The sequence below is a fragment of the Candidatus Macondimonas diazotrophica genome, from assembly GCF_004684205.1.
GTDB classification, from domain to species: domain Bacteria; phylum Pseudomonadota; class Gammaproteobacteria; order UBA5335; family UBA5335; genus Macondimonas; species Macondimonas diazotrophica.
On record NZ_SRIO01000001.1, the window covers coordinates 1 to 57,671 of the forward strand.

A 57,671-nucleotide genomic window follows, 5' to 3' on the forward strand; every position below is an offset into this window, starting at 1 on the left:
GTAAGCCTTGAACTCACCCCCAAACTTCTCCGCCAACACCTTCGTCAGCGCCGCCGTCAGCGTCGTCTTCCCATGGTCCACATGACCAATCGTCCCCACATTCACATGCGGCTTCGTACGCTCAAACTTGCTCTTGGCCATGCGCAACAATCTCCATGAGAAAATCAAATACGCCAAAAAAGCCTCTCATTGAGCCACGAGAGGCCATCCCACACTAAACTATGGAGCCCATAACCGGATTTGAACCGGTGACCTCTTCCTTACCAAGAAAGTGCTCTACCGACTGAGCTATATGGGCCCTGAACCCAAAACCTGTGGTCACCAATCCTGTCCGTGCGGCCCGCACGATGGAGCGGGTGATGGGAATCGAACCCACACCATCAGCTTGGAAGGCTGAGGTTCTACCATTGAACTACACCCGCATCGAAGGACTGCGACCTGAACCGTATGTCCCAACAAAATTTCGTGGTGGAGGGGGTAGGATTCGAACCTACGAAGGCAGAGCCGGCAGATTTACAGTCTGCTCCCTTTGACCGCTCGGGAACCCCTCCAAAACGCAAGCCCCAAATTATGTTCTGCTCGCCGCCACCTGTCAAACCTCAATCGATCCTGACCGGCAGCGCAGATAACGCAGCACGACTGGTGAGATAGTTGTCAATCGCGGCGAGATCGGCCGGATCCAGGGCACCCACCGCCGCCTGCAGATTGAGTCGCCCCAGCAGATAGGCCAATCGGGCACTATCGAGATTCTGTTGAGCCGCATACACTTGCTGCAGCGCAAACAGAACATCGACTGCCGTCCGGACCCCGACCTCCCGACCACGCCGAGCCGATTCGTACGCCGTCATACTGGACTTGACAGCCTGCTCGAACGCGCGCACCTGCGCAATCGCCGTATTCAGCTGAATGAACGCCTGGCTCGCTTGCAATTCGGCGCCCCGCGCGGCATCGACAAGGTCACTCTTGCGCTGATTGTAAAGCGCCGCCGCCTCTTCGACTTGAGCGCTCAGCAACCCCCCGCGGAACAGCGGCACACTGAGCTGAACCCCGACCACCCGGCTCTCGGTTTCGTTGCGGGTTACGTCGCCGCCAAAGGCGGGACGACGCGTCTCCTGGACATCGTAATTGCCAACCAGAAACAAGGTCGGCAATCGTGCACCCTGCCGGGCTCGGACTTCGGCGCGCGCCACTTCCACACCCAAGCCACTGGCAACCCGAAACAAGTTGGAGTCACGAGCCCGATCGACCCATTGAGCCTGCTCGGCAGGTTCCGGTGGCTCCAGCGGAAAGTCCGCACGCGGTCCCTTCAGGGCCGGAACCGACTGGCCGATGATTCGCGCCAGCGCCTGGCGCGCAATCGCGACATCGCCTTCATATTGCAGAACCTGAGCAGAAACCAGATCGTAGCGGGCCTGCGCCTCATTGAGGTCCGTAATAGCGGCCGTGCCCACCTCGAAGGACTTTCGGGCACGCGCCAACTCTTGCTCAAGGGCGCGTAGCTCGGCTTGACTGGTGGCAAGTGCCTGCTCGGCCTGCAGGACCTGAAAATATCCGGATGCCGTCCGCAGAATCAGATCCTGACGGGCAATTGCAAACTCGACCTCGGCCAGCGCCACCTGCCGCTGAGCCTGTCCATAGCGAAAGATCGCCTCGGCCACAAAGATCGGCTGGCGCAACGTGACGCCATAACTCCAACCGTCGGCATTGTCGACGGAGCCGCTTTGATCAATCAGCGTCGGGGGCGCACCTGGCGGACCCGGCAAAACGGCCGGATCACTGTCCACCTCCAACCAGGTCCGGTTGACACCGCCATTCAGGTCGATACTGGGGAACAGAACGCCGCGCGCCTGGCGGTTCAGCGTGGAAACTGCGGCGAGTCGATGTCGCGCCGACTCATACACTGCATCGCGACTCTGCGCGAGCTGATAGATGTCCGCCAAACCAGTGGCCCACCCGGGGCCACTGAACGTCGACGCCAAGAGAATGCAGGCAACCGTACGCACTTTCGATCGGCGATTAGTCATGACTCACCCCCGTGCCGTGACCGGCATGGAAGCCACGACGCTCCTTCATCCGCTCCACCAAGAGATAGACCACCGGAACAACAACCAGCGTCAACGCCGTCGAAGTCACCATGCCTCCGATCACAGCCGCTGACAACGGTCCATTGGTATCGGCTCCTGCTCCCAGGCCTAGGGCAGCAGGCAGCAGGGCGAAAATGACGGTGAGGGAAGTCATGAGTACTGGCCTAAGCCGAACGGGACAGGCCTCCATCAGGGCCTCTTTCAACGGCACGCCTTCGGCGCGCCGTTGATTGGTCAGATCGACCAGCAAGATGGAATTCTTCGCCACCAGTCCGACCAACAGCAGCATTCCGATCATGGAAAACATGTTGATGGTATACCCCAGCAGCCAAAGCGCCGCGACCCCACCAATCGCCGCGAGCGGCTGAGCCACCATAATGATCAGCGGCTGCAGGAAGGAATCAAACTGGCTTGCGAGAACCATGTACAGCAGGACCAGGGAAACCACCAGCGCGAAGACCATATAACCGGCTGTGTCTTCGAATTCCTGGGCCTGGCCGGTCAAATCAAGACTGTAACCGGTGGGCAGGACTTCAGAACCGATCTCTTGGGCCCGCACCATCGCCTCAGCCAACGGCATGCTGGGATTGATGAAGAAGAATCCGGCGTAATTGAGGTCGAATCGGCTGATTTCCGCCGGCCCCAGTGATTGCTGGATGGTCGCAATCGTGTCCAGGCGAATCAGATCTCCCGCCCGGTTACGCAAGAAGATCTTGCGCAAGTCATCCGGCACGGCATACGCACCCTCCTGGGCCTTGAGGCGCAGGTCATACCGCTCGCCGTCGCCCGGGTCGTCGTTGTAGCGCGCCACGTCCATCCCGCCAACCAAGATGTTGGCCGCCTGCGCGACCTCCAGCGTCGACAAGCCCAGGCTCGCCACACGCTCCCGATCGATGTCGAGCTCGACCTGCGGCAAATCGAGCTGCAGGGTCAAATCGATGCTCCCCATCCCCGGGGTCGCGGCAAGACGCTGGCGAATCTCCTCGGAATAACGCGCCACATCCGCAAGATTGCGACCCCGCAGCACCAACTGCAGCGGTTCACCACGCTCTCCCCCGAACGCCGGCACTTCAGATATGAACACCTGAACTCCCGGGATTTCCGCGGCCTTTTCGCGCAATCGAACCGCCAGCTCCTGCTGTGAAATATCCCGCTCCGCGCGCGCTTTCATCGTGACAAATGCCACCGCCTGATTCACCTGGCCCTGCTGTCCCAAGCCGACCGCCGTGAAATAGCTCACCACCGTTGGCTCCTCGGCCAGCACGGCCTCCATGGCGCGCAGCCGACTGTCGGTGTACTCGACGCTCGACCCCAGAGGTGTTTTGAGTTGGACAAACAATTGCCCCTGATCTTCCTCGGGAACGAATTCGCCACCGACATTGGCAAAGAAGTAGCCGCTGGAAAGCACCACCAGGAACGCAATCGCCAGCACAGCCCATGGCGCACCGATCGCCCATCCGAGCATGCGCCGGTACCCCGACTCCATGGCGCGAAATGCACGCTCAAACGCATTGAATACGCGACCGTGCTCGTGAGAGACCTTGAGATACCGCGAACACATCATCGGCGTGAGCGTCAGTGCCACGAACCACGACACCAACACACCGAACACGACCACGACCGCAAAGGACTCGAAAAACCGCCCCACGATCCCACCCATGAACACCACGGGCACGAAAATCGAGACCAGTGACAAGGTAGCCGCCAAAACCGCGAACATCACCTCCTGGGTTCCGTTCATCGCAGCACTGACGGGATCCGGATCCAACTCCTCCCGATGACGGTAGATATTCTCGAGCACCACGATCGCATCATCGACCACGACGCCGATAAGCAACAGCAGCGCGAGCAACGTCACCACATTGAAGGTGTATCCGAAGAAGTACATCACCGCGACCGCGCCCAGCAGTGAGACCGGAATCGCCGCCGCAATGATCAAGGTGGAACGGAAGTTGCGGAGAAACAACAAAACCACCGCTGCCGCCAGCAGTGTTCCGGTAATCAAATGCTCCTGAAGCGCGTGCACCATCTCCAGGATAAAAGTCGAGGTATCGGTCGCCACGGACACCTTCAGGCCCGGCGGAAGCTGGGGACCGATTTCGGTGTCGAGTCGCGCCTTGATTTCGTCGATGATCGCCACGGTATTGCTTCCGGCAATCTTCACGATACCCAGCCCCACAGTCGGCTCACCGTTGAAGCGTGCAAGTTGGCGATAATCCGCCAAACCGTCAACGACTTCACCGACATCCTGCAAGCGAATCGGCGCACCACTGGAAAAACCGATCACCATCTGGCCCAAGGCCGCCGGGTCGTGGTATTCCAGGTCGAGCTTGAGCAGCGACTCCGTGTTGCCCCCGACGACAAAACCGCCGGGCAACAGGAAGTGCTCACGCTGAAACGCCTGAATGAGGTCCTGAACCGTCAATCCGTAGCTGGCCAGCCGAGCCGGATCCACTTCGACCCGGACGGTCCGTTCCCGGGAGCCGGCGATCCGCACTTCGCCCACCCCATTGACGTTCTCAAGTTGCTTGCGCAGCACATTGTTCGCATAGACGTTCAGTTGCTGCTCGGTTCGATTGCCCTGCAGGGCGAGCCACAAAATCGGCTGGGACGAGGTCTCCAACTTGGCGACAATCGGCGGATCCGCATCGGTCGGCAACTGGTTCAAAACCTGATTGACCTTCGCCTGAACCTCGTTGAAAGCAACATCAACATCTTTTTCCAACTCGAAATTGATGGCCACCACGGACACGCCGGGCGTGGAACTCGACCGGATGTTCTTGATGCCCGGAACGCTGTTCACCTGGCGTTCGATGATGTTGGTGATGCTGGCATCGACGACTGACGGATTGGCGCCGGGCTGGATCGTCGTGATACTGATGACCGGAATATCGACATTCGGGAACCGGTCGACACCGAGATCCCGAAAGCCGATGATGCCGAACAATACCAGCACCGCATTGAGCATGTACGCCAGCACATGCCGGCGAATCGACAGCTCCGGCAAATTCATGCGGCGCGCTCCTGGGCGATGCGCACCCGGGCCCCATCCGTCAAATAGGAAGCACCTTCGACCGCAACCTGCTCGCCGGCCTCAAGCCCTTCAACGATTTCCACGAACTCAGCGGTCTCGACCCCCACCTTGACCAGACGCTCCTGCACTTGGTCATCGGTCACCACATAGACGACAAGGCCGGACGGACGCCGAATCACGGCCAAGGGTGGAATGACCACGGCGTCTTCGCGCCTCGACAGCACGACCTCACCATTGACACTCCCACCGGGGCGCCACCCACCCGGATTGCGCATCTCCGCCAGTACCTCGATCGCACGATTCTGCGCACCGATCACGGGGCGAATCTCGGTAATGGGCAATTCCACCGGCATGCCGGGAGCGGTGGGCACACGCAACCGCAAGGTTTGCCCGACTGCCAATCGAGAACTCAGGACTTCCGGAAACGGCAACACAACCCGCAGCATTTGATCAGTACTGAGATGAAACAAGGGGTTTCCAGCGCCAATATAATCCCCCGGGCTCACCAATCGCTCGGCGATGACGCCCGAAGCAGGCGCGCGCACGGCTGTGCGGTCAAGATTGTTGCGCGCTCGATCGACCCCGCTCCGCGCCGCAGCCAGTTGTGCGCGCAACGCGGTCAACTGCGCCTCGACCTCATCCAATGCGTTGACTGAAAAGAAATTTTCCTGAACCAGCTGCCGATAGCGCTCGACTTGGCGCTGCTGCTGCTCGACCAACGCCTCCAGCCGACGCACATCGGCCGCCGCCCCATCGGCCGCCGCCCGATAGTCGGCAGCGTCCAGCTGGGCCACGACCTGCCCACGCTGCACCGATTCGCCCGCTTCCACAGCGACGGACAAGACGCGACCGGACACCTCGGCCGCAATACGCGGATCCACATTCGACTGCAGCCTGCCGAGCGAAAACTCGAGATCCTCGACGACCTGCTGCTCTGCAAGCTCGGTCGTAATCAGCACAGCTGGCTGATCAGGCGGGGCTGCAGCATCCTCCTGACCGCACGCAACCAGCATCAGTGCAAGCAGCACAGCACATCCCGGTCTGATCCAAGTCCGCATGTTCATTCCCTGATTGATCCACAAAGTAATGGTCCCGTCGTCATGTCCACGGGCGTCAAGACATCGACGCAGCCTCACGATGCAACGGGTATTGCCGCCCGGGGCACGTCGTGCTCTGCAACCCAAGCCCCGCGCAAACCGTGCCGACCCCGGGTCGGGCACCGATTACCACGCATTTCTGCGTCGAAGAGATTGCGCAAAAGCGGCCTAAATGGAGCTGGCGACAGGATTTGAACCCGCGACCTGCCGATTACAAATCGGCTGCTCTACCAACTGAGCTACGCCAGCGTGTTGTTCTTGGCGCCCTGACGGGCCGGCCAAGGATACCGTTAGAGGGCGCACGATCTCAATGCAAGACCGATCTGGAAACGTCAATGCCGATCCTCCGACCGGAATCGACGTCATCATCGGATCGACGCCCCGCATGGTTCCATCCACCAACCTCAACGGGATCGTTACGAGCGCCCCTATTCCGGGGGCATCAAAGCCTGCCCGAGCCGCCGAAAGGCCTGGGACATCTCGCTTCCGAGCACGATGGCACCCGCACGGGTCACGGCATCGCGATGCAGGGTCGACAGGTGGCCACCGACCAGCACCGGCACTTTCGCTCGCTGAATCAGCCCCGCAAGCTCTTCTTCGAAGGTCGGCCAATAAGCGCCAACCGAGCCCGCCAGTACAATCGCGTCGCTCCCCGAGCGGCGCACGGCCGTGGGGAGGTCGGCGAAGGGCATGTTGGCGCCGAGCAGCACGATTCGATAGTTGCGCGTCAGCGCCGCCAGACAGAACAGCAGGAGCGCCAGTTCATGGTTTTCCGTCGGAACACAGGCGCATAACAGCTTGGGGCCGGTGGTCTCCAAGGCCATGTGATGAAAGCGGGCACCCAGCTTGTTGCGCATGAACACGCTGAAAAAATGCTCCTCGGCGACGCTCCCCTCCTGGTTCTGCCATCGCCGCCCCACCTCTTCGAGCAGCGGAACGATCAGCTGGCTAGTGACCAGCTCCACGGGATAGAGCGACAAGGCTTCGCTGTAAACGGCATTCAGGTTCTTTTCATCGAAGCTACCGATCGCCAGAACCATGCGCGCGATGTAGCCCGCCCATAATCCTCGGGACTCCTGAGGAGCAGCCACCGTGACCGAGGTTTCGCCCCGTTGCTGCGCCTCGAGCGCCGCCCGGGCCTGGCCAATGGAGATTCCTCGGTCCAGAAAATCCAGAACTTGCTGAATGCGCTGGACATCGGCGCGACTATAGAGCCGGTGGCCCTTCGGCGTGCGACGTGGACTGATCAAGCCATAACGGCGCTCCCACGCGCGCAGCGTCACCGCATTGACGCCCGTCAGACTGGAAACGGTCCGAATCGGAAACAGTTCTCGATCGTCTGAAGAAGCCGCATCCTGCTTCAAGCGCGAACCTTCTTGAGTACGTTGGTTATGCTCAAACACGAATCTACCCGCTACGGTATTTTAATCCAGTACGCTAAAGTCATGCGGATGGAACAAGTCGCTCATATCCTGTTTTCCTTGGTTCCGGATGCGCGTTGCGCTTGCCTGACCCCGCCCTGCGTTGCGCGCCGATGCGCGGCTCGCGCCTGAATCCAGGCAACACCCAGACCCGCAAGAACGCCGCAACGTGAAACGGAAACCTTGATGAACCGAAAGCCTCCCGCCATCCGCGCGATCACCTTCGACCTCGACGACACGCTCTGGGAAATCGGCCCTGTCATCCGCGCCGCCGAAGCCCGCATGGAGCGCTATCTGCGACACCATTTCCCGGCCATGGCGCAACGTCTACCCGCCGGGGAAGTTCGCCGCCGAATGAATCGCCTGGCCTCACAACGCCCGGAGCTGGCTCACCACGTGACTGCCCTGCGCATGACCGTCCTCCAGCAAGCGGCGCGCGAAGCGGGGACGACCCCACAGGCCGCCGAATTGGCATTCGCTGAATTCATCGCCGCCCGAAACGCCGTCACACCCTTTACCGATGCCGCTGCGGTGCTGAACAGGCTGAGCGGGCATTTCTCGCTGGCCAGCATCACCAACGGCAACGTTGACCTGGCCACGACCAGCCTGCGGGGGTTTTTCCGCGTCAACGTCAGCGCGGAAACCGCCGGGATGGCCAAGCCGCATCCCGCCATCTTTCACCTCACGTGCGAGGCGCTGGGTGTCGCCCCCGAAGAAACGCTGCACATCGGGGATGACCCCGAATGCGATGTAGTCGGGGCGCGGGCCGCCGGGTTGCATACCATCTGGTTCAACCGCCCCGGCCACCGGTGGCCGGGCCCCGGACAGGTACCCAGCTACGTGAGACAACTCAGCGAACTGCTGGAAAGACTCCTGCCCGGCCCGACATCCACTTGAACCGATCGGCGCCATCACAGCTTCCGGAAAGCGAGCGTGACCTGTCCAAGCTCGACACCGAACTTGCTCATCCGGGCCCGATTGAGCAGCACACCATCGGGCTGAAGATACATCCAGTCGTCAAACTGGACATGGTAAGTCTTATCGCCCACGGGCAGGGCCAAAGTATAGGTCCAGTTCAGTGCGCGCCCATAGACCACCCCCTTGGCGACACCCACCACATCGTCGGCCCGGCCTTCATAGTGATGGGCATCCACCCGCTTGATGCGCCAGATCCGCTGGGACTTCTCGCCATCGCTGTAGACAAAGTCCTCGGTCATCACCAACTCGCCGTCGACCATCTTGCCGTCGATACGGACCTCGAAACTGCGCTTGAGCTCCCCGGCCCGGTCTTGAAACATACCCCATGCGCGAGTCTGACCGAGGAAATAGTCTTCCAGCACCAGCGGGGGCTCCGTCCCTTCATAGATTTTCGTGTTGACGCCGCCGCAAGCTGCCAAACCCAGCACACCCAGCAACGCCAACAAACGCATGCAATTTTTCAAGTTCATCTCACTATCCTCGAGTTATAAATCACACGGGAAGAACGATCTTCTGGCGTAACGCGCGCTGATCGGATTCCGTCAGCGGAAAATTCCACATCAACCACACGGCCGACAGCTTGATCAGCACCGGCAATCCCCCGTACAGCAAGGCCAGCGTGGTCAGCGCGAAGGGAGTGTTGTCTCCTTGTGCATCCAGGCCGGCCCAATCCAGAACGGGATAGGCAATCCCGACCGCCAACGCGAGCGCCGCCTTGGTGGCCATCCCCCACAAAGCAAAGAACAAACCTGCGCGAGAATTGCCGCTCTGTGCCGTGTCCAGATCGATGACATCCGCTTGCATGGCCGCCGGCAGGGCCAGATCGGCGCCCACCGTCAGCCCGGTCAATACGCACACCGCGAAGAAGAACCAGAACTGTCCCGGCTCAATGAAGGGAACCGTCGCGAACACCAGGGAAGTGACGATCATCGCCACACACCATGTACGATGCTTGCCCAGCCGGCGGGCGATGCCGAGCCAGAGCGGCAGGCCGAGGAAACCGGCCCCGAAATAGACCATCAACAGAATCCCGGCTTCCTGATCATCGCCAATAAGCGCCTGTACAAACAGCAGAAAGAGACTTGCCGGTAGACCATTGGCAATCCCATTGAGCAGATAGGCCGCCAGCAATCGACGAAAGGGTCGGTTCTCGCTTAGCAAACGCAAGCCTTTCGCCCACGGCACGTCCCCATCAGGCTGGTTCGGCTCCGGCACTTTTCGCAACAGCCAGATTGCGGTAACCGGAAGGGTCGCCAGCGCAAATCCGAACATGACCGCCAATGCCGTTGCCCGCGATGCCCCGAAGGATTGCATGATCCCAGGAATAGCAACGCCCAGTATCGTGCCGACAATGGCAAAAGCCTGAGACGCGCCGTAGATGCGTGCCCGCTCGTGATAATCCGGCGACAATTCGGCAGCCCAGGCGTTGTGCGGTAATGACAGAACGGTCCAGCCGAGCGCAGTCACCACGCTCCAGAACAGCAGATAGGCCCAGCCCACACCCACAGGGGCGAGAAACAGGAAGCCGGTCCCCATCAGGATCAACGGAACACCCGCAAGCACCCATGGGCGCCGACGGCCCCAGCGTGTCCGGATACGGTCACTAAGCAGTCCGACGACGGGATCAGTCACCACATCGAACAGTCGCGCCACAAGCAGCACGGTGCCGACGACCGTCAACCCTAATCCGAGCTCATCGCTGAAATAGGGGGGGAGGTAGATCAGCAGCGGTACCGCCATGGCGGCCATCGGCAGGCCGATGGCCCCGAAAGCGGCCAGAATCCGCAACGGCAAGGGCGCATCCGACGCATTCATGGTTCAGTCACGCGCCAATATGGCCTGCATCACGTCGATGCGCCCCGTTGTGAATCCCGCTTCGCAATAGCACAGATAGGCGTGCCATAGACGCTGGAAGCGCGCATCATAGCCAAGCTCGGCCAAGGCATGGCTCTGACGGTGCACCGCTCCGTCCCAGCAAGCCAGGGTGCGGGCATAATCCTTCCCGAAGGTCTTCACATCGACCAACTCGAGCCCGGCATCTTCAGCCTGATCGAAAAATCGCTCAGGGGACGGCAGCATCCCGCCGGGGAAGATGTAGCGCTGGATGAAATCGGCACTCTTGCGGTAATCCTGGAACCGCTTTTCCTCGATCGTGATCACTTGGATCCCGGCACGCCCCCGTGGCTTGAGCAGGTCATGCACCTGGCGGAAGTAATCCGGCCAATACTGCTCCCCCACCGCCTCGAACATTTCAATGGACACGATGCGATCGTAGTGACCCGACAGGTCGCGGTAATCCATGAGCTCGAAGCGGATCCGATCCGCCACGCCGGCCCGCCAGGCGCGACGCCGCGCTTCCTCGAGCTGCGCTGCAGACAGTGTCACGCTGGTCACCTGACAACCTGTCTGACGCGCAGCCTGAATGGCGAACCCCCCCCAGCCTGATCCGATTTCGAGCACCCGATGTCCGGCGCCGATCTCCAACTGATCGATCAGCCGCTGATACTTGCGGACCTGCGCGGTTTCCAGCGTATCGGTCTCTGATGCGAACAACGCGCTGGAGTAAGTCATCGTGGAATCCAGCCACAGCGCATAGAAGTCGTTACCCAGGTCGTAGTGCGCCGCGATGTTGCGTCGACTACCGGTCCGCGTGTTTCGATGACGCCAGTGATAGAGCGTCCGCAGCGCGCGCCACAGCACGAATCCATCCGCCACACCACCGAAGCAGGCCTCATTGGCCGCCCCCCACAGCAGGAATCGGGTGAGATCCGGCGACTCCCAATCGCCGTCCACATAGGATTCGAGCAAACCCGTATCGCCACCGGTCAGTAACCGGCCAATCAGTCGTGGACGATGCAGCACCAAGGTCGCCTGGGGGCCGGGACGCCGACCCCGAACGTGCATCTCACGACCATCGGGCAGGCGCAACTCCAGTTGGCCGTATTCGGCGCGAGCCAGAATCCGCGTCAACAGGCGCAAAGACCACGGTAGCGCCGGCAACGCCGCGCCCCGCTGCAGGATGATGGGCGGTTGACTGGACATGTCATGAACTCCTTGGAGTGGATGCAATCGGCGGTTCGGCATGGAATGGAGCGCCACGCCACCACAATTTCAGGGCCTGCCAATGAATGGCCGCGAAAACCTTCACACCGGCCCACGGCATACGCAGAACCTGGAGCAACAAGGTCCGGTCGGTCAGGGGGCGCGCGTCTCCACGCAGCTCGGCCAGCATAGCCAGCGCGCCATCGCGCCAGTAAGCCACGGCGACCACCACCGAGCGCGCCGGCGGATCGAGACGAAAGCGATATTCCCCGACGGTGGGAAAGAACGGCGACACATGAAACTGCTTGCGCTTTTTCAGGGCCCCCTGAAGTTCCAGGGGCCGACCATGCTCCCCCGCCAGCACGTAGAAATGGCTGTGACCGAATGTGTTGTGCACCTCGCAAACCACCGCTCGAAGTGCATCCCGCGCATCCTCGCAGTACCAGAGAGTCAAAGGATTGAACGCCCAGCCCAGGACACGCGGGAAACCCAGCATGCGAATCCGCCCAGCCCGATCCAGATCGATTCCATGATCAGCCAGCAATGCCGTAATCCAGATCCGAGGCGGCGTGCCATCGCGCGGACCGTGATCCCGGTCATAAACACTTACTAGATTCGGCCGATTGTGCGAGAACAACCGGAGCTTGCGCGCACGCTCATCGATTTCATCCAAATCGAGCAACACGTTGAACAGTCGATAGCCAAAACGGTGGCGGAAACGGCCTGGACGAACGTGCCGGATGTCGACGCGATACAGACAACTCTTCATGACGACACCCGTCACGCGGTTTCCGGCAAAGCAGCCGGAACCGGCGCCGGCTTGGCTTGCCCGCGCGTGATCGACTCCGGCAAACCAGCCTCCCAAGGCGGAAGAATCCCGAATGCACGCGCCACATCGAGGCCCGACCGAATCCCATCTTCGTGGAATCCATAGCCGAAATAGGCCCCGCAGAACCAGGTTCCCTGCCGCCCCTGCAAGCGGCCCAGCAAAGGTTGCGCCTGCATGGCCCGCTGACTGAATACGGGATGATCGTAGTCATACTCGCCCCAGCGCTGCTCAGGATCGACTTCCATCAACGGATTGAGCGTGACGAAGTACGGGCGCGCATCAGACAGGCCCTGCAGACGATTCATCCAGTAGGTCACTGAGACCGCACGATCGCCCGAGACATTCGCACCGGAGAGGTAGTTCCAGGACGACCAGACGCGCCGGCGACGCGGCATCAAGCGCTGATCGGAATGCAGCACCACGCGGTTCGTCTGGTACGGAAACGCGCCGAGCAGTCTGGATTCCCAGACATCGGGCTGCTCCAGCAGCCGCAGCGCCTGATCCGCATGACAGGCCAGCACGACCCGATCGAATCGGTGCGCTTCTCCTTGAGCGTCGATCAGCCTTATACCCTGCGAATCCCGCTGAATGACGCGCACACCCTGCCCCAGGCGCACACCACCGGCAAAGTCTGCGGTGAGTCGACCAATGTAACTCCGACTTCCGCCCACGACGGTTCGCCACTGAGGCCGCCCCCGAATATCGAGCAAGCCATGATTCTTGAAGAACCGCATAAAGCTGGCGGCCGGGAAGGCCAGCATGGTCTGCGGTGGACAGGACCAGATGGCCGCCGCCATCGGCAGCAGATAGCGCGTCCGCAACGCGTCACCGAATCGGTGCACATCGAGAAACTCGCCCAGGGTTTGCGACTCGAGAGCGGGATCGTCCAGGCTGCCTCGCGCCAGGCGGTTGAACCTCACGATCTCGGACAGCATCCGCCAGTGCGCCGGCTTGAAGAAGTTGCTGGGCTGGCCAAACAGTGCGCGGAGATTGTCGCCGGCGTATTCCAGTTCGCCGTGATCGACGGAGACGCCAAACGACATGTCACTGGGTCGCGTCGCGACACCAAGATGGCGGAAAAGCGCCGTGAGATGCGGATAATTGGCTTCGTTGTAAACGATAAAGCCCGTATCGACCGGAACCGTTCCAGATGGCGCCGGTGCATCTACGGTGTGCGTATGGCCACCCATGTAGTCGTTCTGCTCGAATACGACCACCTCATGCTGCCGCGCCAGCATCCATGCGGCCGAAAGACCGGCGATTCCGCTACCCACAATGGCGATCTTCATTCTCGTTCCCCTTCGCGAATGACGCACATGTCTCAAACCGAAACCCGTCGAGTACCCGGGGCATTGACCCCGCTCAGGGCACGCCAGACATGAACACCGCACCCATGTACAATATTTGTAGCGTTCTTATCGGCGATTGTCAAACTTTCTTGAGCTCAGACCATCGTATTCGCCCCTGAGGCGGCCGATCGTCAGCAAGAGAGAAGGGTTATTTCTATTTATTTACAGTGTGTTGCTGCCGATAGATAACTTAGTGGCGGCGGCAACCGGCCATAAAACAGCCTTATCCCGCTTTTCTAATTGTTGTACAAAACTAGTACGATGTATCGCAAACCACCTGTCCCACTGGACGCAGAAAGCCGAACCGGACCAAACGCCATTATCCGGCTTTCGCCGGGCGCTTAGCCGGAAACAAGAACAGGTGTCAATGAAGAGGGGAAAAGAGAGTCGATCGAATGCGACGCGGGTTACCGAGGAGTACCGGCTTAATGCCACCGCAATCCGAAATTGATGCCAATCGTCTGGGCGTCTGCATCGTTGCCCGATAGGCCGCCGTCCAGACGCCACTCCGCGTAATAGGGATTCACGAACAGACTTTGACGCTCGCCGAACGCCCAGCCGGCATTGGCCGACACGCGCCAGCCTGCGCCCGTATCCGGAAGCGCGCCTTGGGCAGAGACATCAATCACTTCAGCGCTCCAGACTGCCCAGTACTCGATCATGAACTCGCCCTCGATGCTCCAGGCAGCCGGCAATGCGACCCCGATCCCCACCGGGGAATAGGTGAGTTGGCGCTCGAGATCATCACTCTCCCAGCGCCGATGGGCAATCCCGCCAAAGGCCCATACACCCGGGGCAATCACGGGGCCGATCCGATAGTCTGCATCCCATGCGGTCTCGTCAGTCGATGTCAGTGCCTGGCCGGCCTGCTCCAGATCGGCGCTCCCGATCTGATAGCTGCCGGCGAGCTCACCTCGCCAGCTGCCGACGTTTTCCCGAAACGCCAGATGGATGCCCTGAAGATCGGCGTTGTAGGCCGCATCCTGCGGCGCTTCGCCTTCCAGATGCGCAAACTGGAAACCCGCCTCGTAGCGCCAATCCGCCCGCGCAATCCCGGGCATGAGGACACCACAGATCAACGGAAGCACATGTCGCCAGGAAGGACTTGACCCGTTCGATATCACGGAAATACCACCGTCTTGTTGCCATGCACCAGCACACGATCCTGCACGTGGTAACGCAGTCCCCGAGCCAAAACGGCGCGCTCCACATCTCGACCCAACGCCACCATGCGTTCGACCGAATCGCCATGATGCACCCGCATCACGTCCTGCTCGATGATCGGTCCGGCATCGAGCTCCTCGGTCACATAATGGCAGGTCGCGCCAATGATCTTGACGCCGCGTTCATAGGCCTGCCGGTACGGATTGGCGCCGACGAAAGAAGGCAGAAAGCTGTGATGGATATTGATGATGCGATGGGGCAGGCGAGCGCACAGATCGGCGGGAAGAATCTGCATGTAGCGGGCGAGCACCATAACATCGGCGCGATAGTCCTGGAATAGCTGCTCGATTCGAGCGAACGCATCCGCTCGACCCTCCGGAGTGACCGGTACATGATGGTAAGGCAGGCCGATCCGCTCAACGTCGGCGCGCAGATCATCGTGATTGGAGACCACACCCACCAGCTCGAAGATGAAGTCGCGGCGGCGCCAGCGATAGAGCAGATCAGCCAGACAATGATCCTGCCGACTCACCAGGACCAAAACCCGGCAAGGCGTCGCCGAGGACGACACCGTCCAGTCCATCCCGAAACGTTGAGCCAACGGCCGCAGCGACTGCTCGAAGCCGGCCTTGCCGAACGGCAGATCCGAAGCCGCAATCTCATAGCGCATGAAAAAATGACCCGTCAGGGGATCGGAATGCTGACTGGCTTCGGTGATACTGGCGCCGTGCTCGGCGATCAATCCGCTGATCGCTGCAATGATGCCGACCTGGTCCGGGCAACTGGCCTTAAGGGTGAACGTTGTGGCCATAGTCGCTACCGGCTAAGAGAAGGCTTTGTGGCATCGCAAGCACTCGCGTGATGTCAGAATCATTGCCTCATTCCGCCGTCACGGGTGGATTCCCTGTGGGTCCTTGCGACCACTGTTTGCTGGCCCTGACCCCGATTGAATGCCGTCAGACCGGCCCGATAGAGCTCTTTGGCGTGCTCGACCTCGTCCAGCTGCACCAGCAACTCGGCGAATTCCTGATAGGTCAGTGGATCCGGCGCAGCGGCAAGCGCCGCCTCATAGTACTGGCGCGCCTTGCCCCAGATTCGCTCATGTCGGCACTGACGGGCCGCGGCCCGGAGCAACACCGCCTGCTCCCCGTACTGTCCGATCCAGGACTGGATCTGTTCCAGTTGCCGGGCACGTTCGCCCGTATGAAGCTGACCGTACAGATCCGCCAATTCTTCCGACCAGTGGGCCCTCAAATGCTGCTCGATCACATCCACAGCCTGGGCAATCTGGCGCAGGGCCATGAGGCCCCGCACGAATGCCAGAACCAGCGGGGTTTCGTGCCGCAGGTCGCGACCCGCATCTTTCCAGGCCGCTTCCAGCGCACCCACGTCGCCACGATCAGCCGCTATCGCCATGGAAGCACCAAAGACCTGAATCTCCAACTGGCGCTGCGCCTCGGCAGAAAGCGCGCCGAAGTCACGCAGCCTGGGCAGCAAGCCGCGCAGCGCACTCCAGTCACGCCGGGCCTTGTGGCATTCCACCAACAGCTGAAGCCGCCGCGCCTCGACCGCTGGGTCATCCAGCATGGAGAGTGTCGCCAGCGCCTGTTCGTCACGATGGTCCTCGAGTTGCATCTCGGCCTGCGCAATCAATACGGCCGACTGCCCGGACGGCTCTGCTTCAAATGCCTGGTGAAGATAGCGGTCGCGCCGATCGTACGCCTGCTGTCGATGGGCCGCCCGCGCCGCCAGAAGGTAATGCAGTCCCGGCGCATCGGACTCGGCATTCTTGACCAGCGCTTTCTCCGCAAAGGGATAGCGGCCACTCTGCAAGTCCAATAGCGCCGCGTGCAGCGCTGCGCGTGCACGCGCAGCCCGCCGGTGGTTGCGCCGCAACCGCACCCACCGCGGCAATCGCCAAACCCCGGCAAGCAGACGCCAGACCAGCCACAGCAAAAGCAACACCGCGCCCAGAAGAATGACGAAGAAAATCAACGACGTCTCGACCGTCCAGCCGTGCCAGGCCATCAGGACATAGCCATTGTCATCCTGTAACAGCAGGCCCGCCGCAGTGCCCAGCCCCAGAAGCGCCAGCAGCAACACGGCCCATTTCATGGCATCACCATCTCGGCTTCCAAGGTTCGCAATTGAGCCAGCGAGCCACTCAGATCGGGCCGCTTTGGATCAATCGGCATTTCGCGCAACGCTTCCAGTTGCTCCCGCGCGGATCGCACTTCGGGATCCGCCACGTCGAAATAAGTCGACAGACTGCCCAATGCACTGTCCAGTTCACGGCGGAATGTATCAGCATCGCGCTGCAGCAGTGCCAGCCGAGCCGCCTGCAGCTGCAAGATGGTGTGTAAGCGCTGAAGTCGCTCGAGTTCGGGTGAGACCAGCGCAGCGATCGGCTCTTCGTTGCGCCGAATTTCGATCAACTGTCGCATCGCGGCCAGAAACTGTCCCCAGAGCTCGGCGGGGCGGGACGCCTGTTCTGCCTGCGGTGGGTTGGCCGCCCAATGGCTGGGAACATGGTGACGCAACGGCCACTGCTCCACCCCTGCCGCCAGTGTGGAAAGCTGCAGCGAGATGCCCGGGACATCCACCGTGGGCAACGCACGCAACATCGCCATCTCCCGGGCCAGTGTCTCCCGGACCGGCAGGAAACGCGGGTCCCCCAAAACTTCCAGGTTCTTGTCAGCCAGCCACAGCGCACGCAGGGCCGCCGGCGCATCGCCGCGTAGCTGGAGGGCCTGATTCGCCATCTGCATCAGGTAAAGCGCTTCCGCCCGATACCACGCCGGGCGTCCCTGTCGCAGCAGCTCCAACACCGGCTCGACCTGCCGTGCCGTCGCTCGCGCTTGCTCTTGGGTCGAATCGAGCTCGGTCTGCAACACTGTCAGGCGCCGCTCCAGTTCCGTGGCCGGCATTTGCGCAGCGCGTGTCTCGGCCAGCCGGGTACGAACCTCATCGAGCCGGTCCCCGAAAGCCGCGCGAATGCTGTTGATATCGTCGACTTGCTGCCAGAGCAGGGCGATGGCAACAATCATGCCGAACAGGATCGCCAGACGAATCAACCGCACCAAGAACGCCCAGATACGGGACGGACGCCGAACGGGTTCGGCCCCGGTCGGCGGGGAGACCATAGGTGCGGGTTCAGACATGACAACTTCCTTATGTAGGCAATGTCGGCGGTTTGTGGGGATGAAGCCGCTGCGCCCAGCGCGTCAGGGTCCTCATCAGCCCCGCTTCATCCGCGATCGCTCTGAGCGGCGGACCGAACTCCATATTTTGGGCTTGTTTTACCATAGCCTCACTCACGACCACCACTTGTGCACTGCGCAACTGCTGTCGTATTGCGCCGTCCGGTACCAGTTCAAAGAGATTGCTCAACGCCTCGGGGCTGGTGAAGACGAGAATATCCGGGCCACGGGGATGCGTGAGTCGCTGGACCACCACATTCCGGTCGATCTGCGGACATTGACGCCGATAGACCGGCACATAGGTCACGTCGGCGCCGCGTTGCCGCAGGGTATCGCCCAACAGCACCCGGCCATTTTCGCCTCGCACGATCATGACCCGCTGCCCCGCCATGTCGGACAGAGCTGCCTGTGCCAGCAAGCCCTCGCTACGGTAGTCCTCACCCGGGGGTACCAGATCCGGCGACCGGCCAGCGTGCGTCAGTGCCGCAGCAGTAGCCGCGCCGATGGCCGCGATCCGGCCGGTGGCGCGCCGCAGCAGGTGGGGCATGAGCGACGCGGCATGAGCCACCGCGTTGGCACTGGTGAAGACAAGCCAGTCCGCTTGCAGCCCGCTCTCCAATTGTCGCCGAGCCGCGGGTCGATCCATGACCGGCGTGATTTCCAAGGTGGGCAGTCGCACGGCCACCCCGCCAGCTGCAGCGATCCGGCGACACAAGCCCTCCGCCTGGTGCGCCGGCCGCGTCACCAGGATGCGCAAACCGGCCAGCGGTAGCGCCTCGGTCATTGGGGGTGCAGTTCCCATTCGCGCAGCAGCCGATCGGCACCGCACTGCAGCAGGGTTTCGGCAACCTCACGCCCGATTTGCTCAGCTGCGCTCACCGGCCCGCTGCTGCGCGCACGCACCGGCTCATCGCCCCCGCGTGCACCCACCAGCGCCTCGAGCTCCAGGATATCGCCCACCACGCGCGCGTGGCCCGCGATGGGCACCTGACAGCCGCCGCCCAGTCGCGCATTGAGGGCACGCTCCGCCGTAACGCGTTGCCGGGAGGGTACGTGATCGAGCGGCGCCAATAGCGCGTGCAGCGCGTCGTCATGGGTACGACACTCGATCCCGATCACACCCTGCCCCACCGCCGGAAGACTGACTGACGGGTCGAGCCGTTCGCTGATCCGGTCCGCCAGACCGAGCCGATCGAGCCCGGCGGCGGCCAGTACGATCGCATCGAACACGCCGCTGTCGAGCTTCCCCAGGCGCGTCCCGACGTTGCCACGCAGGAAATCGAAGTTCAGATCCGGGCGCTGCGCCCGCAGCTGACATTGGCGCCGCAAACTGGACGTACCGATCCGCGCGCCGGCCGGCAAACCTGCCCAACCGCCGGTGCCGCGGCTAACCAATGCATCGCGCGGGTCAGCACTTTCCAGCATCACCGCCAAGCCGAGGCCATCGGGTAGTTCAGCGGGCACATCCTTCATGGAATGCACAGCAAGATCGGCCACCTCGTCCAACAGGGCCTGCTCCAGCTCCTTGATGAACAGCCCCTTGCCGCCGATCTTGGCCAACGGGACGTCCAGAATCTTGTCGCCCTGGGTTTTGATCGGCACCAGACGGACGGCTTGTCCCGGATGGACACTCTTCACCTGCTCGGCAACATGTTGGGCCTGCCAAAGGGCCAATGGACTGCGGCGGGTAGCAATTCGCAAGACACGATCGGACATGCCCGGGATCCTGATTCAAGGCTAAAGACTTTTCATCCTAGAATCCCAGACCACCATGCCGCAATGGCCGAACTCAGATGATCGAGCCCTCCAGCACCTGACGCACGAGCGTCAGATGTCGCCGGCTCACCATGATCGATTCCGGGCAGTCCTTGAGCATCAACCAGTAGCGAACGCCTCGCCGATGCAGCGCTTCGACATAGGGAATCGCGACCAATGCGTTGCGATGCGCGCGAACGAACCGGCCTGAAAATTCCGCCTCCAGACGCGCCAGGGAATCCTCGATGAGAAATTCCCCCTCCGGACTACGCACAGTCACATATTTCTGTTCAGCCTTGAAATAGCGAATCTGCTCGACGGCCACCACGCGCACCACGCCACCCAGCCGGGTGCGCAGATGGCTGCGCGGCGAACGGTTATCGATCACGCGTTCGGACATACAGTTACCTCCTCGTTCCGCCAGGCGTGCAAACGCCTGGACGAGGCGCTCGCGGCGAACCGGCTTGAGGAGATAGTCCGATGCCTGCACCTCGAAGGCGGCAAGCGCGTGGTTCGGGTAGGCGGTCACGAAGATCACAGCCGGCGGCATCGGCAGGGCAGCCAGCAGACGGGCCGTCTGGAGACCATCGATGGACGGCATGCGGATATCGAGCAGTACCACATCCACGGCATGGTGTTCGCAGAGTGCCACTGCCTGCATGCCGTTCTCCGCCTGCCCGACTACTCGGTGTCCCGGCAGTTCGGCGATCAACTGGGCCAAGCGAAGCCGAGCCAGCGCCTCATCATCCACAATGAGGATGTTCATGCGGATTCCCCTTTGCTGATCGGCGCCTTGCTCAGATAGGGAAAAGCCAATGTCACCTCACAGGTGTGTTCAGTTTGCCGGAGCTCAAGGCGGGCCTTGGCGCCGAAGCTCAACGCCAGACGCTGGCGCGTATTGGACATGGCCAAGCCATGCCCGGGACCGGCATCCCCGCAGCGGGGATAGCACAGACACAAGATGATCATGTCGTGATCCAATCGCCCCTGCAGATGGATCGTGCCGCCTTCGCGACACGTTTCGATGCCATGACAGATGGCGTTTTCCACCAGCGGCTGCAGCGTCAGGGCCGGCAGCAATGCCGCCTCCGGCACGTTGCCCAATGACCATTCCACCCGTAATCGAGTTCCCAAGCGGAGACGTTCCAGATCCAGATAGTGAAGGCACAGCGATACCTCATCGGCCAGAGTCACGAAGCTGCCTTGCTGGCCCAGGCTTGCACGAAACAGATCGGCCAGGTTCTCGAGTGCCGTTTCCGCCAGGCGAGGCTGTCCACGAATCAGGGCGGCGATGGTATTCAGTGTGTTGAACAGGAAATGGGGGCGGATACGCGCCTGCAGGGCATCGATCCGCAATCGCAGCTCGTCATGCACACGCTGGGTCAGTGCATGCTGAAGATAGAGGTAACGCAATCCCACGCCCGTCAGTAATGCCGCAATGAGCGCCGGGCGCGCGGCGTGTTCAACCGTGCAGGCCCGGCCGAGAAGATCGCCCAACAAACAGCCACTCAGCACTGCCACCGCATATGCCGTGCCGGCCACCAGCGCCAGAATCGCCGATGTGGCGAACGCCGGCCGCCATCGCGCCAGATGCGGCCGCAACGCACACAGCAAGATGCTGCTCGAGAGCGCAACCGCCTGGACGTAAAGTGAAACCCGGCTCAGTTGCAACCAAAAGTCCACCGGAGACATCACCAGCGTCAACACGCAGGCCAATATCTGCATGCTGAGCACGAGCGCCAGCACCACCCGCAGATCGCACAGATCGGGCAAAAAAAATGTATCCGGCACTCGCATCGAAACGAGCGTAGCGCGGCTGGCCAGTGATGTCGGAAGTCTGCCTGTCATGATGCGGCGTCGATTCGGCCCGATATAATCGGCCTTATCGGCAGCGATGCAGCGGCTTTGACATCCGCGCGAATCGCCTATTCATTGCATTTCGAACTGGAGCCGGCATGAGTGATTCCCCATCTTCCGCCAAACCGTGGGGCGGACGTTTTTCCGAAGGCACCGATGCGTTCGTCGAGGCCTTCACCGCATCGGTTGGTTTCGATCACCGGCTCTATCGGCAGGACATCGCCGGCTCCATTGCCCATGCGCGCATGCTGGCCCGGATTGAGGTGCTCACGGCCACCGAGTGCGCGCAAATCGTCGAGGGGCTCGAGGCCATCCGCGCGGAGATCGAGGCGGGCCGTTTCGAATGGTCGGTCGCCCTGGAAGATGTGCACATGAACATCGAGGCCCGCCTTGTCGCCCGCATCGGTGAGGCGGGAAAGAAACTGCATACCGGTCGGTCACGCAACGACCAAGTGGCAACGGACATCCGCCTCTATCTGCGCGACGCCATCGACGCCTTGACCGCGGAGCTGAATCGCCTGCAGACCGGCCTGCTCGATCTGGCCGAGCGCGAAGCGGATACTCTGATGCCGGGCTTCACTCACCTGCAGGTTGCCCAGCCGGTCACCTTCGGTCATCACCTCATGGCGTGGTACGCCATGCTGAGCCGGGACCGGGAACGGCTCGCCGACTGCCGCCGGCGCGTGAATGTCCTGCCGCTCGGCTCGGCCGCGCTGGCGGGCACGGTCTATCCGCTGGATCGCCATTTCGTGGCCGACCAGTTGGGCTTCGAGGCGATCAGCGAGAACTCCCTGGATGCGGTGAGCGATCGCGATTTCGCCATCGAGTTCAGTGCGGCCGCCAGCCTGATCTTGATGCACCTGTCGCGTTTTTCCGAAGAACTGGTGATCTGGTCCAGTGCCCAGTTCGATTTCATCGAACTGCCCGACCGCTTCTGCACCGGCTCGTCCATCATGCCGCAGAAGAAAAACCCCGACGTGCCCGAGCTGGTGCGCGGCAAGACCGGGCGTGTCTACGGCCATCTGATGGGCCTGCTGACGCTGATGAAGGCGCAGCCGCTGGCCTACAACAAGGACAACCAGGAAGACAAGGAACCGCTTTTCGATACGGTCGACACCCTGGCCGGATGCCTCAGGGCTTTTGCCGACATGGTCCCGGCGCTGCAGGTCAAGCGCGACCAATGCCGTGAAAGCGCGCGACGCGGTTTTGCCACGGCGACCGATTTAGCGGATTATCTGGTCCGCAAGGGCATCCCGTTCCGGGACGCGCACGAAATCGTCGGCAAGGCTGTGGCACTCGGCATCCGTGAGGGCCGCGACCTCTCGGCGCTGAGCCTCAACGAACTGCAATCGTTCAGTCCATTGATCGAGGCCGATGTCTATGACGTGCTGACCCTGGAGGGATCGGTCGCCGCGCGCCGTAGCCATGGAGGCACAGCACCCGAACAAGTCCGCGCCGCCATTGGTCGCGCTCGGCGAGATCAACAACATTCCTGAAGGCCATTCAGGCCACGACTGTCCGCATTGGGGGTATTCAGATGAATCGGAAGGTCTTGATCGGCGCATCATTACTGCTGGTTAGCAGCATGGCGCATGCCCAGGCACCCGGATACGACTATGTCGATCTCAGCTACCGCTTCCTCGACCGCGGCGGGGCGGAGACCCTCGACGATGAGTTTGATGGCCCTGCGATCCGCTTGTCCTTGGGCATCACCGAGCAGTTTTACGGCATCATCGAGAATACCTACCTGGAAGCCGATGATACCGACGTGGATTTCTCCGATCTGCTGGTCGGTGGTGGCTATCGGCAATCCCTGGCGCCCGACATGGACTTCATCGCCGAAGCCGCCTGGGTCCGCCGCGATGTGGATACCCCGAACCGCTTTGAAGATGGCAAGGACGACGGCTTCCAGCTTGGTGCGGGCGTGCGCTACCTGGCAACGGAGCTGCTCGAGTTGAATGTCGCCGCGCTTTATCGGGCTGGGCTGCTGGATGACAACGAAGCCATCCTCCGCGCCGGCGGTGTATGGTCGGTCTATGGCCCGCTGGGCGTGCAGGGCGGCGCCTCGCTGAGCGACGATTCGGCGGTCTACGACCTGGGATTGCGCGTCTCGTTCTGAGCGCCCCGAACCCAGATCGGCCGCACCCACCACCATGCCTCCCGGCACCGGACTCCGGGAGGCGGTGCGTTGTTCGTCCATCCTGACAACGGACCTGGGAACAAGCGACAAGAACCAAGCAAGCACCCACGCGCGAAGAAACCCCCTCCTTACATTCTGAAAATCAGATCAATAACTAAAAAACAATCAACTGTATTAATTGAAGACAATGACCTATCGTGATGCTGTGCTCACGCAACACCAGAAGGTCATACCATGTCGAAGCAATCCAAGTGCCCATTTCATGCCGCGCCCGGCAGCCGCACCACGGTCGGCGCCCAGGCCAATGCCAACTGGTGGCCCGATCGGCTGAATCTGAAGATCCTCTCCCAGCATTCGGCCAAGTCCAACCCGATGGAGCCGGGTTTCGACTACGCCGAGGCGTTCAAGACGCTCGACCTGGCCGCGGTCAAGCAGGACCTGCGCGCCCTCATGACCGACTCACAGGACTGGTGGCCGGCCGACTGGGGCCACTACGGCGGCCTGTTCATCCGCATGGCCTGGCACAGCGCCGGCACCTACCGCATCGCCGACGGCCGCGGCGGCGCCGCCACGGGTAACCAGCGTTTCGCGCCGATCAACAGCTGGCCGGACAACGGCAACCTGGACAAGGCCCGCCGGCTGCTGTGGCCGATCAAGAAAAAATACGGCAGCACGCTGTCGTGGGCGGACCTGATGATTCTCGCCGGCAATGTGGCGCTGGAATCCATGGGCTTCAAGACCTTCGGTTTCGGCGGCGGGCGCGAGGACATCTGGGAGCCGGAGGACGACATCTACTGGGGCGCCGAAGCCGAGTGGCTGGCCACCTCCGACAAGCCGAACAGCCGCTACTCCGGCGAGCGCGACCTGGACAACCCGCTGGCCGCGGTGCAGATGGGCCTGATCTACGTGAACCCCGAAGGCCCGGACGGCAACCCCGACCCGGTCGCCTCCGGCCGTGACGTGCGGGAAACCTTCGCCCGCATGGCCATGAACGACGAGGAAACGGTGGCGCTGACCGCCGGCGGCCACACCTTCGGCAAGGCGCATGGTGCGGGCGACCCGTCCCTGGTCGGACCGGAACCGGAAGCCGCCCCGCTCGAACAGATGGGTTTCGGCTGGAAGAACCGCCTGGGCAGCGGCACGGGCGTGCACACCACCACGAGTGGCATCGAGGGCGCCTGGAAGCCGAACCCGACCCGCTGGGACAACGGGTACTTCGACATGTTGTTCGGCTATGAGTGGGAACTGGTCAAGAGCCCGGCCGGCGCGCACCAGTGGCGGGCCAAGGACGTGAAACCGGAGCACATGATTCCGGACGCCCACGACCCGTCCAAGAAACACGCGCCGATGATGACCACGGCGGACCTGTCGCTGCGCTTCGACCCCATCTACGAGCCGATCTCGCGACGCTTCCATCAGGATCCGCAGGCCTTCGCCGACGCCTTCGCCCGCGCCTGGTTCAAGCTCACCCACCGCGACATGGGACCGCGCGTACGCTACCTGGGGCCCGAAGTGCCGGCCGAGGAGCTGATCTGGCAGGACCCGGTGCCGGCCGTGGATCACCCGCTGGTCGACGCGCAGGACATCGCGGCACTCAAGGCCGAAATCCTGGCCAGCGGCCTGAGCGTGGCGCAACTGGTGGGCACGGCCTGGGCCTCGGCGGCCACCTACCGCGACTCGGACAAGCGCGGCGGCGCCAACGGCGCGCGCATCCGCCTGGCGCCGCAAAAGGACTGGGCGGCGCACCAGCCGGCCGAACTGGCCACCGTGCTCGGCACGCTCGAACGCATCCAGCAGGCGTTCAACGGCATGCACAGCGGCGGCACGCAGGTGTCGCTGGCGGACCTGATCGTGCTCGGCGGTTGCGCCGCCGTGGAGCAAGCCGCGCGGGCTGCCGGGCACGCGGTCGAGGTGCCCTTCTCGCCCGGTCGGACCGACGCCACGCAGGAACAGACTGACGTCGAGTCGTTCGCGCCACTGGAGCCGGTGGCCGACGGGTTCCGCAACTACCTCAAGGACGGTGTCAGAACACCGGCCGAGCACCTGTTGCTGGACCGCAGCCAGCTGCTGACCCTCTCCGCGCCGGAAATGACCGTGCTGGTCGGCGGCATGCGGGCGCTGGGCGCCAACGCCGGCCAGTCGCGCCACGGCGTGCTGACCGAGCGGCCCGGCACCTTGACCAACGACTTCTTCGTCAACCTGCTCGACATGGGCGTGGAATGGCAGCCGGCCGGCGATGGCCTGTACGAGGGGCGTGACCGCGCCTCGGGCGCGCTCAAGTGGACCGGCACGCGGGTGGACCTGGTGTTCGGTTCGAACTCGGAGCTGCGGGCCCTGGCCGAGGTCTACGCAAGCGACGATGCGGCCGAGAAGTTCGTCAACGACTTCGTTGCCGCCTGGACGCGGGTGATGAACCTGGACCGCTTCGACCTGGACTGATTCGGAACCCCCCTGCCCGGCCGGTCACACGACCGGCCGGGTTTCTTCGGACTGTGCGTTCAGCCGCATCGCCCGCAGGAATTCCTGCGCGGCCGGACCGAGCGCATCGGCATTGCGGAAGTTGAGGTAGAACGTCATGTCTCGCCGGCGGCCCTGATCCAGCGGCAGGGGTCGCAGGCGGCCCGCCGTCAGATGCTCGCGAATCGCCGTTTCGGGAAGCCAGGCAAAGCCGAAACCCGACACGACGAGCCGAATCGAGGTCCCCAGGTGATTCACCGTCCAACGCTGTTCGGCGCCCAGCCAGCCTGAATCCAGCCGCTTCCCGCTCCCCGAATCACGCAGCACGATCTGGCGGGCGCGAATCAAATCTTCACGTTTGAGCGGGACTTCCCGTTGAAACAAGGCATGATCCGGACTGGCCACCGCCACGAAAGTGGCCGATCCAACGGCTTCGTTGAGGGCGCCAGGCAGAATCTCAGGACCGATGGCAATGTCTGCCTCGTCTTGCATCAGCATGCTGATGGCCCCACTGAGCACCGTTTCGTGAAATTCCAGGCGGATCACCGGATGGGCATGCATCAGCTCGTCAATCACCGCATAGAGGTGTTCCGGCGGATAGGCCTGATCGATCGCAAGCCGCAAACGGGTTTCCACGCCACCGCTCAGCGCCTCGGCAACCTGCTGAACGTCGTCCGCCTCGCCGAGCAGATGACGCACCCGACGCAGCAAGACCTGACCTTTGGGCGTCAGCACACTCTGGCGTCCGTGAACCGTGAACAGCGCCATGCCCAACTGCTCCTCCAGCTTTTGAACCGCGTGATGGACTGAGCTGGGCGTCTTGAACACAGCCTCCGCGGCCTGCTGATAGCTGCCGTGATCGGCCAGCGCGCGAAACATGCGCAGTTGCTCCAGAGTCGCCTTGAGCATATCGATTCCTTGGGTGCGACACGCACCGATCATTTCAAAATATAAAACGATTCTTGCTGAAACTTTCAATTTTTTGAATGCGCTCGGCTTGCTACCGTTGTTCCACCCGGACTTCCCTGAATACGCTCGACGGAGGGCGCCATGACCAACCCGCTCAATATCCTGGCCATATCCGGCAGCTTGCGTTCGGCCTCGCTCAACACGGCCGCCTTGCGCGCGGCGCAGGAACTGGCACCGGGCGACGTTCGCATTCATCTGGCCACGCTTGCCGATATTCCGCACTACAATCAGGACGTTCATGATGTCGGACTACCCGACGCAGTGACCCGTCTGGCCCGCCAGATCGGCGAATCGGACGCGTTGCTGTTTGCCACGCCGGAATACAACTATTCGATTCCCGGCATCCTGCAGGCCGCCATTGACTGGATATCGCGCCTGCAACCGAATCCCTTGGCCGACAAGCCGGCGGCGGTCCTGTCAGCCAGTCCGAGCGTCCTCGGCGGCGCCCGGGCACAATACGATCTGCGTCGGGTCCTGATCTATTCGAACGTGCATTTCATAAACCAACCCGAGGTGATGATCGGGGCCGCCCAGACCCGTTTCGACGCCGACGGCCGACTGATCGATGCCGATACGCGGCAACGGCTCGCCCGCCTCGTGGAAGCACTGGCCGCATGGGCCCGGCGCATCAACCCGCATCGATGACGCTTGCAGCACGATCCGGAGCACCCGCATGACGAACCGGTCAAGTGATTTCATTCAGGATTGCGTGATCACCTCGGGCTGCGTCGCCGTCGAGCGACTCATCCAGCCCCGCGACCAGGATCTCGGCGGTTTTTCGGTACGCCGGCTGCTGCCGGCCGTGGGTTGTCGGCGGATCGGCCCCTGGGTTTTTCTGGACCATCTGGGGCCCGCGCATTTTCCGGCCGGCCAGGGCATCGATGTACGGCCGCATCCGCACATCCATCTGGCCACGGTCACCTATCTGTTCGCCGGCGAAATGCTCCACCGCGACTCGCTGGGCAACCGCATCGCGATCCAGCCGGGTGCGATCAACCTGATGGTGGCCGGCCGCGGCATCGTGCACTCCGAACGCGAACGGCCGGAAGTCACGGCGGTCGCGCACACCCTGCATGGCCTACAGCTGTGGCTCGCCCTACCGGAAGCGGACGAGGACCGCGAGCCCGCCTTTCATCATTATCCGGCTTCCCGGATCCCATCCGTGGTCGTCGATGGCGTGCCAATTCGCCTGATGATGGGCTCGGCCTTCGGTATCACTTCTCCGGTGCAAACCTTTGCCCGGACCGTATATCTGGAAGCGCACCTCAAGCGCGGACAGCGACTTGCCCTGCCCGATGCGACAGAACGGGCGATCTATGTCGTTCAAGGCCGGCTGACTGCAGCCACCACGACGATCCCAGAGCACACTCTGGCGGTCTTGCACCCTGCGCCGGATCTGATTCTGGAGGCCTTTGAGGAGACGCATCTGATCTTAATCGGCGGGGAACCGGTGGGTCATCGATTCATGGATTGGAACTTCGTCTCCAGCAGCCAAGCGCGTATCGCGCAAGCCAAGGCAGACTGGCAGGCCGGCCGGTTTCCCGTCATCCCTGATGACCACGAGGAATTCATTCCGTTGCCGGGAACGCACTAAGCAGGCGACCCGCTTCGCCCGTGAGACACCAGCGGCCGTCGAAATCCTGAGTCACTTGCCGCACCCGACTCATGGCGAGCGCCCAAAGCCCGTTTACACGACCGACAACCCCTGAGGCGGCCTCATGCCGCATCGACATTCATTCGACAGTTTCGAACCATTCATGAAAATCAGTTCGCTTTTACTTTACTTCGCCACCCCGTAGCGTATACACGGAACAGCGCATCCTTTTCTCTTCACCACGGGAGTCCATGTTGTGGAAACGATCGTCAAGCGGATTCTGTCGACATCCAATACCTACGCAGATCTCCTTCTACGCCTACCCCTGGGGTTGATCTTCGCCGCCCACGGCGCCCAGAAACTGTTTGGGTGGTTTGGCGGTTACGGCCTCTCGGGAACCGGACAGTGGATGGCGTCGATCGGCTTGAGTCCGGGCATGCTCATGGCCGCCCTGGCAGGCAGCGCGGAATTCTTCGGCGGATTGGCATTGATCATCGGCTTCGCACTTCGCCCGGCAGCGGCGATCCTCGCCTTCACCATGGTGGTGGCGATCGTGTCGGTGCACATCGAAAACGGCCTGTTCATGCGCGATGGCGGCTACGAGTTCGGACTGAGCCTGCTTGCCGCGTCGCTCTACCTGGCCGTGGTCGGTGGTGGAAAGCTGAGCGTGGACCGCATCCTGAGCCCGCCCACCGCAGCATCGCGATAACTCAGGGGCAATCCCTCGCTGCAGAGCGGGGGATCCCCGATCCGACGAGCAGGGGTTGGCGTGCGGAGAATGCGTGAAACGGAACCGGGCCGGAAATTACCGCCAGATCAGGCGGCTTTCGGTTGAGAAGTGGCGGGGCACGCGAGATAGCGATGAGAACTATGTTTACTCCATAACCCTCCTAAATAGACCGGGCGACCTATCCAGAGGCCGTGAGCAGCACACAAGCATCATCCTCCGGCGTGAGGATTGTGGTGCGTAGCTTTGCTCGTGTAACGCTGACGCGAAAATTCTGTCGCGCCTGCACCATCGACCCGGCAGCAATATTTTCACGCACGATACGGTCGAAGTTGGCCACGACCTTACCTCTTGCACGCCTCGGCCATCCCTCGAAGATGATGAGCTCATCGAATTGCTTTCCCTTGGCCTTGTGCATACTCATGACCACCACGCCGGTTTCCGGCTTGTGCGCTGTGGCGAAATGCCCCTGCACGAAGGATTGCCGCGTGATAGCAAGGGCATTGAGATAGCCGCCGGTATCTCGCCAATCTTGAGATAAGCTCTGCCGAAACTGGGTGCCGCGTTCGAGCAGGCGCACGTTGCGAACGTCTCCGCTACCGCCTGCAATCTCGCACAGCCGTCAACCTCTAATGCCGCGCGGATCGCAGCCCAATCGCCGTCAGGGTCGCCGGTCAGACCGACATCAAGGGCGGTCGCATAAACCACCGCAATCGCGTTCAGCACAGAATTATTGGGAGGTGCCTTACCCTCTGCTAAGCACAGATTCCATTTCCCGAGCGCTGCATTGAGCCGCGCCGCTTCCGTCAGATCGCCCGCTGTCGGCGCTGCGCCACTCCGGCCATGGTAATAACTGCAAAGCAGGTCCAAGAATTCGTCGAAATGGCCGGCATGACGCCCCTGTTGCAACAGGAAGGCGACGATCTCCGCAGCGAGAATCGGCCCATCCATATCAACGGCTGCCGTATGTCCGATGGATGGCACCTGCCCAAAGGGCTCACGTAACACATCCGACACCAACCGGGTCATCTTCTTCGTAGGCACAAGGATCGCGAGCGACCAATTAGGTTTGCCGCTGTCTATCAGCCGCTTGCGTGCTTGGAGCACATGACCAGCCTCGGTACGCACCGCAAAATCTATATAGGATTTTTATTTCTTCGCCTTCCCGCCTCTCTCGAACCTTTATGCGGTTTGGCTCCATATTCCCGCCAGCAACAATCGATCGCGTCAGACTGTGGGGCGGCACGCGTTAGCGTCGCGCTCTCCTTGAAACCAGCGATCTACGCAAGACAATGAAAGGTGCTGATTTCGCGCCTTTTTGGAAGAAGAGGTGTGGAAATGATATTTGACTATGTTTTGGGTGGCGCGGTGACGCTGTTCGTCACGACCTACCTCATCTATGCGCTGCTGCGCCCCGAGCGCTTCTGAAACGCCGAAGGTCCAGCCTGATGCAACAGGCGGCGCGGACCGTCGGCAAATGGCTTGGCCAATTCCGCAAGCCCAACCATCGCTCCTCACGCCTGAAGGCGGCCAAGCCTGTTTGCGCCTCGGACATCATCCTCGGCATGACGCTGGTGATGCTGGCAATCGTGCTCGTCATTTGGCTGTTGGCTCAGCTCTTCACAGGGAGCGAGCAAGCCGGAATCGACATCGAATATCAACGCTGGAGCCTCTTATGAGCCAGTCTAAGTCCGCGAGCATCTTCGATGCTCGTATCCTTGTTCCCGCACTTGGGGGCGCACTCAAAAAACTTAATCCGCGCACGTTGGCCAGGAACCCTGTGATGTTCGTTGTCGCCGTCGTCTCGGTCCTTACGACGAGCCTGTTTCTCAAGGACATCCTAACCGGCGCGGGCGATCTCGGCTTTTCTTTCCAGATTATCCTCTGGCTCTGGTTCACGATCCTATTCGCGAATTTCGCAGAGGCGGTTGCCGAGGGGCGCGGCAAGGCACAGGCGGATTCGCTTCGCCGCTCAAGCACCGAGACGCAGGCCAAGCTGCTGACCAACGGCAGCAGCGACAGCGTCAAACTGGTGCCCGGCACAAGCCTGAAAGTGGGCGATGTGGTGCTGGTCGAGGCCGGCGACATCATCCCGTCGGACGGCGAGATTATCGAGGGAATCGCTTCGGTCAACGAGGCGGCGATCACGGGTGAATCCGCTCCCGTGATCCGCGAGTCCGGCGGCGACCGTTCGGCCGTGACCGGCGGCACGCAGGTGCTTTCGGACTGGATCAAGGTCAGGATCACGGCGGCGGCTGGATCAACCTTCATCGACCGCATGATCTCTCTGGTCGAGGGCGCGGAGCGTCAGAAGACCCCCAATGAGATCGCACTGAACGTTCTGCTAGCAGGGCTGACCCTCATCTTCGTGCTAGCGACGGCGACGATTCCTGCCTTCGCAGCCTATGCCGGCGGCTCGATCCCGGTGATCGTGCTGGCGGCGCTGTTCGTCACGTTGATCCCGACCACCATCGGCGCGCTACTTTCAGCGATCGGCATCGCCGGGATGGATCGCCTCGTGCGCTTCAATGTGCTCGCCATGTCCGGTCGCGCTGTCGAGGCGGCCGGCGATGTCGACACGCTTCTTCTCGACAAGACTGGCACGATCACGCTCGGCAACCGCCAGGCGACCGAGTTCCGCCCAATCAAAGGCGTTACCGAACAGGAATTGGCCGACGCTGCGCAACTGGCCTCGCTCACCGACGAGACGCCCGAGGGCCGCTCGATCGTCGTGCTCGCCAAGGAGAAATACGGCATCCGCGGCCGTGCCATGCGGTCGCTCAACGCGACATTCGTGCCGTTCACCGCGCAAAGCCGCATGAGTGGCGTCGACTTCGACGGCTCGTCCATTCGCAAGGGCGCCGTTGACGCCGTCCTCAAGCACGTCGAGCAGAACTCCGCTGCGAACAGCTCCACCCGCGCCACTGCGGAAAGCAAGCGTGAACTGGAGGCGATTGCCAACGACATTGCCAAGATTGGCGGCACGCCTTTGGCGGTCGTCAAGGATGGCAGGCTGCTCGGCGTAATCCACCTTAAGGACATTGTCAAAGGCGGCATTCGCGAGCGCTTCGCAGAACTGCGCCGGATGGGTATCCGCACGGTAATGATTACCGGCGATAACCCTATGACTGCGGCCGCGATCGCGGCCGAGGCGGGCGTCGACGACTTTCTCGCCGAGGCCACGCCGGAGAACAAACTAACACTGATCCGCGAGGAGCAGGCCAAGGGCAAGCTGGTCGCCATGTGCGGCGACGGTACTAACGACGCGCCGGCGCTTGCCCAGGCCGATGTCGGCGTGGCGATGAACACCGGGACCGTGGCGGCACGCGAGGCCGGCAACATGGTCGACCTCGACTCCGATCCGACCAAGCTCATCGAGATCGTCGAGATCGGCAAGCAGCTCCTGATGACGCGCGGCGCGCTGACGACCTTCTCGATCGCCAACGACGTTGCGAAGTATTTCGCGATCGTGCCGGCGATGTTCATCGCGCTCTATCCGCAACAGGGGGCGCTCAACATCATGGGCCTGTCGACGCCGCAAAGCGCCATCCTATCGGCGATCATCTTCAACGCCCTCATCATCATTGCGCTCATTCCGCTGTCGCTCAAAGGCGTCGCCTACAAGGCGATCGGCGCGGACGGGCTCTTGAAGCGCAACCTTCTCATCTACGGGCTTGGCGGCCTGATCGTGCCCTTCCTCGGCATCAAGGCGATTGACCTCGTCATTACCGCCATCGGCCTCGCCTGATCATAGGAGCTCAGGACATGACCTTTTTCTATCTGCTTCTCGGTTTGGCGGTCTTCGGGCTCCTGCTCGTCATGACCAACGCCGTCGACCGGGCCTGATCTTCCAGCGATGTCGGAGACTGTTCGATGCTGACACAATCCATTCTCTTCGTCGTCCTCATCGTTGGAGGAACGGCGCTCATCTCTTGGCCGCTTGGCCGCTACATGAAATGGGCGATGGACCCGATCGATCCATCGTCCGGCATTGCCGGATGGAAGAACCGTGCCTTCAGGGTTGTAGGCGGCCCCCTGACCACCCAGGATCAGGACTGGAAACGCTACATGCTCGCGATGCTGGCCTTCAACGTGGTCATGTTCGTGGTCACGTATGGCTTCCTCGCGCTTCAGCAATATCTGCCCTTCAATCCGGACGGCAAGGAAGCGCTGGAAGGCAGCCTGATCTTCAACACGGCCGCTTCGTTCACGTCTAACACCAACCTGCAGCACTATTCGGGTGAAGTTTCTCTCAGCTACCTGTCGCAGCTCGGCGGGTTGATGTGGCTCCAGTTTGTGTCGGCCGCCACAGGTATCGCGGCCCTCGTTGCGCTCGCCCGCGGCCTCGCCGGCCGTCCGCTCGGCAACTTCTTTGTTGACGTGCAGCGCGCCACCTTCCTCGTGCTGCTTCCTGTCGCCTTCGTGTTTGCGATCCTTCTGGTTCTCGGCGGCGTGCCGATGACCTTCAGCGGCAGTGCCATCGCTACCACGCTCGAAGGTGTTCAGCAGACAATCGCCCGCGGACCCGTCGCAGCGTTCGTTTCCATCAAGCAGCTCGGCACCAATGGCGGCGGCTTCTTCGGCCCCAACAGCACGCATCCGCTCGAGAACCCGAGCTTCTGGACCAACATCGTCGAAATGATCGCCATCATCCTGATTCCGATGGCCTGCGTATGGATGTTTGGGCGAGTCATCGGCCGTATACGCCACGCAGGCGTGATCTTCGCGGTGATGCTCGCCTTCATTGCGATCAAGATCACTGGTGCCGTCTATTTCGAGAGCGTTCCCACTCAAGCCTTTGCCAACCTCCCCATTGAGCAGACCGTCGGCAACCTCGAAGGCAAGGAGATGCGCTTCGGCCCGACCGGCGGCCCGCTCTGGTCGGTGCTGACCACCTCAACCTCGAACGGCTCCGTCGGGGCCATGCACGACAGCCTCAATCCGATCACCGGGCTGATGCCGATGGTCGGCATGTGGCTCAACGCCACCTTCGGCGGCGTCGGCGTCGGCATGATCAACATGTTCCTCTACATCGTCGTCGGCGTCTTCATTGCCGGCATGATGATCGGCCGAACGCCGGAATATCTTGGCTGGCGTGTCGAGTCGCGGGAGGTGAAGTTCGCGCTCTTCGCGCTGCTCGCCCACGGCCTGTTCATCCTGGGCGGCACGGCGATCTTCGCGGCCACGCCATGGGGCGCAGACACTCTGAACAATGTCGGCCCACACGGTTTCTCCGAGATTCTTTACGAGTTCTCGTCTGCCAGCGCCAACAACGGCTCGGGCTTCGAGGGTCTCGGTGACAACACCGTGCCCTGGAACCTCGCGACCGGCATCGTGATGCTGCTCGCGCGCTTTATCCCGATCATCCTGCCGCTCGCCATCGTCGGCTCACTGTCTGCTAAACGTCGCAGCATGGAGTCAAGCGGCACGCTCAGCGTCGAGGGTGGTGTCTTCGCCACCATGCTCGCCGCCACCATCATCGTCGTCGGCGCGCTCACCTTCTTCCCTGCGGCGACGCTCGGGCCGATCGCCGAGCACGTCATCACCATGAACTGAACCGGAGACAGGACCATGCAGTCTCTTCTTACGAGCATTCGCATCGCTGTGGCGACCATGCTGATTTGTGTCGCCGGCTATGCCACCGCCGTCTGGGCCGTCGCTCAAGCTGTTGCGCCCGATACCGCCAACGGCTCGCTCGTCACGAGCCAGGATGGCGCGATTATTGGCAGTCGCCAGATTGCGCAGGCTTTTACGCGGCCCGAATACTTCTGGCCCAGAACCTCGGCTGTCGACTATGACGGCGCAGGCGCGGGCGGTAGCAATCTTTCGCCTACAAGCACGGAAGTCGCCGACCGCGGCCGGGAGATCGTGGAGCGCTACGGCGCGACCCCACAGCATCTCCTGCCTGCGGATCTCGCTGCTGCGTCAGGCGCCGGACTCGATCCGCATATCTCCGAAGTGGGTGCCCTATATCAGGTCGCTCGAGTCGCCGAGGCGCGAGGATTGGATCAGTCTCGGGTCGAGGCCCTGGTCCGCGGCGCCGCCTTCTCGCCGGGCGGCTTCCTGACCCAGGATCGCGTCATCAACGTCCTTGAACTCAACCTTGCGCTCGACAAATTATAAGTATGGGTGGCGGCAGTCCAGTCCTTCTGTGGCTGTCGCTACGCTATATGACGGGAGTTGAAAGATGGGGCCCCAGAGTTTGACAGACGACACAAAGCGTCCATCTCCTGAAGCCTTGCTCGAAAAGGCGGAGCAGGAAATGCGTGGCCGTCTCAAGATTTTCCTGGGGGCAGCGCCGGGCGTCGGTAAAACTTACGAAATGCTGATGTCCGGGCGCGCGCGGAAAGCTGATGGCGACGATGTCGTGATCGGCATGGTGGAGACTCATGGGCGCGAGGAAACGGAAGCGCTTGTCGAAGGCTTGGAAGTCATCCCGAGAACGAAGGTCGCGTACAAGGGCCAACATCTCGAGGAAATGGACCTCGACGCGGTGCTTGAACGGCATCCGCAACTCGTTCTGGTCGATGAGCTTGCACATTCAAACGCGCCAGGCAGCCGCCATCCAAAACGTTATCTTGATGTCCTTGAGATTCTTGATCGAGGCATTGACGTTTATACGACGCTCAATATTCAGCACATCGAAAGCCTCAACGATGTGGTAGCGCAAATCACCCGCATCCGGGTTCGCGAAACAGTCCCAGACACCATCATAGACCGAGCCGACGATGTCGAGATTATCGACCTGACGCCGGATGACCTAATCAGGCGTCTTCACGAGGGAAAGGTCTACCTTCCTAAGATCGCCAGGCGTGCGATTGAAAACTACTTTTCGCCCGGCAATCTCACCGCGCTGCGCGAACTGGCATTGCGACGCACGGCACAGCGGGTCGATCAGCAATTGCTGTCGCAGATGCGTGCTCAGGCAATCGAAGGACCCTGGCCTGCTGGCGAGCGCGTCCTGGTGTGCATCAGCGAGGATTCGCGTTCTGCGGGTCTTATTCGCTATGCCAAGCGCCTTGCAGATCGGCTGTATGCCCGATGGACGGCGCTTTATGTCGAGGGTCGGCGCAATCTGCAACTAAGCGAAGATGAGCGTGATCGCGTTGCCGAAGCGCTTCGGTTGGCCCAGAACCTTGAGGGTGATGCAGTTACGATCCCCGGCGGCGACGGTCGTGTTGCCGATGACGTTATCGCCTACGCGCACGCGAACAACATCACTCACATCGTCATCGGCAAGAGCAGCCGATCGCGCTGGTTTGAAATCCTGCATGGTTCCGTCGTGCATGAGCTTGTACGTCGTGCTGGCAACATCAGCGTGCATGTCGTTGCAGGTGACAAGGAAACCGAAGTCCGCGCTTCCAGAAGGCCCGTCGAAACGGCCAGTCTCCGGCGCCGTCCCGATTGGATGGCCTATGGCAAATCGACGCTTGTTGTTGCTGCCGCGATCGGGGTTGGCTTGCTGCTCTGGCCTTGGATCGGAGTTGAGCACATCGGCCTGATTTTCCTGACGGCGGTTGTAACCGTCGCCGTATGGTCCGGGCTCCTACCATCGCTTTATACGAGCGTGATATCTGCGGCCAGTTATAATTTTTTCTTCACCGATCCCTATCACACCTTCTTGATTTCGCGTCCGCGCGAAATCGTTTCGGTCGTTTTCTTTACGATTGTCGCGATCATCGTATCAAATGTCGCCGCCCAGGCGAGAGCGCAGACGGTCGCCGCTAGGGCAAGAGCTCGTACGACGGAATCCCTTTATTCATTTAGCCGCAAGCTTGCCGGGGCCGGTGTGCTTGAGGACGTGCTATGGGCCACAGCCTACCAGATGGCGTCGATGCTGAACGTTCGCGTCGTCATCCTGCTTCCTGACAATGGCGCAGTCGCGGTCAGAGCTGGTTATCCGCCCGACGATACATTGGTTGACGCCGACATAGCCGCTGCGCGATGGGCCTGGGAGCACAATCGGCCGGCCGGCCGCGGCGCCGACACGCTGCCGGGGGCGAAGCGACTTTATCTGCCGCTGATCACCGGAAGTACACCGGTCGGCGTGGTCGGGTTGGATAACGACAGAAAAGGCCCATTGCTGACGCCTGAGCAACAACGGCTGTTTGATGCGTTGGCCGACCAAGCAGCGGTTGCCATAGAGCGCATTCAGCTCGTTGCCGAACTCGACAGAGCCAGACTGGCGGCAGAAGCTGACAAGCTGCGCTCGGCGCTCCTCACTTCGATCTCCCATGACCTCAAGACACCGCTTGCGTCAATTCTTGGCGCCGCCGGGACGCTGAGGGACTATGCGAATGCAATGTCGGAAGCTGATCGCGCCGATCTGCTCGCGACGGTTATTGACGAATCCGAACGTCTGAACCGCTTCATTGCCAATCTTCTCGACATGACCCGGATCGAGACGGGGGCGATGGAGCCCAATGCTTCGCTCCAGTATCTGGACGACATTGTCGGCTCGGCACTCCGACGCGCCTCAAAAATCACGTCGCGCCACCGGACGGTCACGGAGATATCGCCGAATTTGCCGATGCTCAAGCTCGACCCGGTCCTCTTCGAGCAGGTGTTGTTCAATCTATTCGACAACGCCGCCAAATACGCACCTCCCAGCACCACGATCCGCATTCGCGCCTGGGACGATGGCCGATGGGCCACGATTCAGATCATCGACGAAGGACCAGGTATTCCTCCGGCCGATCTTGAACGCGTCTTCGACAGTTTCCACCGCGTCCGCAAGGGGGATCATGTCCTCGCCGGCACGGGATTGGGCCTGTCGATCTGCAAGGGGTTCATCGAAGCGATGGGTGGAACAATCACGGCCAGCAACAGAACAGATCGCAGCGGCGCCATCTTCACGATCCGCATGCCGGTCCCGACCGACAGGCCAAAACTGGAAGAATTGTGATGACGAATTCATCGGTAAAGATCCTCGTGGTCGATGACGAACCCCCAATCCGCAAATTGCTGCGGGTGGGGCTCACTGCGGAGGGCTACACGATCCTCGAAGCGACGAACGCCAGGAACGCGATAGAGAAGGTCGAGGCCGACCAGCCCGATTTGATCCTCCTCGACCTCGGCCTTCCCGACATGCAGGGACACGATCTTCTGACCAAGTGGCGCAACGATCTCCTCGAACTGCCGATCATCATCTTGTCGAGCCGCACCGACGAAGCCGGCATCGTCAAGGCACTGGAGCTTGGGGCTGACGACTATGTGACCAAGCCCTTCGGAACCAAGGAACTGGTGGCGCGCATCCGCGTCGCCCTGCGCCACAAACTCCAGCAGCAGGGCGAACGTCCGATCTTCCAGACCGGCGAGCTGTCCGTCGATCTCGTAAAGCGGATCGTCAGAGTCACGGACAAGGAGGTGAAACTGTCGCCGAAGGAATACGACATCCTTCGGGTCCTCGTACAGCATGCAGGCAAGGTCATCACGCATCAACATCTGCTCAATCAGGTCTGGGGCGGATCTACGGATGTCCAATACTTGCGCGTCTACGTCCGACAGCTTCGTCAGAAGATCGAGCGGAGCCCAGACGGTCCGCAATACATTACGACGGAAACGGGGGTCGGTTACCGGCTGCGCGAAGCCGAATGAGGTCGACCAAAGAGAACGCGTGGCCAAGAGCCGCGTGCAAGGGAATGGAAGTGAGTAAACCTATGAAAATCTCTGAGGTCATGAAGCCGGACGATGTGCTAATCGATGTATCCGTCTCCTCGAAAGGCAGATTGTTGCAGCAACTCTCGGATAAGGCCGCGCGCGCGCTCGGCGTCAGCGAGCGTGACATCCTGGCCGCCTTGGAGAGCAGAGAAGCTCTTGGCTCCACCGGAATCGGGGCCGGCATCGCAATCCCGCACGCGCCCGTCGCCGGTATTGAACGGCCTTTTGGGCTCTTTGTCCGGCTCACCAAGCCGATCGAATTCGACGCGATTGACGATGAACCCGTGGACATCGTCTGCCTGATCCTGACGCCACCTGAAGGTCAGGCCAATCACCTGAAGCTGCTCGCCAACGTCGCGCGGCAATTGCGGTCTGAGCATGTGTTGAAGAGAATCCGATCAACAAGGGAGGCCAACCACATCTACTCAGCAATTACAGAGTGTGATGATTGAGCAGCTTAGCAGACATCGCAGGATGCAATGCGGAGTATCGAATTGAGTCATTTGATCAAGCCGACCCCGATGGCCACCACTATGTAGAAATAAAATGAGAAGACGATGGAGCCGAAAACAGGTCGAACATGAAACGACCTCCTTACTCGCTGGGCGAATTCCGATGGCGGCTTTACTTCAAACGCCGGCGGTTGCCGAACATCTGAACTTCCGCCATGCCGCCAACTCTCTCGGTATAAGCCAATCAAGCATCAGCGCCCGCGTGAAGGCGCTGGAGGAAGAACTTGGTGTTCTCCTTTTCGAGCGCAATACACGCGGCGTCAGGCTGACAGCGGCCGGACGCCATTTTGTGGAGCGGATCACGGCAGGCATCGAACAACTCGATTATGCGGTGAAGTCCGCCGGCATGGCGGCGCAAGGGGAATGCGGCCGCCTGCGTATCGGCGTCCATGCCCTGATACCACGGAGCTTCCTCGCGGAGTTGATCGGACAATACCGCGAAGACCATTCCAGCATTGAGCTTGAGATAGCCGAAGGAACAGCCCGCGATGCAACCATGCAAGTGCGCGCCGACCTGTTGGACATCGCATTCGCAGTGGGCGCACCGGAACTGCCTGACTGCCATTCCCGCCGAATATGGACCGAACTGCCCGCGCGCGTCGTGATCGGGCCGACCCTGCTGACCGGCATCTGCTTTTGCGAGAAGTGGGGCGGGGCCATGACCATCCGCACCGGCAAGAGCGGCCGCTATCGCTACTATGCCTGCTCGATCAAGGCCCGGCAGGGTGAAACCGGCTGCAAGGGCCGGGCGATCCCCATGGACAAGCTCGACAACATGGTGGTCAGCCATATCGAGGAACGCCTGCTCGATCCCGACCGGCTGGAGAAGCTGCTTGGCAGCGTTCTCGGCCGCCGCTCCGATCAGGCCGAGCGCCGCCGCCAGCACATCACCGAATTGCAGCGCCGGGCGGCCGAATCGGAATTGCGCCTCAAGCGCCTTAACAACGCCATAGAGGCAGGCGTCGCCGATCTGGACGACCCGGCGCTTGCGGAGCGCATCGCCGGCCTCAAGGTGATCCGCGACCAGGCGAAGGTCGATGCCGTCCGTGCGCAGGCGCTGCTCGAAAGCCCCGGCCATAGTTCCATCAGCCCGGCCATGATCCACGGTTTCGCCCGCCGGGCGCGAGAGCGCATCCGGGGCACGGAAGGCGGCTATCGGCGGGATCATCTGCGCGCCCTGGCGCAGCGCGTCGAGGTCGCCGACGACGCAATTCGCATCATGGGATCAAAGACGGAGCTGCTAAGGACGCTTATGGCTGGCCAAGGGCGGCGATTGCCGTGCCCAGAGGCGGACTGAAGTGGCGGAGAGAGAGGGATTCGAACCCTCGATACGTTTCCGTATACACGATTTCCAGTCGTGCGCCTTCGACCGCTCGGCCATCTCTCCGAAATCGACGTTCGCTCGGCTTCGAGCAGGCGCGAAGGTTACCCCAGCTTCCCGCCCCCTGCAATCATTGTGCGGTCGGCTCCTTGGACGAGAGGTAGACCGGCGGTTCCTCCAGGCAACTCCCATCGGCGCGGCGACGTGCGTCTCCGCGCGCCTCGCCCGGGGGTCCGCCGGGAATGGCCCAGGGACTGCGCGCGGGAGCTGCGGGCAGCTCAATCTCTGGCCCCGGCCTTGCGGTCAGATGTGGTTCATCTTTGTCACAGACCGGCTTGGAAGCACACGCGGCGAGCAACATAGCCGGGACCACGAAGATCAGCCGGCGTAACACGGTTAACATAGTGTAATTCCTGCGTATTCAAGCGCGTCAGCGACGCGGGAATGACAAGCCGGATCCAGTGGCGTCAATGGCAGCCGGATACCCGGACCCATCAGACCCATGCGCATCAGCGCCCATTTGGTGGGAATGGGGTTGCTCTCGATGAACAGATCCCGATGAAGCCGTTCGAGACGGGCGTCGATGGCGCGCGCCGCAGACTCGTCGCCGGCCAAGGCCGCACGACACATCTGATGCATCAGTTTCGGTGCGACGTTGGCTGTCACCGAGATGTCGCCCTTGGCGCCCGCCAGCATTGCCTCACAGGCAGTGGCATCGTCGCCCGAATATACGGCAAAATCGGACGGGCAGGCCTGCAACAGGTGACGCATTCGATCAAGATCGCCCGCCGCCTCCTTCAGGCCCACGACATGGGGGACGCCGGCCAATCGCACGGCCGTGTCCGGCTTGAGATCCACGCCCGTCCGGCCGGGCACGTTGTAGAGTATCTGAGGAATGGCCACCGCTTCGGCAATCGCCCGATGATGACGGTACAACCCTTCCTGGGTTGGCTTGACATAGTACGGGCTGACCAGCAGACAGGCATCGACCCCGGCATCCTTCGCGGCCTGGGTCAACTCGACGGCTTCGGCAGTGGCATTGGCGCCGGTTCCGGCAATCACCGGAACCCGCCCGCGGACGAGCGCCACCGCTTCGCGGACGAGTGCGCAATGCTCGGCAAAGCTGAGTGTAGACGCCTCGCCGGTTGTTCCGGCCACCACGATCCCGTCGGTTCCCGCTTCGATGTGGAATTCGATCAATCGGGCAAATGCTTCCCAGTCGATCGCCCCGTCGGCATGCATGGGTGTGGCCAAGGCAACGAGACTGCCCGTAATCATGACCGGCTCCAAAAGTAAAGCTTGCGATGTTACCCCCCACCGCGCACGGCAACAAGCGCATTTGCATCAGGAGGCCGTATTTCCCGCCCAGCCGCCGATGCGGCAAGGTGCATAATGACCCCCCCACCGCTTCAGCATCCCGGAGTTTTCGCCATGCCCTTTCCTGAACCTGGTGACTTGATCCCGCCTTTCAACGTCATGGCCACCCAAGGCCTCAAGGTTTCCGAGAAAAGCCTGAAAGGCAAAATCACCGTGCTGTATTTCTATCCCAAGGACGACACCCCCGGCTGCACGACCGAAGGACAGGACTTCCGCGACCATTTGCCGGCATTTCAGGAATTGGGCGCCCAGGTGATCGGCGTCAGCCGGGACACCCTGGCGTCCCATGAAAAATTTGGCACGAAGTACGACCTACCTTTCCCGCTGATCGCCGATATCGATGAGGCTTTATGCCGCATGTTCGAGGTCCTCAAGGAAAAGAATATGTATGGACGCAAAGTGATGGGCGTGGAGCGCAGTACGTTCCTGATTGACATGGAAGGGCGCGTCGCGCGCATCTGGCGCAAGGTCAAAGTGGACGGCCATGTGCCGGAGGTGCTCGAGGCGGTCAAGGCCCTTCGGCAGGAGCACAGCCTATGACGCCGCCGGTCAGCTCCGCCCGCCGCCGCCGCAGCCGTCCCGAGGACCTGATCGAGGAGTCCCTGCCGGAAGCCGAGCGTACCCGGCTCTATGTTCTCGATACGAATGTCCTGATGCACGATCCCACCGCATTGTTCCGCTTTGAGGAGCATGGCGTCTTCATTCCCATGGTCGTGCTGGAGGAGCTCGATGCCGCCAAGAAAGGCACATCGGAAGTCGCCCGCAATGTCCGGCAGGTCAGCCGTTTTCTCGATGAGCTGATGCAGAGCGCCGATCGTCACGCGGTGGTAGCAGGACTGCCGCTTGTCCGCACGGCCTCATCGGATGCGCCCCAGCGCGATTGTGGCGGGCGCCTGTACTTCCAGACCGAGCCGCTGCCGACCAGCACCATCCCGGTGACGTTACCCGGACTCAAGCCCGACAACACGCTGCTGGCAACCGTCATGGCCTTGCAGTCGCAGCATCCTGACCGCGAAGTCGTGCTGGTGTCCAAGGACATCAATCTGCGCATCAAGGCCAGCATCATGGGGCTGTGCGCGGAGGACTACTTCAACGATCAGGTACTGGACGATGCCGATCTGCTTTACCGCGGATGGGAGGAGCTGCCGGAGGATTTCTGGAACACCCACAGCAAGGACATGGCCTCCTGGAACGAGAAGGGCCGGACGTTCTACCGGGTCATTGGACCCAAGGTCGGCAGCTGGACACCCAATCTCTGCCTGTATACGCCAGATGGTGGCTTCGAAGGGATCGTACGCGAAGTAGCCCAGGGTGCGGCCCGCATCGAGATTCTGCGCAACTACCGCGAGAACGCCATCTGGGGCGTGCACGCCCGCAACCGTGAGCAAAGCTTTGCCTTGAATCTGCTCATGGACCCCGATATCGATTTCGTGACGCTGCTGGGTGGCGCGGGCACCGGCAAAACCCTGCTGGCGCTTGCCGCCGGGCTCGCCCAGTGCCTGGAAATGAATCGCTACCGGGAAATTCTCATGACTCGGGTGACCATCCCCGTGGGCGAGGACATCGGCTTTTTGCCCGGCACCGAGGAAGAAAAGATGACGCCCTGGATGGGGGCGCTGATGGACAATCTGGAGGTCTTGACCCATAGCGACGAAGGCGGCGACTGGGGGCGAGCCGCGACTCAGGATTTGCTGGCCCATCGCATCAAGATCCGCTCGCTCAACTTCATGCGCGGCCGGACTTTCCTGAATCGCTACCTGATCATCGACGAGGCGCAGAACCTCACCGCCAAGCAGATGAAGACCCTGATCACACGAGCGGGCCCCGGCACCAAGATCGTCTGTCTCGGCAATGTGGCCCAGATCGATACGCCCTACCTGACCGAAACCAGCTCAGGGCTGACTCATGTGGTGGACCGTTTCCGCACCTGGTCGCACGGCGGACACATCACGCTGGTGCGCGGCGAGCGCTCACGGCTGGCCGACCATGCGGCCGAGATCCTCTGATCGACCCTCGAAACTGAACCATGGCCGCACCCTGACGTGCAGGGCGCGGCCCTTGGCATGACGGATCACCGTCTTGTCATCGATGCCCTCTCAAGCGCCGTCCGGATCGGTGCCATAATGCCCAGCGTCGCATTTTCGCAATCGATATTGGCTGACATCAGAGGTGACCCATGAGCATGATCCACTTCGTCGGTGGCGAGAAAGGCGGCGTTGGCAAGTCCGTGATGGCTCGGTTGCTGTCCCAGTATTTCCTGGATAAGGGCCAGGCCCATACCGGGCTGGATGCCGACCGATCCCATACCACCCTCAGCCGCTACTACCAGGACTTTACGCAGCCGGTGGACCTGGAACGCTTCGAGGATGCGGACCGCATCATGGAAGCAGCACTCGATGGCGAGCGCGCGGTACTCATCGATCTGCCGGCGCAAAGCCAGCGCCTGCTGCAGCGCTGGATCGAGGATAACGACGTCCTGTCGCTGTGTGACGAAATGCAGATCCCCGTGGTGTATTGGTATCTGGTGGACGATAGCGTCGATTCCGTGCAGCTGATCGAACAGTTCCTGGATGTCCATGGCGAAAAGCTGCGCTGTGTGGCGGTCAAGAATCTAGGCCGCGGATCGGATTTCAGCGCCATCGAGGCGCTGCCGGCATTACAGTCCCAGATGGCCCTGCCGGCATTGCATGCCGAGACCATGCGCCGCATCGACCGGCGGGAACTCAGCTTCTGGGCGGCCGCCAACGTGGTTGACGGCGAGGGGCCGCGCATGAGCCTGATGGAGCGCCAGCGCGCCCGCGTCTGGCTGCGTAAGGCTTATGCCAACATCGATCAGGTGCTGGCATCCATGCGGCAATAGCACTTCCCATCACCCCACGGCAGCCTGACCGAGCTCATCGGCATCACGCGCGCAGCCGGCGGCGGGCGCTTGCGACCAATCCATGGCCCATACGCAGACCCACCGAAGAGCGCACCCCCAAGTCATGCGCTGATTCAGATCGCTGCTCGTGCGAGACTCGTGCGGATGCGCGGCGCTGGGCAGCGGGGCACACCCGCCACACCGTTTTCTCGCACGGCGCGGCTTAAAGTCCGCTCCCAAACCAGACTGGACTGATTCACAAGCGCCGGATCATGAATCGATGACTGCCGCCCGTCGCCTCACCAGAAACCAGCTGATGTCCGAGGTGCTCGACCAGACTGCGAATTTCCCGGGGCGCATGGGGTGCATCGGTGGTCAGCGCGAGAATCTGACCCACCGCCATCTGATCGAGCACCTGCTTGGCCCGCAAGACGTAGAACGGTGCCGCCACACCGGATACATCGAATTCCCGAATCGGGGCGCTCATGGTAGTTTCTCCTCCGAGTTTTGGGGTGTCTGGAACAATCTATCGGCGCCCATCGTCTAATCTTCGCTTCTGCATCGACCATTTCTTGTCCCGCGAGGTTTCCGTGTCCGCGCGATCCGCCCTGAATCCATTCCGCATCGGTTTGACCTGCCTCGGGCTCGCCGGCCTCCCGATGGCTCTGCCTGCGGCCAGTTTGTTGCCCGATATGGGCAATAGCGTGGATGAGGTGCTCTCGCCGACGGAGGAAGCCCGGCTTGGAGAAGAGGTCCTGCATCAACTGCGGGCCATGAATGCGCTGTTGGACGATCCGCTGTTGGATCGCTATCTGCAATCCCTTGGCCAACGTCTGGTCTCCCAAAGCACGGCGGCCGGAGATCCGTTCCTGTTTTTTGCTGTGCGGGACAGTCGCATCAACGCCTTTGCCCTGCCCGGCGGTTATGTCGGCGTCAACACCGGACTGATCATCCAGACCCGCAATGAAAGCGAGCTTGCCGGCGTACTCGCCCATGAAGTCTCCCATGTGTCCCAGCGCCATATCGCGCGGCGCATGGCCGATAGCCGCCAGGCCAACATCCTCACCGGCGCGGCCATGGTGGCCGCCATTCTGGCCGGCGCGGGCTCCGGCAACCCGCAGATGGTGCAGGGTGCCGTGTCCGCCGGCATGGCCGCAACGGTGCAAAACGCCATTTCCTTCACGCTGCAGAATGAAAAGGAAGCAGACCGGATCGGTATGCGGCTTCTGGCGGACGCGGGGTTCGATCCGAACGGCATGCCGAGCTTCTTCGAGCTGATGGCCCAGCAGAGCCGGTTCTATGAAACCGCCTACAGTGATTTTCTGCGCACCCATCCACTCAGCACCGAGCGCATCAGCGAGGCCACCGACCGCGCAAGGATGGTCGCTGCTCCGAAGACGCGATCCGCGCCATCGCGAGCGTACCTCCTGATGCGTGCCCGCGCGCGCGCATTGACCGGAGACGACCTGATTGCCAGTCAGACCGCATTCCGAACCGAGATCGATCGCAGCCAAGGGACGGCGCTGGAAGCGGCCCGGTACGGATTGGGACTGACGCTGCTGCGTCAGGGACAGCACCCGGCGGCGGTAAACGAATTCACGGCGTTGGTGCGTGATCACCCTGAGATCCCCGAATACCGGCAGGCCCTGGGCGAAGCACAGCAAGCCAACGGCCAGAATGACGCCGTGCTGGCCACCTACCGGACGGCATTGAATCTATTCCCGGGCGATAGCGTCCTGTCGCTCGGCTATGCCCGCGCGCTCTTGCTCCAAGGCAAAGCCCAGGATGCCTACACGCAGCTCGAAGCGCTCTCCGCGACGCCGGAAGTGACCGGCCGCCGCCTGCGTCTGCTGGCGCAAGCAGCCGAGGAGTTGGGCCGAAAAGGCGAAGCCCATGTTTATCTGGGTGAATATCTGGCGTTTCAGGGACAGACGCGGGAAGCCATCACGCAGATGACCTATGCGCTGCAAGAGCCGGACCTGGACGACATCGAACGCACCCGCGTGGAAAATCGGCGCAAAGCGCTGGCCCGGCGCCTGCGCGCCCAGCGGTGACCGCGACCCGCGCCGATGCCGTGATACCCGAACCGGGCTGGGTGGCTCAGGCGGCAATCCCGCTGTGGCGCAGCAGGGCCTCGATGGTCGGTTCCCGTCCGCGGAACGCCTCGAACGAGGCCGCCGCCGGACGCGACCCACCCACTTCCAGGATTTCGCGCAGGAATCGGCGGCCGGTAACCGGATCGAACAGGCCGGCCTCTTCGAACGCGGCAAATGCGTCGGCCGAGAGCACCTCGGCCCATTTATAGCTGTAGTAGCCCGCCGCGTAGCCGCCCGCAAAGATGTGAGAGAAACTGTTCGGGAAACGATGCCAGGCCGGCGGATGGATCACCGCAACCTCACGACGCACCGCCTCCAGAATTGCCTGTACACGTCCGCCAGTGGACGGATCGAATGTCCGATGCAGCCGTAGATCGAACAGCGAAAACTCGATCTGACGCACGAACTGCATCCCCATCTGGAAATTGCGCGCATCGATCATCCGTTGGAACAAGCTGTCCGGCAGCGGCTCACCGGTTTCAACATGGCCGCTGATGAGGTCCAACACGTCTCGCTGCCAGGCCCAGTTCTCCATGAATTGGCTGGGCAGCTCGACAGCGTCCCATTCCACGCCATGGATTCCCGACACCGGCAGGTGATCGACTTCGGTCAGCAGGTGATGCAGTCCGTGCCCGAACTCGTGAAAGAGCGTCAGCACTTCGTCATGCGTCAACAGGGCGGCCTGCTGTCCGACCGGCGGGGTAAAGTTGCCGACGATGAACGCCACCGGGAGTTGCACGGTCTGGCCAATCCGGCGACGGCTCACCGCATCGGCCATCCAGGCGCCGCCGCGCTTTTCCGGACGAGCGTAAAGGTCGAGGTAGACGTGACCACGCGGGTGTCCCTGCGCATCCCGCAGCGCATACAGCTGCACCTGCGGGTGCCAGCGCTCGGTGGTTTCGACCGGTTCGAAATGCACGCCGAACAGTCGGCCGATCAGACTGAACAGCCCGTCGATCACCCTCGGCGCAGGAAAATAGGGCCGCAACTCTTCCTCGGACAAGCGATGACGCGCCAGCCGCAGTTTTTCGCTCCAATAGGCCACGTCCCAAGGCTCCAGCGTGAAATCATCGCTCGACCGGCTTTTGGCAAACTGCGCCAGTTCGTTGCGCTCGGCTTCCGCCACAGGGCGCGCGCGCGCCGCAAGGTCGAGCAGAAAACCTTCGACGCTGTCGACATCGGGCGCCATCTTGGTAGCCAGTGACTCCTCGGCATAGTTCGCAAATCCGAGCATCTGTGCGGCTTCGTGGCGCAGCGCGAGAATCTGATCGATCAACAGTGCGTTGTCCCAGCGCCTCGCATGCGGACCCTGATCCGAGGCGCGGGTGGCGTAGGCGGTATAGACCTCGCGGCGCAGTTCGCGATCATCCGCGTAGGTCATCACCGCCAGATAGGACGGGCCCTGCAGGGTCACCAGATACCCCTCCAGTCCCTGATGAGCGGCGTTTTGGGCCAATTGATCCAGCGCCGAAGCCGGCAGCCCCGCCAGCGCCGAAGCATCGGTGAGATGCCGTGTCCAAGCGTTGGTTGCATCGAGGATGTTCTCGCTGAACTTGTTCGATGCCAAGGAGAGTGCTTGCACGATTTCCTTGAACCGGGCTTTCTGCTCCATGGGCAAGGCCACGCCGGCAAGCCGGAAATCGCGCAGGGCATTGTCGATCACGCGGCGCTGTGCGGCATCCAACCCCAATTCGTCGGCCTGATCCGCCAGGGACTGATAGGCCTGATAGAGCGCTTCGTTCTGCCCCACCTCAGTGGCATAAGCGCTGAGCAGGGGCAGGCAGGCGTTGTAGGCTTCACGCCAGGCCGGGCTGTCGCACACCGCGCTCAAGTGGCTCACCGGCGCAAACGCACGCTCCAGCGCATCTTCATGCGACTCGAGCGAGTCGACCAGATTTTCCCACGTGTAAGGACCGCCCGCGGCGAGACGCTCGGCCAAGGCTTGGCGATTGGCCTCGATGAGCTGCCGAACCGCTGGTTCGGCATGTTCGGGGCGAATGCGCGAAAAAGGCGGTAGTCCGGAAAGACCAAGCAGTGGATTATCATTCATGCACAGCGGATTCCTGATACGTTTTCTTCAAGCGGGTGACCATCGCATCACTCTAGCATCGCTGGGTCTCCCCGCCCATCCGGCAGTGCTGAACGGGCAATGCGAGCTGCACCCACCGGGACGGCGTTCGCGAGAAGATGCCGCGGCCGCCGCCGGTGACCTCATTCGACGCGGCCATGATGGAACGAAAGTGCGACGCCGATCGGGGTCACGGCCTTCGTCAGTCCACCGAAGCGAAGTCGTTCTGTTGCGGAACTCGACCTGATTTCGGCCTGAACACCATGTGTCACACCGGCCACTTTCGTATGGATTCAGAACAGACCGGACCCGTCCCATCCGCTTCGCTTAATCGCCGCTTATCGGGGGTCGCGCCACATGATCCACAACGTCGGCGCATGACCCGTAAAGCGAATTTCGTCGATGACCCTGAATCCATGGCCTAGGTAGAACTTCAGGTTTTCTTCCCGGGAGTTCTCCAGATAAGCAGGCACCCGCGCTTCATCGCATCTTTCCAGAACCGCTTTCATCAGGGCAGTCCCCACGCCCTGGCCTTGAAACTGACGGCGGGCACCAATGGCAAAAAGATAGTAATGCGGGGCTTCTGGATGCAGCCTCTCTGTCTTGTTTCCGCTGATTGCGAGCCGGATCATCGCCAGCGGACCGATCAACTTGAGCATCCTGAAGACGTTGACGAGGGTAAACGGCCACTTCAGCCGCTCACCCGGCCCCAGCCACGCCGCTGCGCCCTCTCCGCCTTCGGTCATGTAGCAACAACCGCGGGGCAAAAAAACCGGTAGCGTGACATCGAACATCAAGCGAACGAAGCCCGGCTTGTCCGAGATCCAGTTCATGATGGGATCATCACGAAACGCCTCTGCCAGAATCCCGATAGCGTCCGCTTTATCATTCATATCGATCGAACGAACACGCATCCAAACCACCTCGAACTCGCATTTCAGATGTACATGCGCGTAAACAGACCGCAGCCTCAATCCGGTTCATGCAGAACCGAACCGTGGCGGCGCTTCATCGACCCAAGAAATGAAGCCGGAACAATTCCTCGGATTCGATTCAGCCACGGCTGATGAGCCCCCGATACCACGCCACCATACGCGCACTCTTCGGCGCGCTTTAGCGCACCACATGACCAATCGGGGCGTTGTCAGAATGCCCCAAGGCCCCGCCCGGGGGCAGCACCCAACGCCCTCCCGACCAATCTCACTCTCGGTTAGCGCGACACGGTATCAGCACACCTCACCGCACTGACTTTGGCGGCTGGTATACCGGGATATTCGATCAGCGGCCCGCGATCACGGCGCGTGCAGCCACCAATCATGCTCCCTTGGCAGCGCCATCTCGCCTGACGCCATGATCTTAATCCAGCAGTCTTTTCCATAGGGTGTGGTGTGGTGCGGTGCTTTCCCGTTCCCCATGGCTGCCTCCATGACGGATACCCCTTGTTGCGACGTGCAGGTGAATCAAGCTTCTCTCGACATCACTCGATCACCGAGCCGCCAGAAACCATAGGCGGTGACGCCTTGAACAGCAACACCGCGATGCTGCAGATGCCTTCCCGCCGGTGACGTGCACCACTGCGAGCCAGCGACCCTATGGTGCATGCCTCGGCCAGGACGGATCGGCCGGCCAGAGGGGTTCGTTCTGCCCCAGCTCGGTGGCATACTGCCTAAACAGGGTCACAGGGGCATTGAAGACCTCACGCCAGGTCGGGCCCTTGAAAACTGCGCGCGGCGGACTCACCGGTGCAAACGCACGCCGCAGCACAGCTTCACCACGACGCGACCGGCTGGTCCGGATTTGTCCCGGATGCAAAGGCCATCCACGGCGAATCCCTGATCCTTGTCTCAACGGATGACAATGCCAGCCCGCTCACACGAGCACAGAATCTTTCCCTCCTGGCGGCGCAAAGGAATCCACTTCATGAGTGAAACCATCGACTTCGACTATCTGGTACTCGGTGGAGGCAGTGGCGGCCTGGCCACGGCCAAACGGGCCGCCGAACTGGGCGCACGGGTGGCCCTGCTCGAACCGGCGGAGCTCGGTGGAACCTGCGTCCATCGGGGCTGCGTTCCCAAAAAGATTCTTTGGAACGCTGCGGAAGTCGCCCATCATCTGCACCACGCAGGCGAGTACGGCTGGTCGCCGCCGGCGGCCACATCTTTCGACTGGCCCGGGATGGCAAAAAAGCGCGTCGCTTATCTCGAGCGGCTTGGCGGGATCTACGCCCGCCAGCTGGAACAGCGTGGAATTGTTCACGTTCGCGCTGCTGGCAGGCTCGAAGGCGAGGGCCGGGTGCGCGCTGGCGAGCAGCTGTTGCGCGCGCGGCACATCGTGATTGCGACCGGCGGCCTTCCCTATCGACCGAACCTCCCGGGCGCCGAATGGGGCCTTACTTCCGATGATTTCTTCCAGCTCCCCGCGCTGCCGGCGCGCGCGGCCGTGGTCGGCGCAGGGTATATCGCCGTGGAACTGGCCAGCGTGCTGGCGGCATTGGGCAGTGAAGTGCAGTTGCTGGTGCGTGGTAATCGCCTGCTCAAGGCCTTTGATGCACGGCTGGGACAGCAGCTGACCGAAGCCTTCGTCGCTCAGGGCATCACCGTGCAATTCGATCATGCAGTGAAGACCGTCGAAAAAACGGCGGACAGCCAGATCGTGGTCACGGGCGCGGATGGCCGGTGCGAACCCTTCGATGCGCTCTTCTGGGCAACCGGCCGGGTGCCCAACCTGCTCCAGCTCGGTCTGGATACGGTGGGGATCTCGCCGGATCCGGACGGTGTGCTGCGGGTCGATGCCCAGGCGCGCACGCCCGTGGAAGGGCTCTATGCCATCGGTGATGTCACCGGCGAGCCAGCCCTCACCCCGGTGGCGATCGCCGCCGGCCGCCGCCTCGCCGAACGGCTGTTCGGTCATGGCAATCCGCCGCCCATTGATCCCGAAATGGTTCCGAGCGTGGTGTTCACCCATCCGCCCGTGGCCAGCGTGGGTTTGAGCGAGATGCAGGCACGGGATCGTTTCGGCGATGCTGTACGGGTGTATGAGAGCGCTTTCGTGCCGCTCTATCACGCCATGACCGAAGACAAGCCACGTACGGTGGTCAAGCTGGTCACGACCGGCGATGAAGAACGCGTCGTCGGCCTGCATATGATCGGCCCCGGCGTCGATGAAGCGTTGCAGGGATTTTCGGTCGCCATTCGCATGGGCGCCACCAAGGCCGATTTCGATCACACCATTGCCATCCACCCCACGACGGCTGAAGAAGTCGTGACGTTGCGCTGAAGAGGCCCGCCATGTCCGTACGATCGTATCTCGACGCCCACCCCCAGCTGGGCGAGCGGGTTTACATCGACCCCGATGCCACGGTCATCGGGCAGGTGACTCTGGCCGATGACGTGTCGGTCTGGCCGGGCGCGGTATTGCGCGGCGATGTCGAGCGCATTCGCATTGGCGCACGCAGCAACATTCAGGATGGTGCCATCTGTCACGTCACCCACGATGGGCCCTATTCCCCCGGCGGGGCCAGTCTGGTGATCGCACAGGAGGTGACCGTGGGCCATCGCGCCGTCCTGCATGCCTGCCGCATCGGCGCGCGCTGCCTGATCGGCATGGGCGCATTGGTCCTCGACGATGCCGTTCTGGACGACGAGGTCATGCTGGGTGCGGGCGCCCTGGTTGCGCCGGGCAAGCATCTGGAAGGCGGCTGGCTGTATGTCGGCAGTCCCGCCCGACCGGCGCGGCCGCTGCGGCCGGCAGAACGTGAGTTCCTCGCCTATTCCGCAGCGCACTACGTTCGCATGAAAGACCGCTACCTCGCGGCGTGAATCCGGACCCGGCAGCACCGCCCGTAGCCGCCCGATACAGACCGCACGATTGCCGGCTTTGCGACTCTAACTCAGCTCCCGAGAACAAAGGAGCGCGCCATGAAAGTGGGACATTGCGTCTGCGGCAATACGCTGTTTTTCCAGAATTCCGCCTGTTCGGCATGCGGCCATACCGTGGGCTTTCTGCCCGACCGGCTGCAGATCGCCGCGCTACAAAGCGCAGATTCGGGTTTGCACCCGCCTGATGACGCCGCCGCGGTGTACCAGCCCTGCGGCAACCAGGTCGAGCATGGCATCTGCAACTGGCTCATCCCACCCGGCGATGATGCCGCACTCTGCCCATCCTGCCGCCTCAACCAGACCATTCCCGATCTGTCGGTTCCGCAGAACGTGGCTTACTGGCACACGCTGGAACAGGCCAAGCGCCATGCCCTCTATACGCTGATTCAGCTGGGCGTACCGATAGCCAGCAAAGTCGATGACCCGAACCGGGGCCTTGCCTTCGATTTTCTGGCCGACAAGCATCCCGATACCGAGTTTACCAAGCCACTGCCGGGGCAGGCGCCTGTCCTGACCGGCCATGACAATGGCCTGATTACGCTCAATCTCGCCGAAGCAGATCCGATCGCGCGCACCCGCCATCGCGAGCATATGGGCGAGGATTACCGCACCGTGCTGGGGCATTTTCGACATGAACTGGGCCACTACTATTGGGATCGGCTGATCCGGGACACCAACCGCGAGGACATGTTTCGCGATTGCTTCGGCGATGAACGAGCGGATTATGCCAACGCCCTGAAACGGCACTACGAACAAGGCCCACCTGCCGACTGGTCGGATCACTTCGTCAGCGCCTATGCCAGTGCCCATCCATGGGAGGACTGGGCGGAAACCTGGGCGCACTACATTCACATGCTCGATACACTCGAGACCGCCGAGGATTTCGGCGTGCGCCTGCGTCGCATTCCCGGAGATCATGCCCCGCAACCCGACATGCTCACCATCCGGCGTAGCGAGGATTTCAGCGCGCTGATGGACCAATGGTTCAGCCTCAGCGTGCTGTCCAACGCGCTCAATCGCAGCATGGGCCTGGATGACGCCTACCCGTTCACGCTCACCGCGCCAATTCGGACGAAACTGCAGTTCGTTCACGACATCGTGAGCACCTGGAACGTCGCCGCCTAGGGCGGTTCCGCCAATCGGTTCAACGCAGGAATATCGCATGGCCGACGACGATCTGTTCACGCCGTTCCAACTCGGGGACCTGACCCTTCCCAACCGCATCGTGATGGCGCCGCTGACCCGCAGCCGTGCCCAGCCCGACAACACGCCGGGCGAGCTGGCGGCGCGCTATTACGCCCAGCGCGCCAGCGCCGGGTTAATCGTGAGCGAAGGTGTGGTCATCAGCCCACAAGGGGTGGGTTATCCCAATGTCCCGGGCCTTTACACCGATGGCCACATCCGCGCCTGGCGGCCCATCACCCAGGCCGTACACGAGGCGGGCGGACGCATCTTCGGCCAACTCTGGCACGTCGGCCGGATCTCGCTGCCGGGCTATCAGCCCGGCGGAGCGCTGCCGGTCGCGCCGTCCGCGGTTTTCCCGAAAGGGAATGCCTTCACGTGGACCGGTCCGAAGCCGTTCCTCACCCCACGCGCACTGGAACCCGGAGAAGTTCCCGTCATCGCCACTCAGTACGGCGAAGCCGCCGCACGCGCGCTGCAGGCCGGGTTCGACGGCGTGGAGATCCATGCGGCCAATGGCTATCTGATCGACCAATTCCTGCGCGACGGCAGCAACCGCCGCACCGATGCCTATGGCGGTTCCATCCCCAACCGGCTGCGCTTCCTGAGCGAAGTGGTCGAAGCGGTGGTGCGCGCCGTTCCCGCGCGCCGCGTCGGCGTGCGCATTTCGCCTGCCAGCCGCGTCAACGACATGAGTGACAGTAACCCGCAAGTCCTGTTCAACGCCGTTGCCGAGCATCTATCCGGTTACGGGCTGGCCTATCTGCACGCCGTGGAGTGGGCGCCGAATGAAGAAACGCCACCGGCGTTCGATTTTGAGGCGCTACGCCGGTGTTTCGGCGGCCCCTACATTGCCAACGGGCACTATGACCGGACGCGCGCCCTGCAGGCGCGGGCGCAGGATCGGGCCGATCTCCTCTCCTTCGGCCGGCTCTACATTGCCAATCCCGATCTCGTGGCTCGGCTGGCACAGGATGCGCCGCTCAATACCCCCGATCCAGCCACCTTCTACGGCGGCGACGCGCACGGCTATACCGATTATCCCTTCCTGCCCGAGACTCGCTGAGTCAGGTATTTGATCTGCATCAGTGCCGTACGGCCCGGTCATGCCGTAGCGTTGATCTGACGCACTGTATCAGGAGGTCCGGCGAGGCAGGCGGCGGACCGCCATTGACAATCACTTGCCTCGCACATCACAACAACAATGCGTGAAGAGGGTCATGAGGGTCGGCCCAGCGCCGCCGCGCAGGGCCTTGTTTCGTTCAGGAGGATGACGATGACCATTACCGCGACGACCGCGATCAAAGAAGGACATTTCTGGGCTTACGCCCGCTTTTACATTCTTCCCGCATTGGGCCTTCTGGCCTGCGCGGCGCTCATTGTGGGCGGCGCTGCCATGTGGCAGATCGCCCTGCTGTTTCTGGCCGTCTTTTTCCTGGGCGACCTGGTGCTCGGGAACGACGACCGGGAATATCACTACGCGCATCCCTGGATCTTCTACGCCATGATGTATTCGGTCGTGCCGATCATCCTGGTGGCATTTGCGCTGTTCTGCTGGGTGGTACGCCAGGCCACCGCTCCCGGGGATTTTCTGGGGATCGCCGCGCTGGTTCAGAGCCTGACGGGCTTTGACATGATCGCAGCACACGCCAGCGATGGCGCACTGGAGTACCTCGGAGCGACCGCGGCACTGGCCGTCGCCACGGTCAACGGCGCGATCGTGATTGGTCACGAACTGACCCATCGCACCGAACAACCCTTCTCGTTCTTCATGGGCCGGCTGGGTGAAGCCTTCAGCATGATGACGTACTTTTCCATCGAACATCCCTATGGCCATCACGCCACGGTGGGGACCGATGCCGATCCGGCTACCGCGGTGCGGGGCGAAAGCTTCTACCATTTCGTCTGGCGCTCCATCATCGGCCAATATCGCAATTGCTGGCATCTGGAGGCCGATCGCTGCCGCAAGATCGGGGCCGCGCCCTATGGCTGGCGCAACCGCCTGGTGCGCAGCTACGCCATGGAAGCCGCCATCGTGCTGTTCGCGTTCTGGGCTGCGGGAATCCTGGGAGTCGTGCTGTTCCTCATCAACGCACTGGCGGTCCATGTAATCCTGGAACTGGCCAACTACACCGAACACTACGGCCTGGTCCGCGATCCCGTCGATCCCGTCCAGCCCCGGCATTCCTGGAACACCAACAACCGGGCCACCTACTGGTACACGGTCGGGATCGGCCGGCATTCCCACCACCATGCCGATGCCAGTGTGGAGTTCTGGAACCTCAAGCCCTTCCGGGACGCGCCCATGTACGCCACCGGCTACATCACGGCATTTCTGATGGCGCTGGTCCCGCCGCTATGGCAACGCGTCATGACGCCCAAGCTGATCGAGTGGGACCGGCATTGGGCCAATGAACGAGAACGTGAACTGGCCCGCCAGGCGAATCTGCACAGCGGCATACCGCAGCTGATCGATGCCGCCCGGGAATCGGTCAAACCGCATACCCCGGCACCGGCAGTCTGACCAGACCCGATGCGGTCTTCCATGCCCCGCTTTCCCCCGCGAACGCGGGGCATGCGTTTTTGTGCACAGCGGCCATGGGTCACGAGCGCCGGATCACCGACAACGACGACTTCCCATCCCGGTCGCCTCGCCGCATCATGGTTGGGCCATCCACTGCACCCGACAGGCCGCCATGAGCATCCTGCAACTGCCGCACGCACGCCCCCGCATCATCCTGTTCGACTGGCACGCCACCTTGGTGGATACCCTGGATGCCATGTACCACGCCGTGGATGATGTGTTGCCGCACCTCGAGGAGCTGGGCCTGCTGGAACGGGTGCTCAAGCCCAGCCAATCCAAGACGGTGGAAGATGCCAAGCTGGTAAGCTACATCCGCCGTTACCGGCGCCTGCATCCCAAAATCAAGGCAGCCCGGAAGATTTCGCGGACCGATATCTTCGAGCTGCTGTTCGGACCGGATGACGAAGCCAAACGCATCGCCCATCACGCCTTCGAC

Annotated in this window: 50 protein-coding genes and 5 tRNA genes (1 of these 55 running past the window's edge); 26 read left to right on the forward strand and 29 right to left on the reverse strand. The window is 61.9% G+C overall.

The window, feature by feature from the left end; translation table 11 throughout:
* The 9 genes from E4680_RS00005 to E4680_RS00045 form a co-directional block, all read right to left on the reverse strand.
* A partial coding sequence (locus E4680_RS00005) for a GTP-binding protein (RefSeq protein WP_240696069.1) occupies positions 1–141 on the reverse strand: 141 nt, incomplete at its 3' end.
* An 81-nt stretch (positions 142–222) separates the two neighbouring features.
* Positions 223–298: transfer RNA gene (locus E4680_RS00010), tRNA-Thr, on the reverse strand.
* A gap of 50 nt (positions 299–348) precedes the next feature.
* A tRNA-Gly gene (locus E4680_RS00015) sits at positions 349–422 on the reverse strand.
* 44 nt (positions 423–466) lie between these two features.
* Positions 467–551: transfer RNA gene (locus E4680_RS00020), tRNA-Tyr, on the reverse strand.
* Positions 552–599: 48 nt separating this feature from the next.
* Positions 600–2,024, reverse strand: coding sequence for a TolC family outer membrane protein (locus tag E4680_RS00025; RefSeq protein ID WP_135280335.1), 1,425 nt, complete (start codon positions 2,022–2,024; stop codon positions 600–602).
* Positions 2,017–5,097: an efflux RND transporter permease subunit gene (locus E4680_RS00030; RefSeq protein WP_135280336.1), complete on the reverse strand. Its 3,081-nt coding sequence runs from the start codon at positions 5,095–5,097 to the stop codon at positions 2,017–2,019. Before E4680_RS00030 ends, E4680_RS00025 begins: the two co-directional genes overlap by 8 nt.
* A complete protein-coding gene (locus E4680_RS00035) occupies positions 5,094–6,176 on the reverse strand; it encodes an efflux RND transporter periplasmic adaptor subunit (protein WP_167792288.1) in 1,083 nt (360 codons plus the stop codon). The genes E4680_RS00030 and E4680_RS00035 overlap by 4 nt, the downstream gene beginning before the upstream one ends.
* Before the next feature lie 212 nt (positions 6,177–6,388).
* A tRNA-Thr gene (locus tag E4680_RS00040) sits at positions 6,389–6,464 on the reverse strand.
* A 179-nt stretch (positions 6,465–6,643) separates the two neighbouring features.
* Positions 6,644–7,579, reverse strand: coding sequence for a MerR family transcriptional regulator (locus E4680_RS00045; protein ID WP_167792289.1), 936 nt, complete (start codon positions 7,577–7,579; stop codon positions 6,644–6,646).
* A 243-nt stretch (positions 7,580–7,822) separates the two neighbouring features.
* Between E4680_RS00045 and E4680_RS00050 the strand changes: the two genes are divergently transcribed.
* Complete coding sequence (locus tag E4680_RS00050) at positions 7,823–8,533, forward strand: HAD family hydrolase (RefSeq protein WP_135280339.1); 711 nt, start codon at positions 7,823–7,825, stop codon at positions 8,531–8,533.
* A 14-nt stretch (positions 8,534–8,547) separates the two neighbouring features.
* On the opposite strand, the gene E4680_RS00055 is transcribed toward E4680_RS00050, so the two are convergent.
* The 13 genes from E4680_RS00055 to E4680_RS00115 all read right to left on the reverse strand — a co-directional run bounded on the left by E4680_RS00055 (position 8,548) and on the right by E4680_RS00115 (position 21,726).
* Entirely contained in the window at positions 8,548–9,084 is a 537-nt protein-coding gene (locus E4680_RS00055; protein ID WP_240696056.1) for a DUF3833 domain-containing protein, read from the reverse strand.
* Positions 9,085–9,106: 22 nt separating this feature from the next.
* Positions 9,107–10,429 carry an MFS transporter gene (locus E4680_RS00060; RefSeq protein ID WP_135280340.1) on the reverse strand — a complete coding sequence of 441 codons (1,323 nt, stop codon included), beginning with the start codon at positions 10,427–10,429 and terminating at the stop codon, positions 9,107–9,109.
* A 3-nt stretch (positions 10,430–10,432) separates the two neighbouring features.
* Complete coding sequence (locus E4680_RS00065; RefSeq protein WP_135280341.1) at positions 10,433–11,656, reverse strand: SAM-dependent methyltransferase; 1,224 nt, start codon at positions 11,654–11,656, stop codon at positions 10,433–10,435.
* 1 nt (position 11,657) lies between these two features.
* Positions 11,658–12,440: a DUF1365 domain-containing protein gene (locus tag E4680_RS00070; protein ID WP_240696057.1), complete on the reverse strand. Its 783-nt coding sequence runs from the start codon at positions 12,438–12,440 to the stop codon at positions 11,658–11,660.
* Positions 12,437–13,774 (reverse strand): NAD(P)/FAD-dependent oxidoreductase, encoded by a 1,338-nt coding sequence (locus E4680_RS00075; RefSeq protein WP_135280342.1) that lies wholly within the window; start codon positions 13,772–13,774, stop codon positions 12,437–12,439. The genes E4680_RS00070 and E4680_RS00075 overlap by 4 nt, the downstream gene beginning before the upstream one ends.
* Before the next feature lie 485 nt (positions 13,775–14,259).
* On the reverse strand, positions 14,260–14,895 hold the full coding sequence (locus tag E4680_RS00080; protein ID WP_135280343.1) for a hypothetical protein: 636 nt from the start codon (positions 14,893–14,895) through the stop codon (positions 14,260–14,262).
* A gap of 59 nt (positions 14,896–14,954) precedes the next feature.
* On the reverse strand, positions 14,955–15,809 hold the full coding sequence (gene purU / locus E4680_RS00085; RefSeq protein ID WP_135280344.1) for a formyltetrahydrofolate deformylase: 855 nt from the start codon (positions 15,807–15,809) through the stop codon (positions 14,955–14,957).
* Between the two features lie 59 nt (positions 15,810–15,868).
* Positions 15,869–17,113 (reverse strand): heme biosynthesis HemY N-terminal domain-containing protein, encoded by a 1,245-nt coding sequence (locus E4680_RS00090; RefSeq protein WP_135280345.1) that lies wholly within the window; start codon positions 17,111–17,113, stop codon positions 15,869–15,871.
* Positions 17,110–18,159 carry a uroporphyrinogen-III C-methyltransferase gene (locus E4680_RS00095; protein ID WP_135280346.1) on the reverse strand — a complete coding sequence of 350 codons (1,050 nt, stop codon included), beginning with the start codon at positions 18,157–18,159 and terminating at the stop codon, positions 17,110–17,112. The genes E4680_RS00090 and E4680_RS00095 overlap by 4 nt, the downstream gene beginning before the upstream one ends.
* Before the next feature lie 10 nt (positions 18,160–18,169).
* On the reverse strand, positions 18,170–18,982 hold the full coding sequence (locus E4680_RS00100) for a uroporphyrinogen-III synthase (RefSeq protein WP_167792290.1): 813 nt from the start codon (positions 18,980–18,982) through the stop codon (positions 18,170–18,172).
* Positions 18,979–19,914 (reverse strand): hydroxymethylbilane synthase, encoded by a 936-nt coding sequence (gene hemC, locus E4680_RS00105; protein ID WP_135280348.1) that lies wholly within the window; start codon positions 19,912–19,914, stop codon positions 18,979–18,981. Before hemC ends, E4680_RS00100 begins: the two co-directional genes overlap by 4 nt.
* Positions 19,915–19,987: 73 nt before the next feature.
* Entirely contained in the window at positions 19,988–20,719 is a 732-nt protein-coding gene (locus tag E4680_RS00110; protein ID WP_135280349.1) for a LytR/AlgR family response regulator transcription factor, read from the reverse strand.
* Positions 20,716–21,726, reverse strand: coding sequence for a sensor histidine kinase (locus E4680_RS00115; RefSeq protein WP_167792291.1), 1,011 nt, complete (start codon positions 21,724–21,726; stop codon positions 20,716–20,718). The genes E4680_RS00110 and E4680_RS00115 overlap by 4 nt, the downstream gene beginning before the upstream one ends.
* A 182-nt stretch (positions 21,727–21,908) precedes the next feature.
* Between E4680_RS00115 and argH the strand changes: the two genes are divergently transcribed.
* The 3 genes from argH to katG all read left to right on the forward strand — a co-directional run bounded on the left by argH (position 21,909) and on the right by katG (position 26,389).
* Positions 21,909–23,306 carry an argininosuccinate lyase gene (gene argH, locus E4680_RS00120; protein ID WP_135280351.1) on the forward strand — a complete coding sequence of 466 codons (1,398 nt, stop codon included), beginning with the start codon at positions 21,909–21,911 and terminating at the stop codon, positions 23,304–23,306.
* Between the two features lie 41 nt (positions 23,307–23,347).
* The gene (locus tag E4680_RS00125) at positions 23,348–23,929 is read left to right on the forward strand and encodes a hypothetical protein (RefSeq protein WP_135280352.1); all 582 of its coding nucleotides are present in this window, start codon (positions 23,348–23,350) and stop codon (positions 23,927–23,929) included.
* Between the two features lie 255 nt (positions 23,930–24,184).
* Positions 24,185–26,389 (forward strand): catalase/peroxidase HPI, encoded by a 2,205-nt coding sequence (gene katG, locus E4680_RS00130; protein WP_135280353.1) that lies wholly within the window; start codon positions 24,185–24,187, stop codon positions 26,387–26,389.
* 24 nt (positions 26,390–26,413) lie between these two features.
* Here katG and E4680_RS00135 read toward each other — a convergent pair whose 3' ends face one another.
* Positions 26,414–27,316 carry a LysR family transcriptional regulator gene (locus E4680_RS00135; RefSeq protein ID WP_167792292.1) on the reverse strand — a complete coding sequence of 301 codons (903 nt, stop codon included), beginning with the start codon at positions 27,314–27,316 and terminating at the stop codon, positions 26,414–26,416.
* Between the two features lie 141 nt (positions 27,317–27,457).
* Here E4680_RS00135 and E4680_RS00140 point away from each other — a divergent pair, with 141 nt between their 5' ends.
* From E4680_RS00140 to E4680_RS00150, 3 genes are all read left to right on the forward strand, one after another.
* Positions 27,458–28,021: an NADPH-dependent FMN reductase gene (locus E4680_RS00140; protein WP_135280355.1), complete on the forward strand. Its 564-nt coding sequence runs from the start codon at positions 27,458–27,460 to the stop codon at positions 28,019–28,021.
* 28 nt (positions 28,022–28,049) lie between these two features.
* A complete protein-coding gene (locus tag E4680_RS00145) occupies positions 28,050–28,970 on the forward strand; it encodes a pirin family protein (protein WP_135280356.1) in 921 nt (306 codons plus the stop codon).
* 256 nt (positions 28,971–29,226) lie between these two features.
* A complete protein-coding gene (locus E4680_RS00150) occupies positions 29,227–29,679 on the forward strand; it encodes a DoxX family protein (RefSeq protein ID WP_135280357.1) in 453 nt (150 codons plus the stop codon).
* A gap of 199 nt (positions 29,680–29,878) precedes the next feature.
* On the opposite strand, the gene E4680_RS14250 is transcribed toward E4680_RS00150, so the two are convergent.
* Positions 29,879–30,277, reverse strand: coding sequence for a hypothetical protein (locus E4680_RS14250; RefSeq protein WP_205688686.1), 399 nt, complete (start codon positions 30,275–30,277; stop codon positions 29,879–29,881).
* Positions 30,278–31,035: 758 nt separating this feature from the next.
* Here E4680_RS14250 and kdpF point away from each other — a divergent pair.
* The 9 genes from kdpF to E4680_RS00200 all read left to right on the forward strand — a co-directional run bounded on the left by kdpF (position 31,036) and on the right by E4680_RS00200 (position 41,166).
* Entirely contained in the window at positions 31,036–31,125 is a 90-nt protein-coding gene (kdpF, locus tag E4680_RS00160; protein WP_135280358.1) for a K(+)-transporting ATPase subunit F, read from the forward strand.
* 20 nt (positions 31,126–31,145) lie between these two features.
* Positions 31,146–31,376, forward strand: a complete 231-nt coding sequence (locus E4680_RS00165) for a hypothetical protein (RefSeq protein ID WP_135280359.1) — start codon at positions 31,146–31,148, stop codon at positions 31,374–31,376.
* On the forward strand, positions 31,373–33,445 hold the full coding sequence (kdpB, locus tag E4680_RS00170) for a potassium-transporting ATPase subunit KdpB (RefSeq protein ID WP_135280360.1): 2,073 nt from the start codon (positions 31,373–31,375) through the stop codon (positions 33,443–33,445). Before E4680_RS00165 ends, kdpB begins: the two co-directional genes overlap by 4 nt.
* Positions 33,446–33,570: 125 nt before the next feature.
* Positions 33,571–35,253, forward strand: a complete 1,683-nt coding sequence (kdpA, locus tag E4680_RS00175; RefSeq protein ID WP_135280361.1) for a potassium-transporting ATPase subunit KdpA — start codon at positions 33,571–33,573, stop codon at positions 35,251–35,253.
* A 15-nt stretch (positions 35,254–35,268) separates the two neighbouring features.
* Positions 35,269–35,820, forward strand: coding sequence for a potassium-transporting ATPase subunit C (locus tag E4680_RS00180; protein ID WP_135280362.1), 552 nt, complete (start codon positions 35,269–35,271; stop codon positions 35,818–35,820).
* Between the two features lie 64 nt (positions 35,821–35,884).
* A complete protein-coding gene (locus E4680_RS00185) occupies positions 35,885–38,602 on the forward strand; it encodes a sensor histidine kinase (protein ID WP_135280363.1) in 2,718 nt (905 codons plus the stop codon).
* Positions 38,602–39,294: a response regulator transcription factor gene (locus E4680_RS00190; protein WP_135280364.1), complete on the forward strand. Its 693-nt coding sequence runs from the start codon at positions 38,602–38,604 to the stop codon at positions 39,292–39,294. Before E4680_RS00185 ends, E4680_RS00190 begins: the two co-directional genes overlap by 1 nt.
* 62 nt (positions 39,295–39,356) lie before the next feature.
* Positions 39,357–39,809 (forward strand): PTS sugar transporter subunit IIA, encoded by a 453-nt coding sequence (locus E4680_RS00195; RefSeq protein WP_167792293.1) that lies wholly within the window; start codon positions 39,357–39,359, stop codon positions 39,807–39,809.
* A gap of 163 nt (positions 39,810–39,972) precedes the next feature.
* Positions 39,973–41,166 carry a LysR family transcriptional regulator gene (locus E4680_RS00200; RefSeq protein ID WP_135280365.1) on the forward strand — a complete coding sequence of 398 codons (1,194 nt, stop codon included), beginning with the start codon at positions 39,973–39,975 and terminating at the stop codon, positions 41,164–41,166.
* Between the two features lie 2 nt (positions 41,167–41,168).
* On the opposite strand, the gene E4680_RS00205 is transcribed toward E4680_RS00200, so the two are convergent.
* Positions 41,169–41,256: transfer RNA gene (locus E4680_RS00205), tRNA-Ser, on the reverse strand.
* A gap of 330 nt (positions 41,257–41,586) precedes the next feature.
* Complete coding sequence (gene dapA, locus E4680_RS00210) at positions 41,587–42,468, reverse strand: 4-hydroxy-tetrahydrodipicolinate synthase (RefSeq protein WP_135280366.1); 882 nt, start codon at positions 42,466–42,468, stop codon at positions 41,587–41,589.
* A 153-nt stretch (positions 42,469–42,621) separates the two neighbouring features.
* Here dapA and E4680_RS00215 point away from each other — a divergent pair, with 153 nt between their 5' ends.
* From E4680_RS00215 to E4680_RS00225, 3 genes are all read left to right on the forward strand, one after another.
* Positions 42,622–43,107, forward strand: a complete 486-nt coding sequence (locus E4680_RS00215) for a peroxiredoxin (protein WP_135280367.1) — start codon at positions 42,622–42,624, stop codon at positions 43,105–43,107.
* Between the two features lie 113 nt (positions 43,108–43,220).
* The gene (locus tag E4680_RS00220; RefSeq protein WP_240696071.1) at positions 43,221–44,573 is read left to right on the forward strand and encodes a PhoH family protein; all 1,353 of its coding nucleotides are present in this window, start codon (positions 43,221–43,223) and stop codon (positions 44,571–44,573) included.
* A gap of 170 nt (positions 44,574–44,743) precedes the next feature.
* Positions 44,744–45,427 (forward strand): P-loop NTPase family protein, encoded by a 684-nt coding sequence (locus E4680_RS00225; protein WP_135280369.1) that lies wholly within the window; start codon positions 44,744–44,746, stop codon positions 45,425–45,427.
* A 256-nt stretch (positions 45,428–45,683) separates the two neighbouring features.
* Here the strand turns inward: E4680_RS00225 and E4680_RS00230 are convergent, their stop codons facing one another.
* Complete coding sequence (locus E4680_RS00230; RefSeq protein ID WP_135280370.1) at positions 45,684–45,914, reverse strand: sulfurtransferase TusA family protein; 231 nt, start codon at positions 45,912–45,914, stop codon at positions 45,684–45,686.
* A gap of 103 nt (positions 45,915–46,017) precedes the next feature.
* Here E4680_RS00230 and E4680_RS00235 point away from each other — a divergent pair, with 103 nt between their 5' ends.
* On the forward strand, positions 46,018–47,481 hold the full coding sequence (locus tag E4680_RS00235) for a beta-barrel assembly-enhancing protease (RefSeq protein ID WP_167792294.1): 1,464 nt from the start codon (positions 46,018–46,020) through the stop codon (positions 47,479–47,481).
* 46 nt (positions 47,482–47,527) lie between these two features.
* On the opposite strand, the gene E4680_RS00240 is transcribed toward E4680_RS00235, so the two are convergent.
* Entirely contained in the window at positions 47,528–49,573 is a 2,046-nt protein-coding gene (locus E4680_RS00240; protein WP_135280372.1) for a M3 family metallopeptidase, read from the reverse strand.
* Positions 49,574–49,929: 356 nt separating this feature from the next.
* Positions 49,930–50,505 (reverse strand): GNAT family N-acetyltransferase, encoded by a 576-nt coding sequence (locus E4680_RS00245; protein ID WP_135280373.1) that lies wholly within the window; start codon positions 50,503–50,505, stop codon positions 49,930–49,932.
* A gap of 1,006 nt (positions 50,506–51,511) precedes the next feature.
* Here E4680_RS00245 and gorA point away from each other — a divergent pair.
* The 6 genes from gorA to E4680_RS00275 form a co-directional block, all read left to right on the forward strand.
* On the forward strand, positions 51,512–52,867 hold the full coding sequence (gene gorA / locus E4680_RS00250) for a glutathione-disulfide reductase (protein WP_135280374.1): 1,356 nt from the start codon (positions 51,512–51,514) through the stop codon (positions 52,865–52,867).
* 11 nt (positions 52,868–52,878) lie between these two features.
* Complete coding sequence (locus E4680_RS00255; RefSeq protein WP_135280375.1) at positions 52,879–53,409, forward strand: gamma carbonic anhydrase family protein; 531 nt, start codon at positions 52,879–52,881, stop codon at positions 53,407–53,409.
* A gap of 99 nt (positions 53,410–53,508) precedes the next feature.
* On the forward strand, positions 53,509–54,594 hold the full coding sequence (locus E4680_RS00260) for a zinc-binding metallopeptidase family protein (RefSeq protein WP_135280376.1): 1,086 nt from the start codon (positions 53,509–53,511) through the stop codon (positions 54,592–54,594).
* A 37-nt stretch (positions 54,595–54,631) separates the two neighbouring features.
* A complete protein-coding gene (locus E4680_RS00265; protein ID WP_135280377.1) occupies positions 54,632–55,717 on the forward strand; it encodes an alkene reductase in 1,086 nt (361 codons plus the stop codon).
* A 210-nt stretch (positions 55,718–55,927) separates the two neighbouring features.
* Entirely contained in the window at positions 55,928–57,175 is a 1,248-nt protein-coding gene (locus tag E4680_RS00270; RefSeq protein WP_167792295.1) for an alkane 1-monooxygenase, read from the forward strand.
* Between the two features lie 172 nt (positions 57,176–57,347).
* Positions 57,348–57,671, forward strand: partial view of an HAD family hydrolase gene (locus tag E4680_RS00275; protein WP_135280379.1) — the start only. The gene runs 489 nt beyond the window's last position; 324 of the gene's 813 nt are visible here — the first part of the coding sequence; the start codon lies at positions 57,348–57,350; the stop codon falls past the right edge of the window.

Bases quoted from the DNA above. Each gene is read 5' to 3' on its own strand.
- E4680_RS00025 (WP_135280335.1), bottom strand. From the start codon at position 2,024: ATGACTAATCGCCGATCGAAAGTGCGTACGGTTGCCTGCATTCTCTTG.
- E4680_RS00030 (WP_135280336.1), bottom strand. From the start codon at position 5,097: ATGAATTTGCCGGAGCTGTCGATTCGCCGGCATGTGCTGGCGTACATG.
- E4680_RS00035 (WP_167792288.1), bottom strand. From the start codon at position 6,176: ATGCGGACTTGGATCAGACCGGGATGTGCTGTGCTGCTTGCACTGATG.
- E4680_RS00050 (WP_135280339.1), top strand. From the start codon at position 7,823: ATGAACCGAAAGCCTCCCGCCATCCGCGCGATCACCTTCGACCTCGAC.
- E4680_RS00055 (WP_240696056.1), bottom strand. From the start codon at position 9,084: ATGAACTTGAAAAATTGCATGCGTTTGTTGGCGTTGCTGGGTGTGCTG.
- E4680_RS00060 (WP_135280340.1), bottom strand. From the start codon at position 10,429: ATGAATGCGTCGGATGCGCCCTTGCCGTTGCGGATTCTGGCCGCTTTC.
- E4680_RS00065 (WP_135280341.1), bottom strand. From the start codon at position 11,656: ATGTCCAGTCAACCGCCCATCATCCTGCAGCGGGGCGCGGCGTTGCCG.
- E4680_RS00075 (WP_135280342.1), bottom strand. From the start codon at position 13,774: ATGAAGATCGCCATTGTGGGTAGCGGAATCGCCGGTCTTTCGGCCGCA.
- E4680_RS00080 (WP_135280343.1), bottom strand. From the start codon at position 14,895: ATGCCCGGGATTGCGCGGGCGGATTGGCGCTACGAGGCGGGTTTCCAG.
- purU (WP_135280344.1), bottom strand. From the start codon at position 15,809: ATGGCCACAACGTTCACCCTTAAGGCCAGTTGCCCGGACCAGGTCGGC.
- E4680_RS00090 (WP_135280345.1), bottom strand. From the start codon at position 17,113: ATGAAATGGGCCGTGTTGCTGCTGGCGCTTCTGGGGCTGGGCACTGCG.
- E4680_RS00095 (WP_135280346.1), bottom strand. From the start codon at position 18,159: ATGTCTGAACCCGCACCTATGGTCTCCCCGCCGACCGGGGCCGAACCC.
- E4680_RS00100 (WP_167792290.1), bottom strand. From the start codon at position 18,982: ATGACCGAGGCGCTACCGCTGGCCGGTTTGCGCATCCTGGTGACGCGG.
- hemC (WP_135280348.1), bottom strand. From the start codon at position 19,914: ATGTCCGATCGTGTCTTGCGAATTGCTACCCGCCGCAGTCCATTGGCC.
- E4680_RS00110 (WP_135280349.1), bottom strand. From the start codon at position 20,719: ATGAACATCCTCATTGTGGATGATGAGGCGCTGGCTCGGCTTCGCTTG.
- argH (WP_135280351.1), top strand. From the start codon at position 21,909: ATGAGTGATTCCCCATCTTCCGCCAAACCGTGGGGCGGACGTTTTTCC.
- E4680_RS00125 (WP_135280352.1), top strand. From the start codon at position 23,348: ATGAATCGGAAGGTCTTGATCGGCGCATCATTACTGCTGGTTAGCAGC.
- katG (WP_135280353.1), top strand. From the start codon at position 24,185: ATGTCGAAGCAATCCAAGTGCCCATTTCATGCCGCGCCCGGCAGCCGC.
- E4680_RS00135 (WP_167792292.1), bottom strand. From the start codon at position 27,316: ATGCTCAAGGCGACTCTGGAGCAACTGCGCATGTTTCGCGCGCTGGCC.
- E4680_RS00140 (WP_135280355.1), top strand. From the start codon at position 27,458: ATGACCAACCCGCTCAATATCCTGGCCATATCCGGCAGCTTGCGTTCG.
- E4680_RS00145 (WP_135280356.1), top strand. From the start codon at position 28,050: ATGACGAACCGGTCAAGTGATTTCATTCAGGATTGCGTGATCACCTCG.
- kdpF (WP_135280358.1), top strand. From the start codon at position 31,036: ATGATATTTGACTATGTTTTGGGTGGCGCGGTGACGCTGTTCGTCACG.
- E4680_RS00165 (WP_135280359.1), top strand. From the start codon at position 31,146: ATGCAACAGGCGGCGCGGACCGTCGGCAAATGGCTTGGCCAATTCCGC.
- kdpB (WP_135280360.1), top strand. From the start codon at position 31,373: ATGAGCCAGTCTAAGTCCGCGAGCATCTTCGATGCTCGTATCCTTGTT.
- kdpA (WP_135280361.1), top strand. From the start codon at position 33,571: ATGCTGACACAATCCATTCTCTTCGTCGTCCTCATCGTTGGAGGAACG.
- E4680_RS00180 (WP_135280362.1), top strand. From the start codon at position 35,269: ATGCAGTCTCTTCTTACGAGCATTCGCATCGCTGTGGCGACCATGCTG.
- E4680_RS00185 (WP_135280363.1), top strand. From the start codon at position 35,885: ATGGGGCCCCAGAGTTTGACAGACGACACAAAGCGTCCATCTCCTGAA.
- E4680_RS00190 (WP_135280364.1), top strand. From the start codon at position 38,602: ATGACGAATTCATCGGTAAAGATCCTCGTGGTCGATGACGAACCCCCA.
- E4680_RS00195 (WP_167792293.1), top strand. From the start codon at position 39,357: ATGAAAATCTCTGAGGTCATGAAGCCGGACGATGTGCTAATCGATGTA.
- E4680_RS00200 (WP_135280365.1), top strand. From the start codon at position 39,973: ATGGCGGCTTTACTTCAAACGCCGGCGGTTGCCGAACATCTGAACTTC.
- dapA (WP_135280366.1), bottom strand. From the start codon at position 42,468: ATGATTACGGGCAGTCTCGTTGCCTTGGCCACACCCATGCATGCCGAC.
- E4680_RS00215 (WP_135280367.1), top strand. From the start codon at position 42,622: ATGCCCTTTCCTGAACCTGGTGACTTGATCCCGCCTTTCAACGTCATG.
- E4680_RS00220 (WP_240696071.1), top strand. From the start codon at position 43,221: ATGCACGATCCCACCGCATTGTTCCGCTTTGAGGAGCATGGCGTCTTC.
- E4680_RS00225 (WP_135280369.1), top strand. From the start codon at position 44,744: ATGAGCATGATCCACTTCGTCGGTGGCGAGAAAGGCGGCGTTGGCAAG.
- E4680_RS00230 (WP_135280370.1), bottom strand. From the start codon at position 45,914: ATGAGCGCCCCGATTCGGGAATTCGATGTATCCGGTGTGGCGGCACCG.
- E4680_RS00240 (WP_135280372.1), bottom strand. From the start codon at position 49,573: ATGAATGATAATCCACTGCTTGGTCTTTCCGGACTACCGCCTTTTTCG.
- E4680_RS00245 (WP_135280373.1), bottom strand. From the start codon at position 50,505: ATGCGTGTTCGTTCGATCGATATGAATGATAAAGCGGACGCTATCGGG.
- gorA (WP_135280374.1), top strand. From the start codon at position 51,512: ATGAGTGAAACCATCGACTTCGACTATCTGGTACTCGGTGGAGGCAGT.
- E4680_RS00255 (WP_135280375.1), top strand. From the start codon at position 52,879: ATGTCCGTACGATCGTATCTCGACGCCCACCCCCAGCTGGGCGAGCGG.
- E4680_RS00260 (WP_135280376.1), top strand. From the start codon at position 53,509: ATGAAAGTGGGACATTGCGTCTGCGGCAATACGCTGTTTTTCCAGAAT.
- E4680_RS00265 (WP_135280377.1), top strand. From the start codon at position 54,632: ATGGCCGACGACGATCTGTTCACGCCGTTCCAACTCGGGGACCTGACC.
- E4680_RS00270 (WP_167792295.1), top strand. From the start codon at position 55,928: ATGACCATTACCGCGACGACCGCGATCAAAGAAGGACATTTCTGGGCT.